The 57671-nt window shown below is 59.3% G+C and carries 50 protein-coding genes, 1 tRNA gene and 3 pseudogenes (2 of these 54 running past the window's edge); 22 read left to right on the top strand and 32 right to left on the bottom strand.

Translation table 11 applies throughout. The features are described from left to right. The 4 genes from NKH01_RS03650 to NKH01_RS03635 all read right to left on the bottom strand — a co-directional run. A protein-coding gene (locus NKH01_RS03650; protein ID WP_353019184.1) for an enoyl-CoA hydratase/isomerase family protein crosses the window boundary here: on the bottom strand, window positions 1-400 show its 5' portion. The gene continues 560 nt to the left of window position 1, outside the view; the window shows 400 of its 960 coding nt (coding positions 1-400); it begins with the start codon at window positions 398-400; its stop codon lies off the left edge, out of view. A gap of 289 nt (window positions 401-689) precedes the next feature. Continuing rightward, on the bottom strand, window positions 690-1307 hold the full coding sequence (locus NKH01_RS03645; protein ID WP_353018981.1) for a response regulator transcription factor: 618 nt from the start codon (window positions 1305-1307) through the stop codon (window positions 690-692). Between the two features lie 93 nt (window positions 1308-1400). Further along, window positions 1401-1775, bottom strand: coding sequence for a response regulator (locus tag NKH01_RS03640; RefSeq protein WP_352546984.1), 375 nt, complete (start codon window positions 1773-1775; stop codon window positions 1401-1403). Further along, a complete protein-coding gene (locus NKH01_RS03635; protein WP_353018979.1) occupies window positions 1776-4208 on the bottom strand; it encodes a PAS domain-containing protein in 2433 nt (810 codons plus the stop codon). A 571-nt stretch (window positions 4209-4779) separates the two neighbouring features. Here NKH01_RS03635 and NKH01_RS03630 point away from each other — a divergent pair. The 3 genes and pseudogenes from NKH01_RS03630 to NKH01_RS03620 all read left to right on the top strand — a co-directional run bounded on the left by NKH01_RS03630 (window position 4780) and on the right by NKH01_RS03620 (window position 6465). Next, window positions 4780-5376 carry a redoxin domain-containing protein gene (locus NKH01_RS03630; RefSeq protein WP_353018976.1) on the top strand — a complete coding sequence of 199 codons (597 nt, stop codon included), beginning with the start codon at window positions 4780-4782 and terminating at the stop codon, window positions 5374-5376. Window positions 5377-5472: 96 nt separating this feature from the next. After that, window positions 5473-5832: pseudogene (locus tag NKH01_RS03625) on the top strand (nuclear transport factor 2-like protein); the annotation flags it as partial. Between the two features lie 21 nt (window positions 5833-5853). Continuing rightward, window positions 5854-6465, top strand: a complete 612-nt coding sequence (locus NKH01_RS03620) for a DNA-3-methyladenine glycosylase (protein ID WP_353019183.1) — start codon at window positions 5854-5856, stop codon at window positions 6463-6465. Here the strand turns inward: NKH01_RS03620 and NKH01_RS03615 are convergent. The 5 genes from NKH01_RS03615 to NKH01_RS03595 all read right to left on the bottom strand — a co-directional run bounded on the left by NKH01_RS03615 (window position 6446) and on the right by NKH01_RS03595 (window position 11221). Beyond that, the gene (locus NKH01_RS03615; protein WP_353018974.1) at window positions 6446-6811 is read right to left on the bottom strand and encodes a response regulator transcription factor; all 366 of its coding nucleotides are present in this window, start codon (window positions 6809-6811) and stop codon (window positions 6446-6448) included. The two genes, NKH01_RS03620 and NKH01_RS03615, sit on opposite strands and share 20 nt — an antisense overlap. Window positions 6812-6853: 42 nt before the next feature. Next, complete coding sequence (locus NKH01_RS03610) at window positions 6854-7285, bottom strand: ATP-binding protein (RefSeq protein ID WP_353018971.1); 432 nt, start codon at window positions 7283-7285, stop codon at window positions 6854-6856. 406 nt (window positions 7286-7691) lie between these two features. Beyond that, window positions 7692-8990, bottom strand: a complete 1299-nt coding sequence (locus NKH01_RS03605) for an epoxide hydrolase family protein (protein WP_353018969.1) — start codon at window positions 8988-8990, stop codon at window positions 7692-7694. Between the two features lie 134 nt (window positions 8991-9124). Continuing rightward, the gene (locus tag NKH01_RS03600) at window positions 9125-9373 is read right to left on the bottom strand and encodes a phage integrase N-terminal SAM-like domain-containing protein (RefSeq protein WP_353018967.1); all 249 of its coding nucleotides are present in this window, start codon (window positions 9371-9373) and stop codon (window positions 9125-9127) included. A gap of 384 nt (window positions 9374-9757) precedes the next feature. Then, complete coding sequence (locus tag NKH01_RS03595) at window positions 9758-11221, bottom strand: alpha/beta fold hydrolase (RefSeq protein WP_353018964.1); 1464 nt, start codon at window positions 11219-11221, stop codon at window positions 9758-9760. A 332-nt stretch (window positions 11222-11553) separates the two neighbouring features. On the opposite strand from NKH01_RS03595, the pseudogene NKH01_RS03590 reads away from it, so the two are divergent. The 8 genes and pseudogenes from NKH01_RS03590 to NKH01_RS03555 all read left to right on the top strand — a co-directional run. After that, window positions 11554-11841, top strand: a pseudogene (locus NKH01_RS03590) (AhpC/TSA family protein); the annotation flags it as partial. A gap of 543 nt (window positions 11842-12384) precedes the next feature. Beyond that, window positions 12385-14271, top strand: coding sequence for an adenylate/guanylate cyclase domain-containing protein (locus NKH01_RS03585; RefSeq protein WP_353018961.1), 1887 nt, complete (start codon window positions 12385-12387; stop codon window positions 14269-14271). Window positions 14272-15141: 870 nt separating this feature from the next. Next, complete coding sequence (locus NKH01_RS03580) at window positions 15142-15477, top strand: hypothetical protein (protein ID WP_352640863.1); 336 nt, start codon at window positions 15142-15144, stop codon at window positions 15475-15477. Between the two features lie 119 nt (window positions 15478-15596). After that, window positions 15597-15666 (top strand) — tRNA-Ser (locus NKH01_RS03575). A gap of 240 nt (window positions 15667-15906) precedes the next feature. Next, window positions 15907-17796 (top strand): adenylate/guanylate cyclase domain-containing protein, encoded by a 1890-nt coding sequence (locus NKH01_RS03570; protein ID WP_352816178.1) that lies wholly within the window; start codon window positions 15907-15909, stop codon window positions 17794-17796. A 160-nt stretch (window positions 17797-17956) separates the two neighbouring features. Continuing rightward, window positions 17957-18142: a hypothetical protein gene (locus tag NKH01_RS03565; protein WP_352816180.1), complete on the top strand. Its 186-nt coding sequence runs from the start codon at window positions 17957-17959 to the stop codon at window positions 18140-18142. Window positions 18143-18152: 10 nt separating this feature from the next. Beyond that, window positions 18153-18482, top strand: a complete 330-nt coding sequence (locus NKH01_RS03560; RefSeq protein ID WP_352816182.1) for a hypothetical protein — start codon at window positions 18153-18155, stop codon at window positions 18480-18482. 26 nt (window positions 18483-18508) lie between these two features. Continuing rightward, on the top strand, window positions 18509-20086 hold the full coding sequence (locus NKH01_RS03555; protein ID WP_352640871.1) for a B12-binding domain-containing radical SAM protein: 1578 nt from the start codon (window positions 18509-18511) through the stop codon (window positions 20084-20086). A gap of 298 nt (window positions 20087-20384) precedes the next feature. Here the strand turns inward: NKH01_RS03555 and NKH01_RS03550 are convergent, their stop codons facing one another. The 4 genes from NKH01_RS03550 to NKH01_RS03535 all read right to left on the bottom strand — a co-directional run bounded on the left by NKH01_RS03550 (window position 20385) and on the right by NKH01_RS03535 (window position 22466). After that, window positions 20385-20519, bottom strand: a complete 135-nt coding sequence (locus NKH01_RS03550; RefSeq protein ID WP_353018957.1) for a hypothetical protein — start codon at window positions 20517-20519, stop codon at window positions 20385-20387. Between the two features lie 291 nt (window positions 20520-20810). Beyond that, window positions 20811-21833, bottom strand: a complete 1023-nt coding sequence (locus tag NKH01_RS03545) for a LuxR family transcriptional regulator (RefSeq protein WP_353018954.1) — start codon at window positions 21831-21833, stop codon at window positions 20811-20813. An 8-nt stretch (window positions 21834-21841) separates the two neighbouring features. Next, on the bottom strand, window positions 21842-22027 hold the full coding sequence (locus NKH01_RS03540; RefSeq protein WP_352640876.1) for a hypothetical protein: 186 nt from the start codon (window positions 22025-22027) through the stop codon (window positions 21842-21844). Window positions 22028-22190: 163 nt separating this feature from the next. Then, on the bottom strand, window positions 22191-22466 hold the full coding sequence (locus tag NKH01_RS03535) for a hypothetical protein (RefSeq protein ID WP_352640878.1): 276 nt from the start codon (window positions 22464-22466) through the stop codon (window positions 22191-22193). 336 nt (window positions 22467-22802) lie between these two features. Here NKH01_RS03535 and NKH01_RS03530 point away from each other — a divergent pair, with 336 nt between their 5' ends. After that, the gene (locus NKH01_RS03530) at window positions 22803-23795 is read left to right on the top strand and encodes an ABC transporter substrate-binding protein (protein ID WP_352716637.1); all 993 of its coding nucleotides are present in this window, start codon (window positions 22803-22805) and stop codon (window positions 23793-23795) included. Between the two features lie 595 nt (window positions 23796-24390). Here the strand turns inward: NKH01_RS03530 and NKH01_RS03525 are convergent. The 5 genes from NKH01_RS03525 to NKH01_RS03505 form a co-directional block, all read right to left on the bottom strand. Next, complete coding sequence (locus tag NKH01_RS03525; RefSeq protein WP_353018951.1) at window positions 24391-25428, bottom strand: phosphatidylglycerol lysyltransferase domain-containing protein; 1038 nt, start codon at window positions 25426-25428, stop codon at window positions 24391-24393. A gap of 265 nt (window positions 25429-25693) precedes the next feature. Then, the gene (locus tag NKH01_RS03520) at window positions 25694-26416 is read right to left on the bottom strand and encodes a glycosyltransferase (RefSeq protein WP_352494621.1); all 723 of its coding nucleotides are present in this window, start codon (window positions 26414-26416) and stop codon (window positions 25694-25696) included. Between the two features lie 89 nt (window positions 26417-26505). Next, window positions 26506-27297, bottom strand: a complete 792-nt coding sequence (locus tag NKH01_RS03515; protein WP_353018948.1) for a glycosyltransferase family 2 protein — start codon at window positions 27295-27297, stop codon at window positions 26506-26508. Between the two features lie 113 nt (window positions 27298-27410). Next, complete coding sequence (locus NKH01_RS03510) at window positions 27411-28580, bottom strand: glycosyltransferase family 4 protein (protein ID WP_353018945.1); 1170 nt, start codon at window positions 28578-28580, stop codon at window positions 27411-27413. Window positions 28581-28678: 98 nt separating this feature from the next. After that, the gene (locus NKH01_RS03505; protein ID WP_023717682.1) at window positions 28679-29320 is read right to left on the bottom strand and encodes a sulfotransferase family protein; all 642 of its coding nucleotides are present in this window, start codon (window positions 29318-29320) and stop codon (window positions 28679-28681) included. A gap of 509 nt (window positions 29321-29829) precedes the next feature. Here NKH01_RS03505 and NKH01_RS03500 point away from each other — a divergent pair. Further along, on the top strand, window positions 29830-30744 hold the full coding sequence (locus NKH01_RS03500) for a sulfotransferase family protein (RefSeq protein ID WP_353018943.1): 915 nt from the start codon (window positions 29830-29832) through the stop codon (window positions 30742-30744). An 18-nt stretch (window positions 30745-30762) separates the two neighbouring features. Here NKH01_RS03500 and NKH01_RS03495 read toward each other — a convergent pair whose 3' ends face one another. From NKH01_RS03495 to NKH01_RS03460, 8 genes are all read right to left on the bottom strand, one after another. Next, a complete protein-coding gene (locus NKH01_RS03495; RefSeq protein WP_353018941.1) occupies window positions 30763-31458 on the bottom strand; it encodes a sulfotransferase family protein in 696 nt (231 codons plus the stop codon). Between the two features lie 72 nt (window positions 31459-31530). Then, window positions 31531-33273, bottom strand: coding sequence for an asparagine synthase (glutamine-hydrolyzing) (gene asnB, locus NKH01_RS03490; RefSeq protein ID WP_353018940.1), 1743 nt, complete (start codon window positions 33271-33273; stop codon window positions 31531-31533). A gap of 349 nt (window positions 33274-33622) precedes the next feature. After that, the gene (locus tag NKH01_RS03485; RefSeq protein ID WP_352858406.1) at window positions 33623-34432 is read right to left on the bottom strand and encodes a sulfotransferase domain-containing protein; all 810 of its coding nucleotides are present in this window, start codon (window positions 34430-34432) and stop codon (window positions 33623-33625) included. A 46-nt stretch (window positions 34433-34478) separates the two neighbouring features. Next, entirely contained in the window at window positions 34479-35495 is a 1017-nt protein-coding gene (locus NKH01_RS03480; protein ID WP_156948027.1) for a glycosyltransferase family 28 protein, read from the bottom strand. 201 nt (window positions 35496-35696) lie between these two features. Then, window positions 35697-36869, bottom strand: a complete 1173-nt coding sequence (locus NKH01_RS03475; protein ID WP_352482637.1) for a glycosyltransferase family 9 protein — start codon at window positions 36867-36869, stop codon at window positions 35697-35699. Then, window positions 36859-37893 (bottom strand): glycosyltransferase family 9 protein, encoded by a 1035-nt coding sequence (locus NKH01_RS03470; RefSeq protein ID WP_352482639.1) that lies wholly within the window; start codon window positions 37891-37893, stop codon window positions 36859-36861. Before NKH01_RS03470 ends, NKH01_RS03475 begins: the two co-directional genes overlap by 11 nt. Window positions 37894-38054: 161 nt before the next feature. Next, entirely contained in the window at window positions 38055-39167 is a 1113-nt protein-coding gene (locus NKH01_RS03465; protein WP_353018938.1) for a glycosyltransferase family 9 protein, read from the bottom strand. Between the two features lie 65 nt (window positions 39168-39232). Next, window positions 39233-41038 carry an ABC transporter ATP-binding protein gene (locus NKH01_RS03460; protein WP_051409617.1) on the bottom strand — a complete coding sequence of 602 codons (1806 nt, stop codon included), beginning with the start codon at window positions 41036-41038 and terminating at the stop codon, window positions 39233-39235. A 525-nt stretch (window positions 41039-41563) separates the two neighbouring features. Between NKH01_RS03460 and NKH01_RS03455 the strand changes: the two genes are divergently transcribed. The 3 genes from NKH01_RS03455 to NKH01_RS03445 all read left to right on the top strand — a co-directional run bounded on the left by NKH01_RS03455 (window position 41564) and on the right by NKH01_RS03445 (window position 46022). After that, window positions 41564-43402: a carbamoyltransferase family protein gene (locus NKH01_RS03455; RefSeq protein ID WP_353018936.1), complete on the top strand. Its 1839-nt coding sequence runs from the start codon at window positions 41564-41566 to the stop codon at window positions 43400-43402. A gap of 36 nt (window positions 43403-43438) precedes the next feature. Next, window positions 43439-44497 (top strand): SGNH/GDSL hydrolase family protein, encoded by a 1059-nt coding sequence (locus tag NKH01_RS03450; RefSeq protein ID WP_353018934.1) that lies wholly within the window; start codon window positions 43439-43441, stop codon window positions 44495-44497. A gap of 448 nt (window positions 44498-44945) precedes the next feature. Continuing rightward, complete coding sequence (locus NKH01_RS03445) at window positions 44946-46022, top strand: GSCFA domain-containing protein (RefSeq protein WP_084642470.1); 1077 nt, start codon at window positions 44946-44948, stop codon at window positions 46020-46022. 83 nt (window positions 46023-46105) lie between these two features. Here the strand turns inward: NKH01_RS03445 and NKH01_RS03440 are convergent, their stop codons facing one another. The 5 genes and pseudogenes from NKH01_RS03440 to NKH01_RS03420 form a co-directional block, all read right to left on the bottom strand. Further along, window positions 46106-46843 (bottom strand): TylF/MycF/NovP-related O-methyltransferase, encoded by a 738-nt coding sequence (locus tag NKH01_RS03440; RefSeq protein WP_352790180.1) that lies wholly within the window; start codon window positions 46841-46843, stop codon window positions 46106-46108. Between the two features lie 677 nt (window positions 46844-47520). Beyond that, window positions 47521-47775: pseudogene (locus NKH01_RS35250) on the bottom strand (DUF6894 family protein). Between the two features lie 37 nt (window positions 47776-47812). Further along, a complete protein-coding gene (locus tag NKH01_RS03430; RefSeq protein ID WP_023717697.1) occupies window positions 47813-48037 on the bottom strand; it encodes a hypothetical protein in 225 nt (74 codons plus the stop codon). A 267-nt stretch (window positions 48038-48304) separates the two neighbouring features. Next, window positions 48305-48466 (bottom strand): hypothetical protein, encoded by a 162-nt coding sequence (locus NKH01_RS03425; RefSeq protein ID WP_023717698.1) that lies wholly within the window; start codon window positions 48464-48466, stop codon window positions 48305-48307. Between the two features lie 390 nt (window positions 48467-48856). Beyond that, window positions 48857-49267, bottom strand: a complete 411-nt coding sequence (locus NKH01_RS03420) for a hypothetical protein (RefSeq protein ID WP_353018931.1) — start codon at window positions 49265-49267, stop codon at window positions 48857-48859. Between the two features lie 166 nt (window positions 49268-49433). On the opposite strand from NKH01_RS03420, the gene NKH01_RS03415 reads away from it, so the two are divergent. Continuing rightward, complete coding sequence (locus tag NKH01_RS03415) at window positions 49434-50552, top strand: hypothetical protein (RefSeq protein WP_353018930.1); 1119 nt, start codon at window positions 49434-49436, stop codon at window positions 50550-50552. Window positions 50553-50647: 95 nt separating this feature from the next. Here NKH01_RS03415 and NKH01_RS35245 read toward each other — a convergent pair whose 3' ends face one another. After that, window positions 50648-51172 (bottom strand): DUF982 domain-containing protein, encoded by a 525-nt coding sequence (locus NKH01_RS35245; protein WP_502912589.1) that lies wholly within the window; start codon window positions 51170-51172, stop codon window positions 50648-50650. Between NKH01_RS35245 and NKH01_RS03405 the strand changes: the two genes are divergently transcribed. The 5 genes from NKH01_RS03405 to NKH01_RS03385 all read left to right on the top strand — a co-directional run. After that, window positions 51171-52232 carry a glycosyltransferase family 4 protein gene (locus tag NKH01_RS03405; RefSeq protein WP_353018929.1) on the top strand — a complete coding sequence of 354 codons (1062 nt, stop codon included), beginning with the start codon at window positions 51171-51173 and terminating at the stop codon, window positions 52230-52232. The two genes, NKH01_RS35245 and NKH01_RS03405, sit on opposite strands and share 2 nt — an antisense overlap. Before the next feature lie 48 nt (window positions 52233-52280). Continuing rightward, a complete protein-coding gene (locus tag NKH01_RS03400) occupies window positions 52281-54443 on the top strand; it encodes an amylo-alpha-1,6-glucosidase (RefSeq protein WP_352816205.1) in 2163 nt (720 codons plus the stop codon). 177 nt (window positions 54444-54620) lie between these two features. Further along, entirely contained in the window at window positions 54621-56402 is a 1782-nt protein-coding gene (locus NKH01_RS03395; protein ID WP_353018925.1) for an alpha,alpha-trehalose-phosphate synthase (UDP-forming), read from the top strand. Beyond that, window positions 56399-57241 carry a trehalose-phosphatase gene (otsB, locus tag NKH01_RS03390; protein WP_353018923.1) on the top strand — a complete coding sequence of 281 codons (843 nt, stop codon included), beginning with the start codon at window positions 56399-56401 and terminating at the stop codon, window positions 57239-57241. The genes NKH01_RS03395 and otsB overlap by 4 nt, the downstream gene beginning before the upstream one ends. A 128-nt stretch (window positions 57242-57369) precedes the next feature. Continuing rightward, window positions 57370-57671 carry the 5' end (the start) of an NCS1 family nucleobase:cation symporter-1 gene (locus NKH01_RS03385; RefSeq protein WP_352494608.1) on the top strand. 1156 nt of this gene lie beyond the right edge of the window, so 302 of the gene's 1458 nt are visible here — the first part of the coding sequence; the start codon lies at window positions 57370-57372; its stop codon lies beyond the right edge, outside the window.

Raw genomic sequence — 57671 nt, 5'->3', positions numbered from 1 at the left:
CGGGCACGGGATGCATGCCCGTTGGCCCCGGCTTCATACCGCTGGAGTCCTTAAGGGGACTCAAAAGGTCGTAATGAGCGATGAAATAGTCTGGCACCGCGCTGTCAAACACTACAACCTTGACCCTCGGATCGGCTTCGATCTGGCCAACAATTTTTGCAAGCTCGCGCACTTCGGACGGGCCAACTATATTGAGCGGCGGATTGTTGAAAGTGACTTCCCAGTAGGCCTCACTCTTACGTGTCAGGCGGATCTTCGCCGTCTTCGTACTCGGTGTCGCTGCAAGCGGCGTGCTAGCATCACTGGATTGCTTTGAATTCTGCCCGAACACACTAGAGCAGTAGAGCGCCGCAACAATGGAAAACAGCATCACTGATTTTTTAAGTTTAGAATTGTCCATAACTATTTTTACCTCATTGATCGCCAAGGTCTACAGCGTTGCAAGAGATTAAGCTTCAACACCGATACATAATTAACAGTGCCAAACGCTCGAAAATGTTCACAAGCACAGCACCTTCTCGCCAGCACTCCTGCCAAGAATTCCACGTTCACTTCGAAACTATGGTTATAGGTGCAGGAACATCGTCGCTAAGGCGATAGGACGATGGTGTCGCCAATACCTTCGGATTGATGAGGCTTCTCACCGCGCGACGGCGATTGAACGATAGTTCGGGCGCGCAGAGAAGCCTCTACTCAGCGATGCCGAGTCGGGACGCCATGTTCACAAGCTCGGGCAGCGAGCGGGCCTGCATCTTCCGCATAGCCTGGCCACGATGTGCCTTGACTGTGATTTCGCTGATGCCAAGCTCAAAGCCGACCTGCTTGTTCAAGAGACCACGCACGACCAGTGTCATAACCTCTTGCTCGCGTCGGCTGAGCGATACATAACGATCCCTAAGGGCGTGCAACTCAGAGTCCAGAGCAAGTGCGGTCTTACTTCTTTCGAGTGCCAGCTTAATCGCACCCAAAAGTTCCTCGTCGTTGAATGGTTTGGTGAGAAACTCGACAGCCCCAGCCTTCATCGCTTTAACCGTCATCGGTACGTCGCCATAGCCGGTTATGAAGATGATGGGCATGTCGGTACGGTCGACAGATATGAGCTTCTGCAGGTCGAGCCCACTCAGATCAGGAAGATTCACGTCGAGGATCAGACAGTTCGCAACCAGCGAACGTGACCGCTCGAGGAATGCCTTTGCTGAGGCGAACGTCTCTGGTCGCCAGCCCACAGAGCAGATGAGTAGTTCCAACGATTCGCGTACTGAAACGTCGTCGTCGACAATGAATACGACAGGTGTTTCGTCCGACATGGATGACGATTTCGCCGCACCGTCTCGTTGAACCGATAGATAAGAGTACATCGCAAATTATCCTCCTGAGATGGCATTAACAATCCACCAGGTTCAAGGATCACGGAGCGCCGAACTAAGCGCGTCCTGAAGAACCTGATCGCTGAACGGCTTGAACAGACACTCCACTGCACCCTGTTCGATGAGACGCTGGCGGATCGTGCTATCCCTTTGCGCGGTGATATAGATGATCGGAATCATCTTTCTGCGACGTGCCAGCTCCACTTGCAGCTCGGGTCCCGTCATGCCAGGCATGGCAACATCGAGAATGAGGCACTTGGTCTTATCGACGGCATCAGACGCGAGGAACTCCTTCCCTGAAGAGAATGCCTTCACGCTAAAGCCGAACTCCTGCAGCAAATCTGGTAGGGACTCACGTACGGATTGATCGTCATCGACCACCGACACGAGTGCATGCGTAAGCTTCATCTAACCCCCACTGATCTTTGAGCGTCGCCGACCTCGGACACCCGCGCTTAGAGCCACGTCCCCTGCCGACGACTGGCACTTGGAATACTCGGGTACGGAAAACGTAAACGTAGCCCCCGGGCCGTCATTCGCTGCCGCCCACAGGCGCCCGCAATGGTTATCGATAATGGAGCGGCTGACGGACAAACCTATCCCCATGCCTTCATTCTTGGTTGTGTAGAAAGCCTCGAAGACCCGCTCCGGACCATCGGCGCCGAACCCCGTACCTGCATCTTCTACCGAGAGACGCACAGAATCCGCTCCGTCGGGTTCAGTTCTAATCACCAACCGCTTGGGCCGATCTTCGATGCCGCTCATCGCATCCGCAGCATTTCGCAACAGGTTCATAATCACTTGCTGAAGTTGAACACGGTCGCCTGCGACGAGCGGAAGCCCCTCAGGGAATTGGGGGGTTAGAACCACGCGACTTCTCTGAAGGTCGCCCGCCGACAATGCTATTACCTCGCGTGCAGCCTCGTTCAAATCTACCGGCTCGATCGTAGGGGCTTGCTTGCTGAAGAGCGCACGCAATCGCGCGATCACATCGGCGGCAAGGTTGCCGTCGCGTATCGTGCGACGTGCCGTCTCACGTGCGCCGTCAACATTTGGCGGATCGGCGGCCAACATCCGAAGGCAGGTGCTGGCGTTGGTGATGATGCCCGACAGCGGCTGATTGACTTCATGTGCTATCGAGGCGGTCAACGCTCCGAGACTCGTAACCCTGGTGACATGTGCGAGTTCAGACCGAGCCTTGCCAAGGGCTTCTTCCGCCTGCCGGCGCTCTGTGACGTCCTGAACCGCAGTAAGGCATTCCATCCGGCCATCCTGATGGCGGATGACCCGGCCGAAAGTGCGTAGATACTTGACCCTGTTGTCCGACATCCGTAGCCGGATCTCGTAGCCCAGATAGCTCTGACCGCTGCGAACCCGAGTCATTTGCGTAGTTAGTGACGGAATGTCGTCCGCGTGGATTCGCCCACTGATCTGGTCGAGCGTCACAGGGGCATTCGGGTCAAATTCAAAGATACGATAAAGTTCCTCGGAAAATGCGATCTCGTCTGTGTCCACGCGCCACGAGAACGCGCCAGTTGAACTCAGACGTTGAGCTTCCGAGAGCAAAGTTTCGGTCCGCTTAAGCGCTGCTTCGATCAGGGAACGCTCGATAGCGATGCTGGCGATCTGCGTTGCGTGCGCAATGAGATCCTGGTGGTGCGGCGATGGGGTCGCTGGCTTTCGTTGGACGATGCAAAAGGTGGCTAACACCCGCCCTTCCCTGGAACAGACCGGCGTGCTCCAGACCGATCTGTATCCGTGCTGCAGAACATGGGACCGAACAGGCGAGGTATACCAGCGCGGATCGGATTCGATGTCCACCGCTACCACCTGTATCTTTTGAAAAGCCGCTATGCCACATGGCAAAAGCTCACCGCTGACGGGCATCCCCGCAATCGGGTCGCTGTAGCCGGAAGGCAGAGAAGGAGCCACGGCATATTCAAATGTCGAGTTGCTCCAATTGATCAGGTGAACATCACATAAGCAATCAGGCGCGGCCCCTTCAATAAATTCGCACAATGCGCTTAGAACATCGCGAAGCAAACTGCCCGATGCGATCATCTCCAGCAGTTGCTTTTCGCCCGCGAGGAACGCTTCCGCCTGCTTTCGACCCTCAATATCATGGCTCATGCCGTACCAGCGGATCACTTTGCCGGCTTCGTCGTGGAGCGGCACGCGACGGGCCATGTGCCAGCGATACGTACCATCGACCGCTCGCACTCGGTACTCATGTTCGAACGGTTCTCCTGTCGTGACACATGCGCGCCATTTGCTCTCTTCAAGTCCGATGTCATCTGGGTGGATTGCGCCTCTCCACCTACCATTCGTCACATCCTCAGCAGAGAGCCCCGTGAACTCGCGCCCCCGCCTGTTGATAGAAATTCGCGAGCCATCCGCGCTATAGGTCGCAACCAGCGCCGGTATGCCGTCGATAGTCCGTTGTAGCTCGCTCTCAGCTTCGACGGCCTTGTCCTCAGCCCGCTTCCGCCCATCGATGTCAGTGTTCGCCCCATACCATTTGACGATGTTGCCAGACTCATCCCGCAACGGGTTAACGCGGATAAGAAACCACCGATACCTTCCATCAAATCGGCGCAATCGCGCTTCGGTCTCCCCGGCTTTACCCGAGGCTATGATTGTCTGCCATATGGTGATCAGCCCATCCAGGTCGTCAGTATGGACCGCGGCCGTCCAGCCCCAACCCCTCGCCTGCTCAATGGAGAGGCCCGTGTACTCAAGATAGGGCTGGCTTAGAAACTCAATGGGTCCGTCCGGCCGAGCTGACCACGCCATCGCAGGAATGGTATCGATGATGAGTTTGAAATTGTGCTGGCTTGTCACGAGCGCTTCTTCGCTTTTGCACAGTGCTTCTTCTGCTCTGCGGCACTCACGCGAAAGGCCTTGTCATCGCCGTTGAAGAAAGCACAGGCATGACGCGCTCCGCCGAGCTCATATCCAGCGAAGGAACAGATGCGGCGGTTTCTTCGTGTTCGTTGTCGCATAACAGAACGGGTTTACGTCCCGTGCCACCATGCCCCCGGACAACACGAACGTCTATTATGCCTTGGTGTCGATTTTGGTGACGGAGACCGAAATACGCGATGGGAAAAAACGAACTCAAACACTTCGAGGCAATATCTGCGACCCGCGATGGCATTCACCATCACGGGGAGCAACCCTGAACAAGCCGGTGGCCGACGCCGAATGCCTTTGCCTTGGCAAGCGGCGGATTCTGCCAGGGCTCAGCAACCTCAGCCTTAGCCTAGCGACCGATATTCGATGCTGGAGTAACCATTATTCCATGGTATCGGCGACACCATCGCATGATGGATTTTGATACCTCGACCGGCTTTTTATGGTCCGTCCGGCCAATATGGTTCTCAACCTCCGGGACACTCAGCGAGGCTTTCAGATGCGCTCCGACATCATTCCAGGATCGATTTTTCCGGATTATGAGCTACCGGATCATGGTGCCGTGCGGCGAAGGCTTTCCGAATTGCAGGGAGAAGACCCCATGGTCCTGGTTCTCGGCAGAGGTGGGTACTGTCCTAGGGACCGACGGCAGGCTGAAGGGCTTGTTCAGCTCTATCACGAAATGGCAGTGGGTTATTGCCGGCTCGTCACCATCACCACGGATAATCTCCTAGAGACAAACGAGTATCGATTGAGCGCTGGCGCTCATTGGCCTTTTCTTTCCGACCCGCGGCGCGTGATCCAGAAGGACCTCGACATCGCCGAGTACACGGATCCCGCGCACAACCCCATGATCCCTCACGTGATCGTCCTGGAGCCGGGCCTCATCGTCTACAAGGTCTACAATGGGTATTGGTTTTTCGGGCGACCGACCGTGGAGGAACTGCGACAGGACATGCGATCGATGACCATGAAATGCCGGCCGGACTGGGACATCACCAGGCCGGAATTCAGGGCTGCGTGGCAGACGGGTCGTAAGGAGCTTTTCTATCCTTATGGAAAGACGCGCGCTCAAACACTTCGCGAACAGGAATGAATTCGAAGATTGTCGGTGCGCGAGAGCGGGCTGGCAAGGTGACGAGCTTTAGTCGCTGTGCGAGGTTTGGGCCTTAGGGGGTTAAGAAGATTTGATATGGAAGACCGGGAGATACGAGCGGCCTTGGATCGCCACTGGGCCGCCTCCGATGCGAATGATTTCGAGGCCGGGCACCACGCGGTGCTCGACTATCCGCAATCGGGCGAGCGCATCCGCGGCAGGCGGAACATTCATTCGTCTCGCGCCGCTCAGCCGAACCGGAAGCGCTTCACGGTGCGCCGGATCATCGGGGCCGGCGACCTCTGGGTCACCGAATATGTCCTAGCCTATGACGGGCGGCCTTCCTGTACGGTCAGCATCATGGAGTTTCTCGACGGCAAGGTGGCGCGCGAGACTCAGTATTGCGCCGATCCGTTCGAGCCGGGGCCTTCGCGCGCGCAATGGGTCGAGCGGATCCTGAAACCAGGCCGCCATAGGATGGTCATCCGTCCAATCGCCCGCCCGGAGCTGCCGAAAGATACGGCCGCTCTCGCCCGCTATCTCATTGGCAAGGTGGTGGTGCGCGAATTGCCTGAAGGCATCGCCAGCGGTCGCATTGTCGAGACCGAAGCCTATGTCGTCGCCGACGCCGGGCACGGCTACCGAGGGATGACCCCGCGCAATCGCTCGCTGTTTCTCGAGCGCGGGCACGCCTATGTCTATCTCGCCTACGGCATTTCATACATGCTGAATGTCTCCAGCGAGATGCGAGGGATCGGAACCGGTGTCCTGATCCGCGCCCTCGAACCGCTCGAAGGCATCACCATCATGCGGCTCAATCGCGGCGTCGAGCGCTTGCGCGACCTGGCGCGAGGGCCGGGAAGGATCGCCCAAGCACTGCGGATTGATCGTTCGCTCGACGGGTTCGATCTTTGCCGGAAAGGCCCTCTGTGGCTCGGACATGGTGAGGACGACGAGCCCGGCGAAATCGGGCAGAGCACCAGGATCGGTATTTCGCGGGATGCGGACCGACTCCTACGGTTCTATGTCAGGCACAGTCCGTTGGTCAGCGGTCCAGGATCGCAACCCGTTAGCGGAGAACAGCGTTGAGCGCATCAAGCAACGCAGTATCGGTGAACGGTTTTAGGAGACATTCGATTGTCCCGCTCCGACGCAGATGCCCACAGACCTGTTCATCTCCATGGGCTGTAATGAAAACGATCGGAATCTGCCGACCCTCTTGCGCCAGCTCGCGATGAAGCTCGATGCCGGACATACCAGGCATTGCGATATCAAGGACCAAGCATTTGGCTTGATCGATCAGTTTCGAAGCCAGGAATTCTTCTGCCGAGGAGAATGCTTCGGCTTCATGGCCGAACATGCTGATTAGGTCCGGAAGCGACTCGCGAATGGACTCATCATCGTCGATTACAGCGATGTATGCTCGTCGTATCATTATGCATTCCCAGTACTATCCGCGAAACTTTGGCGGGCATGATCAAAATTGTTGGCCGATTCCCCCACAATCAGGGAGGGAACGGAGAAAGCAGGCCTCAGAGCCTGGGCCGTCGTTACGCTCGGCCCAAACGCGGCCCTGGTGATTCTCGATTATGGTCTTGCTGACAGAAAGACCGATGCCCCAGGCAGCCCTGAAGCCATTTGTCTCAGAAACCTCGGGCTTCATGATCAGCTTCGCTGCGAGAGCGCTTTGTTGGTGCGGCGTTGAAACAATCTTTGAAGAGCCTACTTGAGGCGGCGCGAAGAAAGGATTTTGCTCAACGATGCCTAGCTGACCGACGCATGGGTCGGCGCCGGCAGCTGTGCGAAGCGTCAACTCGTCAATGCGCTGCGCCGATATGATGTCGATCCCGTCAGTATCCCAATGGTTACCAGGGTGACCATGACGACATAGACCGACCATCTGAACCACTCGATGGTCGCGGTCGAAGCGATTCTTTATTAATGGCATAAGAATACACACACGCTAGGCACTCGATCCAGTTGAGCGCTCTCAAGCAGCATAGGCTGCGCTGGCGTAGCCACCTAACTCCCTCCAAACCCGTGGGGTTTAATGCCGTAGCAATGGACGGTGCCCGCTCCCATTCCGAAAATCCATAGCACCTTGGTATCGGTCTAAGGGTTTTTTCTGTTAACGTCGGTCGTTGGGCGGAGGCAAGGCCCCGATTTTCGGCGGAGATTTCAAAAATAAAGCGTCCGCGCGTGACGATGATCGACGATGACATCATGAAGGAGAAGCGGCAGCCCGCCTACGGGGGGCGGGTCGGCGCGCAGACCCGCCCTGAGCTGAGGGCGCGGGCAGGTCTGCACTGGCAGGGTCAGGCGCTACGCAACGACCCGAACGCGGCCCGAAGCTCGTTGGTGAAAACCTGCGGCTGTTCCCAGGCCGCGAAGTGACCTCCCTTCGGGAGACGGTTGTAGTAGATCAGCTTGGGATAGGCCTTCTCGGTCCAGCTCCGCGGCGCCATGTAGATCTCGTCCGGGAACGCACTCACGGCGGCGGGGAGCGGCACGCCTTTCGGCGAGAAGAAGGCCAGCTTGCTTTCCCAGTAGAGGCGCGCCGACGAGACCGCGGTGTTGGTCAGCCAGTAGAGCGCGATGTTGTCGACGACGTCTTCCTTGGACAGACCTTCGGACTTTCCGTCGAAGACGCGGGCAATCAGGTCGTAACTGCGCGCATCGTGATCGAGCATCCAGGCTGCCAGCCCGATAGGTGAATCGGCCAGCGCGTACAGCGTCTGCGGCCGGTTCGCCATCTCCTGGGCGTAGGCAAGCCCATGCTTCCAAAAGAAGTCGAGCTGATCCCAGGCATAGCGTTCGTCGGCCGACAAGCCGGACGGCGCTGGGCCGCCCGCCGCGAGCGCACTCGAGACTTCATCCGGCAAGGTGGCCGGCATGTTCGTGTGGATGCCGACAAGACCCGGCGGCGTCTGCAGGGCCATCTGCTCGGTGACGGCATTCCCCCAATCGCCGCCCTGCGCCACATACCGCGTGTACCCAAGGCGGGTCATCAGCTCGCCCCAGGCCCGCGCGATCCGGATCGGATCCCACCCCGGCACCGTCGGCTTGCCTGAGAAGCCGTGCCCCGGCAGTGAGGGGATAACCACGTCGAAGGCGTCGGTGGCGCTGCCCCCGTGGGCCGTCGGATCGGTCAGGGGACCGATGATCTTCAACTGCTCGATGATCGAGCCGGGCCACCCATGGGTGACAATGACCGGCAGCGCGTTCGCGTGCTTCGAGCGGACGTGGATGAAGTGGATGTCCAGCCCGTCAATTTCGGTAACGAACTGCGGCAGCCCGTTCAGGTAGGCCTCGCATTTGCGCCAGTCGTATTCGCTCTCCCAATAGTGCGCTAGTGCCTGCATCGTCGCGAGCCGAACGCCTTGGGTGGTGTCGTTCACCGTCTCGCGCTCGGGCCAGCGCGTGACTTTGAGACGCTGCTTGAGGTCAACGAGATCCGCGTCCGCAACGTGGATACGGAACGGGCGGATGGCGGCAGATCCGCCACTCGTCGAAATCGCCCCGGCGACACCCGCCGAGGTAATCATTGCAATAGCCCCTGCGGCGGATGCCGCGAGAACTTCCCGGCGGGTGGAGATTGAAGATAATGGTGACATCTGTACCTCCTCATAATTTGGTCAAAGCTGCTCGCCTCGAGACAGCATCAACCCATGAGGCCAGTAAGTGCCGGTCGGCTCTATTGGACGTTGGTATCGCCGATACCTTGGTATGCTCCCGCGTCAAGCGCATCTCACCGCAACGCCGAGACCGCACCGTTGATCGTCGCCGGGCCCAGGCCGTTCTCATGCTGGCGCAGCTGGAAGCGTCGGATGTCCTCGGTCGTCGCGGTGTCGGGGGCGCGACCAAGGAACGCGGCGAAGCGCCGGACATGACGAACGTAGTCCTGCTGCGTATGCGGTCCCAGACCCCGCATCAGCATATCTTGCTGCATGCGCTGGCGAAGCGGCGTGGTCGGAGCATCGGTCGACAAGGTAGCCATGGCAAGTTCCTCTCGTTGAAGGGAACTCCATGGTCGGATCGCGGGCTCTACCCGCTCAAGGCCTATGAATACCGCGCCATCTCAGAACCAGGCGACACTCCCGCGAAGCGGGTTCGTGCTTGCGCCCAATCTCGGTCATTAAAGTTAGCTGTGCAACTGTGCAACTGCCTTAAAGCGGACATTACCGGCGACCGCGCTGGAGGTCGCGGGTGCGCCATTTCTTGACGTTCCCAGCGTTCCTCCCAAGCCGACCTTCGCGCTCCGCCTGGAGTCGACCCTTCTCTGCCCTTGGGTCGAGAAAGCTCTCGGACAAGTCGTGTCCATTTCGGAAGTTTGTTGGTGCCACAACGCCAGCCCCAACGATCTGGAAAACCGATCGTAACGCTATGCGACCGGGTTGTGCAGAGCCAAGAAGGCAGCCGTTTCCTCGAAGAACTGGTCGAAGGCGGGAGTGCCTTCAATGAGCACGTGGTTATTTCCCTGCATTTCGACAAACATCGCCCCCGGAATGAGCTTGGCCATCAGGCGGCCCTCCTCGATCGGCGCGACGCGATCGCCCACGCAATGCAGCACGAGCGTTGGGACTTGGACTCTCTTTGCCAACTCGGTCGCGTCAACTTTGCTGTTCATTTCCCAGAGTCGCAGCGCGGCTTCGGGGCTCGTGGCAATGCGCTGCAGTTCGTCAAAGCTCGCCACAATCTCCTGTGGGGCGTCGGGGATGAACGTCGAAGTAAAGAAGTGCCTGAAAACGGGATTCGGCGAGCCCCAGCCGTCGCGGATCATCATCGCCCCGGCTTCATATAGCTTCCTTTGATCGAGATCCGGTCGCATTAGCCGGCCTCGGAGAAATCCGCCCAGCAGGATGAGGCATGTCACCTGCTCCGGATGGTCCACAGCATAACGCACGCAAAAGGCGCAGCCTTGCGAGATGCCGAGGAGCGCGAACCGATCCAGCCGTGCAGCGGTCGCGACTGCGGACATGTCGCCGGCCATTGCATTTTCCGATACCGTCTCAACCTCCCAGTCCGAGAGGCCGTTTCCGCGTTGGTCGAACCGCACGAGATGGCAAAGCTTCGCGAACTTCGCGAGAATCGGACGCCAAATGGGACTGTGCCATTCATACTCAAGATGGTTCAGCCAGTTCGGACCCTTCAGCACCGGCGCTCCCTGACCGATGCTGGCCCAAGCGATCTGCACGCCGTCCGACGCCGTCGCGAACTGCACCCGCTGATGCAGCGCCGCTTCGACAGGTCTCGTCGTCTGCGGCGACGCGTCGGGCGTCCACTGCCAGACACGAATAGGTCGGGAGATGTTCTTCACTCGCTGGTTGCCCATGTCACGGAAGGGCACCTGGATCCTGTCCGCGACTGCCTGATGCACAATGTCCGAGACGCACACGCCGCCCGGCTTGGCGAGCCCCTCAAGCCGGGAGGCGACGTTTACGCCGTCGCCGAAGACGTCTCCGTCCTCGAAAATGACGTCACCGAGATTGATCCCAACACGGTAAAGGATTCGGCTGTTCTCAGGTTCACCAGTGTTTCGCTCTGCCATCGACCGCTGGATTTCGACAGCGCTCTCAACCGCCTCAACGACGCTCGCGAACTCTGCGAGCAGGCCGTCGCCCGTGGTCTTGACGATATTGCCCCGATGCGCCGCGATCCTGGGCCTAACGACCTCACCAATATGTACCTTCAGGCGCGCAAGCGTGCCGGCTTCGTCCACCTCCATCATCCGGCTGTAGCCGGAGACATCCGCGGCAAGGATCGCCGCAAGCTTCCGCTCGCTAAGGTCGGCCAAGTCAACCATACCGCAGCGTACGGGTCTGGCAGCCCTTTTGTCGAGCTGCATTCCTAGCCACCCGCTTCGATCTGCTGCAGCGTTGAGCTTCCGAGGAACGCACGAGATCAATCGACCTTCAAACCCATGGCCAGATTTCCGTTCATCGCGCGCCAATTGAGAACACAGCCGGAACTACCGCTTTCCACACCAAATGAGCCCTACCGTACCGAATGAGGATAGAAATCACGGTGAGGTCGACTTGCGGCTCGATCGCGCCACTACCGGTCATTCGCAGCGCGCCTCGTTAGCTGACCTTCAGCCACCTGCCGGAGTCGACCCGTTGACGGCCTTGGGCGTTGCAGACTTGAACGTCCAAAACGAGGTCGGGAACCTGACCTTCAGTGGATGCGGTCATGACAATGCGGATCGATCTGCCGGGGGAGTTGCCCGAGCCGATGAACCCGGCTGCGGCGGGCGACTTTCTTGAGAAAAAGGACGGGTACGAAATTACGGAGGCCGACCAGCAGATTATGATCGCCGGTCACATGCCACTTATCGGCGAGTTCTTGCTCGATCGGGAAGGCGTGGTGCGCTGGAGCTTCACGGAAGCTGAAGAGGAAGGCCAAAATGTATGCCGGGCTCCAAATCCCAAAGAATTGATGTCGGCAGCTTCCCAAGTTGCACATTAATGAGGCTGCTGAAAAACGCGCTCGACGATCACCGTCCTGTGGTGATTCTGTGGATTTAACCAAGATCGAGATGCTCAGGCGCGGAGGGCTAAGGTCTGCCCTTAGGCTTCGTAGTGATTTCGATTCAACGGCCCGCGAGCGACCCGAACGCTAGAGTTTGAGCAAGCCTCAACGCCAGGCGGGGCGACGTCCGCTCCTTGCCGCAATTACGCCATCCGACAGGCGTGCCATACGGCAAGTTTCCACCCAAGCGCGACGTAGTCCGTGGCTGTACGACAGAGCCGAGTCCTGCGGCCGGCTCGGTCGCGCCATTTCCGGGCATTCGCCGACACAGCGTAGAGGTCTCGCTTGGGGCGGTGAGCGGACCTTACTGGGATATTATAACGTCTGCCTTCATCGTCATGATGGCAATGGGCGTGGGGTCTCCCCTCGATTGGCATCATACGCCATTGAAATCCCAGTGGCGACGCGCGGCCAGGCCGGTCGTTCATTTACGCTACGACCGATAAAGACTATGGTTTGGTGGGAGGCAGGGCCAACTAGATGGACCGCAAGCTCGCCGCCATTCTCGCTGCCGATGTCGTAGGCTACTCCGCGCTGATGGAGCGCGACGAGGCGGGCACGTTTGAACGGCTGAAGGCGGGGCGCAAGGAGCTGTTCGAGCCGGAGATCGCCCGCCACCATGGGCGCATATTCAAGTTGATGGGCGACGGGATGCTCGCCGAATTCTCCAGCGTTGTGGATGCGGTGGAATGTGCGGTGGCGCTGCAACGCGGCCTGGGCGAGCGTAACGCTTCGCTTCCGGAGGCAGAACGAATTCAGGTGAGGATCGGCATCAATCTCGGCGAAGTGATTGTCGATGGCGACGATCGTTATGGTGATGGGGTCAACATTGCCGCCAGGCTCCAACAGCTAGCGGAGCCCGGCGACATTTGTGTCTCTGGCAAGGTGGCCAAGGAGGTCGAAAAGAAGCTCGCCTTCGGCTTCGAGCCGATGGGCGAGCAGAAGGTGAAGAACATCGCCGAACCGGTGCAAGCCTTCCGCATCACACTCGAAGGGCAGACCAGACGCCGTCCGGCCGTGCGATTTCCGCCGCGCTGGGCCCTGGCAGGGACGGCGCCATTCATTAGTCTCTTGCTCATTGCCGGAGCCGCCTGGCAGTTCTGGCCAGCGGCGCCGGTGAGTGGCAAACCGTCGGTGGCGGTGCTGCCTTTCGACAATTATGGCGGCGACGAGGCGACCGGACGCCTCGCGAACGGTCTCACCGAAGATATCATCACGGATCTGGCGCGTTTTCCTGAATTCACGGTCGTAGCGCGCAACTCGACGGCGGCCTACAAGGGAAAGGCTGCGGACCCGCGCGAGGTCGGCGCAGCACTGCATGTCGGCTACATTATCGAAGGATCGATCCAGCGTGAGGCGGATCGTGTGCGGATCACGGCGCAGTTGATCGACACGGCGACCGGCCAGCATCTCTGGTCAAATCGTTGGGATCGTCCCGACGAGGATATCTTTGCTGTTCAGACGGAAATCGCCGAACAGGTCACCAATCGTCTCGGTGGGGGCGCCGGGTTGATTCAGGAAGCCGGGCGGATCGCCGCCCACCGCAAAAGGCCCGGAAACCTCAGCGCCTATGAGTATTATCTGCTCGGCACCGAGAAACTTGAGCAGATCACCAAAGCCGATATCCAGGAGGCGATCAAGCTGCTCACCCGCGCCGTTGAACTCGATCCGGGGCTCGCCCGAGCCTGGGTCGAGCTTTACCATTCCCACGGTCTTTTGGCGAGCTTCGGCGTTAATCCCGAGAGTGAGCGGAAGGCAGCCGCCGATGCGGCTGAACGCGCCGTCCGGCTTGATCCAAGTGATGCCGAGGCGCATGCAGCGCTCGGCATGAGCTTCGGCGAAAGGGGCGACATCGCGCGTGCCAAGGCTGAGATGGACACGGCCCTGCGGCTGGCCCCTGGTTCGGCCGAAATCCTGACCTTTTATGCCGGTTGGGCCTCAGCCTTTGGCGAGGCTGAACGTGGTGCGGATATGGTCGATCAGGTGATCAGACTCGACCCGAACTACCCGATGTGGACCTCCGGCCCCTTCTCCTACGCCTACTATATGGTGGGCCGCTATGAGGACGCGCTGAAGATGCTGGAGCGCCTGACACCGGATAATTATGAGAAATGGAGGTGGGTCGTGCACAGCAGTTCGCTTGCAGGCTTGGGTCGGATCGAAGAGGCGAAAGTCTTCGTGAAGGAAGCGCTCAAGCGCCACCCGGACTTGACGGTCGAAGGCATGGTCAACGAACCGGGCATGAGCGCTGCCGAGCGCCGGCGCTTCATCGAGACGATGCAGCTCGCCGGCTTCCCGGTTTGCGCGTCGGACGAGCAACTGGCCAAATTGAGCAGTCCGCAGCGCCTGCCCGAATGCCTGAAGTAGCTGCTGTGCGGACGCGAAGGACCGCGATATCCCCAAGCATTATTGGGAAGACCCCGAGGAGGTGGCGCGCATAATACGGGCATTTCTTGAGTGACCCCCCAGATTTAGACGCCGCTAAATGACTGAAATAGGGTCAGGACTTGTCCTTGAATTTTGCCTCGCGAAGGTCCGAGGAGGGTCACGAATGCTGGTTGCGGGCAATGTCGGCTTCCAAGAAGAGAATTCGACCCCGGAAGGTCTCGAAAGGGTCAGATCAGGACGCTGCTCGCGCAGAACTGAATGTCAGCTATTATAGATCTCGCTGCTAGGAACTGGCGGTCCGCTTCCGTGAACTGAGAGGACATCGCATTTCCTTGCCAACCCTATCTTCCCAATCGGTACCGCCACTGGTGTTGGTCATTCTGGTGGACAGCCATGACGTTGGCCAGGCAAACGGCGGAAACGAGCGCAACGCAAGCAAGGACGGGTATGGCACTGTGGGCGTAAGGCGGAAACGGGACATTATACTTGGACGCTACGGCCCCGGCGTTCCGGCTCCAAAACTCACAACCTGAACGTCGCAGGTTCAAATACCGCTCCAGGTCATGCAACCTGAAACGCGCCCGATGTTACCCAAGCGCTCCGACGAGTACGACAGCAGTACAACTTCGAGGAACTGATACCCATTAAGTTATTGAATATACTTTGCTTTTCGCGACGTCCGTCCAATCCATCATCGGCGCCACGGCCACTCTATGGTCTTGATATTTCAGCATTTTTTCTTTTAACATCAAATCGTTAGACCCTGTCGAGCGCACACGAATTTACGCCAGAATACGACCCTTTTCGCCACGTTTCGATCTCTCAGTGCACACGGAGCGCACACGAAAAATGGCCACCTATACAAAGCTCTCGTCCGGTTCCTGGCGTGTCCAAGTCCGTCGCAAAGGTCGCTACGTCAGCGAGACCTTCCTGCGCCGAGACGACGCACGACGCTGGGCAACCGAAACCGAGCGCCAAGTCGATCGTAGTGAGACGCCGACCAAGTCCCGTATAGCGCGCCTGAAAACTTTCGGCGAACTCATCGACCTTCATATCGACGACATGTGCGATGTAGGCAAGTCCCCTCGCCGCTCCAAGGCCGCGGCCCTCGATATGCTGCAGAGGCATCTTGGGAAGTGCAGCATCGCGAGGCTGAATTCACGATTGAACAGGTTGCGCTGGTGACTGGGCACAAGGACTGGAAAATGCTGAAGCGGTATACGCACCTTAAGCCCGAGGCGCTCCACTCAGTGCTGGCGAGCCGTGCTGCCTAGCGCGATGGCCGCTTGCATATTCGGATTGCAGCGATAGCCGAAAGTTCAAACCAGACTACGAATCTGGGGGTCAGGAGTTCGAATCTCTTCGGGCGCGCCAAATTTCCAACCTATTGAGTTGAACCAGTTTTCCGAAGCGTGCGCCCGAACAAAAGAGAGAACTGTCTGGGGGCCCATTCGGCACTATAAGCGACGTCTGTTTCCCAGGTGTGGTCCGCCTTTGGGACTCGGTGCCGATCTCGCCGCAGACGAACTTGAGGCAGTACACCTTCCGCTCGGATAGACTCCTGACCCGACCGTCCATACAATCCAGTCTGGCCTCCAGGAACAGAGGCATCACATGGTAGGAGAAAGCGTCCAACGCCGGCTTGCAGCGATTCTGAGCGCCGATGTGGTCGGCTACAGCCGACTGATGGAGCTTGATGAAGCAGGAACCCTTGAGCGTTTGCGAAACAATCGCAGCACGCTTGTCCTGCCCGAGATCCAGAAACACGGGGGGCGGGTCGTCAAGCTCATGGGCGACGGTTTGCTCGTAGAGTTCGCGAGCGTCGTTGCGGCTGTGAGTTGCGCCCTGGGTATCCAGCGGGCAACCGCCGAGTGCCAGTCCGATCTGGAGGAATCCCAGCGGATACGCTTCCGGATCGGGGTCAATCTGGGCGATCTGATCGTCGACGGGGACGACCTTTACGGCGAGGGTGTCAACGTGGCTGCCCGGCTCCAGACGTTGGCCAGCCCTGGAAGCGTTGTCGTTTCCCAGACTGTTCGCGACCACATAGCGGGAAGGCTCGCCGTGACGTTCGGCGATTTCGGAGAGCACGTCGTCAAGGACGGCGAACGCCCCATCCGGGTTTTCGGGGTAAGCCTTGTCGAGGCGAGTGGAGCACAAAATCCCAGAGCGGAGCGTTCGAGCGCCAGACCGGTGCGGCCTGCGATTTGCGTCCTGCCTTTCATCAACATGAGCGGCGATGCCGAGCAGGAGTATTTCAGCGATGGCATTACGGAGGACATCATCATCGACCTGTCCAAGGTTTCCACGCTCTCCGTCACCGCCCGCAATACCGCTTTCACTTTCAAGGGCAAAGCCGTCGATGTGGGGCAACTTGCCAGGCAGTTGGAGGTTACTCACGTTGTCGAGGGCAGCGTCCGCAAGGCCGGTGGGCGGGTGCGCATTGCCGCGCAGCTGATTGATGGAGCCAGAGGCGATCATATCTGGGCAGAGCGATACGACCGCGATCTGAACGACATCTTCGCGTTGCAGGATCAGATTGCGCAGGCCATTGTTGCCGCATTGAAGGTCAAGCTGTTGCCGGCCGAGAGGCGGGCGATCGAACACCGCGCGACCAATGATCCCCGCGCCTACCAGCTCTATCTGCTGGGCCGGCATTACCTGCAGCATGGGCCGCGGCAGGTGGAAATAGCTCTCCGATTCTGTCGGCGTGCCGTGGAAATCGACCCCAACTACGCCCAGGCATGGGCCATGCTCGCGCTTTACCAAGCGGATCGGTATCTCGCTGGAATGTCGCAGGACTCGGGCATGTCAGCCGCTGAGAGGGCCCTTTCGCTGGATCCGACATTAGCAGAGGCCCACGCCGCCAAGGGGCGGATCCTGGGCGAGCTCGGCCGCTACGAGGAGGCTATCACGGAGCACGAGGAGTCGCTGCGGCTCGATCCGGACTCCTATGACGTCCGCTACTGTTTCGGCCGCACTCACATACGATTCGGTGACCATGAAGCGGCGATTAGGCATTTCGAGCGAGCTGCTGAGCTTCTCGATACGGACTATGTTTCCCCCGGCTTTGTAGCCCAGAGCTGCCGGGCGCTCGGCTGGCACAACGAAAGCCTCACTGCGGCGCGGCAGTCGGTGGAACGCGCCGAAATGGAGATCGCGGTACGCCCCGACAACGCTCATGCGGTGGGGAGCGGCGCTCTCGCATTGGCTTACCTGGGGGAGGTCGAGCGTGCCAAGGAATGGATTTCGCGCGCGCTCATCGTCGTCGATCCCGACGACACGCTGGAACAGTACAATGTAGCCTGCGCCATGGCTCAAGTCGGGGAGTTGGACGAGGCTTTCGATCTATTGGAATCCTGCATCGGTAGGATACCCGCCCAATTCGTGAATTGGGTCAAGAATGACAACGACCTCGACCCCCTGCACCGTCATCCACGGTATCAGTCCCTGATCGCAACTGCTGAGGAGAGGTTGAGGGCCGCCGAGGCCGCGCGCAGTTGAGCGCCGACTGGACCGAGAACCGCAGGGCGCTGAGTATTCTTACTTCGTAACAAGCAAATCCGTCGCACCAGTTTAGCCGTCGTCTTGACAGCCACCGGGGGTCGTGCAATGTTTATTAGCTTCTTCTGATATATACTGGCCCTAATTGCAGGAGGATTGGATGGTCAAGAAGAGCCGCCGGATCAGCAGGGTAAATATATCAGTAAAAGTGACGATCATCCCGGAGGACGAGGCAACCGACGAAGAAAAGAATGATCCTTCCGTTGCTAAGATAGAAATTGGTGGGGAGGATTTTATTATAGTTGCCGGTCGTGCGGACGTTAAGCCGGCTCCCAAGAAGAAATGAGCCAACGGCCGTGCCGAAACGCTCCGCGAAAGAGCTGAGATCGCTGCGTTGGCATCTGGCCTCCGATGCCTACTGGCGCCGAGAAGAGGAAGACATCGTCATCGCAACGAAAGGCACGATATTGAGATTGAATTCGGGGAGCGCCCGTATGCTCGAGGCGCTTGTCGGCATACCGAAGGCCGGCCGCCTTTTGAAGAGCGGTACGTTCCAAGAGAATGAGGTCGAATCGCTGCTGAGGCTTTTGGTGAGCGAGAACATTGTCGTGCCGGGTGAAGACAGAAAAGCGTCGCGCTTGCAGGAAATTACGTGCATCGATGCGCAAATAACTCCCGGATGGTAGCGCGGCATTGATGTGAGGAATTCGGGTTGGCACGCCGGGAGAAAGCCACGGAAATCGCGCTGGTGAATGTGCCGTATGGTTCGGCTGACGGCGAGCGCAGCATGCGGCCACTCGGGTTGAGCTACCTCGGAGCGTTTCTCGCCGACCGGGGCGTACGCGCCAAAGGTTTCGACTTCTCCGATTCTTCAATGAATCCGACCGAGATCGTCGAGCGGTATCGGCTTGCGGACTATCCCGTGGTCGGTCTCTCTTTCTACAACATAAACGCCAAGGCCGCTTATCGGCTGGCCGAAGCCGTTAAGGCTCGAAACCCGCACTGCGTGGTCGTGGGCGGCGGTCCGCACGCGAGCGCAGCCCATGCCACGCTTTTCGAAAGGCATCCAGAAATCGACCTCGTCGTGAGAAACGAAGGCGAGGAGACCCTTCTGGAAGTCATCGAGGCACTCCGCTGCAAGCTTCCGCTGAGCGGAATCAGCGGCATTTCCTACATGAGCGGTGGCCGCAGCGTCATAGCGCCCGACAGAAGCCGCCTGGAAAACCTGGATGACCTGCCGGCCCCTGCCTTCGATTTCCAGTCCGAAACCGAAGAGAACCCGTTGTTCTACTTCGACAGGGTAAGCGGAACGCGAAAGCGTGCGGTGGGCCTGGTCTCGAGCAGGAGTTGCCCATATAGCTGCTCGTTCTGCGCGATCATCCTGATCGGCCGGCAATGGCGAAAAGCGAGCGCGGCCAAGGTCGTGTCCGATCTGAAGGAGCTGGAAGCCAGGAATGGGCTCGAATACGGACACATCTACTTTCTGGACGCCAACTTCTTCGTAAACGCCAAGCGGGCGCTGGAAGTGGCGGAATCGCTTCACTGCTATCGAGCGGACATCACCTTCAGCTTTTCCACGAGGGTGAACCAGCTGATCAAGGGCAAGAGCCTGCTTTCCGAGCTGCAGAGGCTTGGATTGAGAGCTGTCGAACTGGGTATCGAAAGTGGCAGCAGGGACGCGTTGAAGCGGTTTGCGAAAGACACCACGCCCGAGCAGAACGACGAGGCGCTGCATCTTCTGAAGAGTCATGGAATACAGCTGATTTTTGATTTCATCATGTTCGATGCGGAAGCAAATCTGAATGACCTCAGGCGCAACGTCGACATGATCGAGAGGAACAATCTCGACTACCATGTGCCATGGGAGCATATCTTTTCACATATGACGCCGTATCTCGGAACCGACATTCGGCTGCACTATGAAAAGATGATGGGTCATGCTTTCGACGAGGACGAGCTGCCCCATCCGAGCGATCTGTTTCAGGATCCGCAGGTAAAGGCTGTCTTTGACGAGTTGAGCAAGCTTCATGCTCACGTCCCGAATATCGCGCAGGCGCTGTTCCGCACCGAAGCGCGGGTCAGGGGCTCCGCAAGCTGGGGACGCGATGAGGCGCGGGAAAAGCTGAACGCGGTCACGCTCCGGCGCCTTCCGTTCCTGGTGCTTAGAAATCTTCTCAGCCAAGCCAGACAAGGCGAAACTGTTTCGCTTGCCCGGGCGATACCGCCGTTCACCGACGAAGCTGGCAGTTCATACGATCTCGAGGAGTTCCTGCACTGGGCTGCGACTTGAATTCATATCAACGGGCATGGAGATAGGAGACAGCCGCAAGCGTCTCGAGCCCCAATTCCTCCCCCAATGCGGCGATCACGGTTGCCACGCGACCACGCACCCGTGGAGGAAGCTGCATCAGCCCCTCGATCAGGCGCCGGCCTTCCGCCCTGGCGATAAAGTCGATGCGCTCATCGACCGGCAGGGGGCGGCTTCCCGGCTGGTCTCACGCGTCCCCAACACCTCGCCCGTGACGGTGGCCGTCCGGTCCCAAGACACCGGCACTCTCCAGTAGCGCGACAGGCGATTGCCGATACGTTTAAGCGCAACTGGCGTTGGTGACCGAAGTGTCGAGATAGCCGATCTGCTGCAGCGCGATCGAAAGGGCCATGATCATCCGCCCTTCCCGAAATATCAGCGGCAGCACCAGCAGTCCGCCAATCAGACAACGCATGCCGACCGCGCTCAGCGGATCGAGATTCTGCTGGATATTTGCCGAAGCCCCACAGGGCCGCGACGAACAGAAGCAGAAGATTGGCATGCAGCTTCGACATCTCTTTTCGCTCTGCGTTAAGCCTGTCTGGGCCGACTACGGACACAGGGCCTGGCTCCAGCCGGTGCAAGCAGCCTGCCGCCATTCCATCCGTATGTCCTGAAGGTGCGCTGAAACTGTTCTGAAACTGTGGCGGGCCGACACATTGCCTTAGGAGGTGGTGCCGCTCAGCCGCGGGATGCCACCGTCGTGCTACTTGTTCGGCGCCTCGGCGCTGAGCAGCGAACGCATCAGTGCCGCCTGGCTACGCACCCCGGTTTTGTCGAAAATGCGCTGCAGCTGGGTGCGCAGAGTATTGATGCTGACTGCAAGGAGATCTGCGGCGCTCTCCAGGTCGTGACCATCGACGATCAGGCGGGCAAGTTTGACCTGCGCGGGTGAGAGACCAAAGATCTCCCGCGCCACATCGACCCGGCGTGCGACAGTCTCAGCATCGTCGAACGAGACCAGCGCCTTGCCGTCCTCAAGCAAGACCCAGCAATGGAGCGGCACCCCCGCCGCGTCCTCGCCAAGTGCCACCGCCCAGGCCTGCTTCGGCGCGACGCTCAGCGGTCTCTGGCCCTGTAGCTCGTCAAAAGCCCGGCTCACAGTGTCACGAAGCGCTAAGTCGCGCTCGCGCCGTTTGGCGCGTAGGCGCCCAGCGCTGACGATAAGCCCTGGATGGCTACGCATCCGCTCCCGCGCCAGCCGGTTCATCCATAAGATCCGCGCATCGGCGTCGACCTCGACCAGCGGACAGGTCGCCTGTTCAACGGTGCTCTCCATCATCACCATGCAGCCGATTTTCCAGACACCTTCGGTCCGATGCATGATTTTGAGCACGCGCTTCAGATCATCGCCGGTATCGGTCCCGATCTGGTCGTAGGTGATCCATGCCATATTCCCGCTGACGATGACGTTGACCTTCTCCCACCGGACGCGCTCCGCGAAGGCCTTTTTCTCCGGGAACCGCTCCACGATCTTCCTAAGTCGCGCGGAGATCGCGTCCCAGCCTTCGTCTACCCGGATACCCAGCGAGGCAAAGGCCTCCATGCGCCGGGTCTGCGGCGACTGCACCCAGTGGCTCGCCAACGCCTCGAAGTCCCGCTGCAGCCAAGCCTCGGTCTCGCCACGGATCACAGCCAGGATCGCGGCCTTGTCGGCCTCGCTTTCGTCCATCCCATGATCTCCGATGAGGTCGGGTCGCAGCATAACATGGCTGACATCTCGTAACATGACATGCCTCAGATAAGGGTTATGCCAAGGATCAGGATCACGCCGGCCGTCATCGCGATCGACCCAAGCAGTCCCTGGTTCAGGTGCGGCCACGCAATTTGGTCCGAGTAGTAGCGGTCCTCCGCCCGGGCACTCATCGGCCCCGGTCGGGCGGCGGTGTGAATGTGTGTGGCGGCGAGACTGTAGATGTCCATAACGTCCTCCGGTCCTTGCGCTCTCATCTCGGGCATCCTGGCACGGACAGGCGCCCTGACCTGTCATGCGCGCGGACGACAGCCGAAGAGCCGACGGGTCTAAGGGCTTCAGGCCTCAGGCGATCGGCCGTGATCGACGGGCCAAGGTTTCCCAGATCCCGGCTTACAGATGGCTGATGGGAGGCTCGAACTCACTAAAGCAGTTGGCGCACCAGCGAGCGACCACGCGTCTGAGGAAATGCCTCCAGGCATCTGCGATCAGCACAATCGTGGTCCGGAGATCGAACGAGCGCACCATTGAGTCTCGATCGGCCCGCTGCTTCTCAAGATAACGGGCGAGCGCAACATCGTGGCGCAGCGGCGCCAGCGCGTAGCGCAGCCGCGGATCTTCCCTGGGATCATCGTGCCAGATAGGCCACTCGTTCGGGCGTTGTTGCATCGCATCCTCCTGAGACAAGTGCTGCCTCGTCCGGATAATCTCCTCCACGCCCGTGAGAAAAGCGTTGGAACCAGCGTGAGGTATTCGTGAAAAGCGTCACGCCGGCAAAATCGCGGTTGAAATAGGGGCAGCTGGGGGAAATGATTGCCGGTAAGGCTATGGCTGTAGCGGATTCGATGGCGCACCCTCATCTCTGTCTGCTCGGTGGTTTCGATTTTGCCGGTGACACAGCCACGGTTCCGCTACTCAGCCGCAAGGCGCGTGCCATGATGGCTTACCTCGCCCTGCAGTCCGGACAATCGCAGTCGCGCGAAAAGCTCGCTTCCCTTTTGTGGGGTGGCAACAGTGAGGCCCAGGCCCGCACGAACCTGCGGCAGGCCTTGTCTGCTATCAGGAAGGCAACGCACGAATCCGCAGGCGACGCCGAATTTTCCCGAAACGGTTTTGAAGTCAATCAAGGTCGACGGCGAGATCCGCAAAATCCCGACCGGCGTCCATATCGACGGGATGATCTACTACAACAAGAAGGTCGCCGCCGAGGCCGGCGTCGACCCGACCAAATGGGCCTCGCTCGACGATATGTTCGCCGACATGAAAAAGGTCCAGCAGGCCGGCTTCACCTTCATCGGAGTGGGCGGCAACACGTTTCAGGCCGGCTATCTCTTTCATGCCCTGGTCGCTGCCGTCGCCGGCCCGGACATATACAACCGCTTCTATGGTGAAACGCCTGACAAGACTGTGTTCGACGAGAAAGGCCTGCGCGACGCGATCGACATGTTCCGCAAGATCACCAGCCAGGCCGACGCGGGCTGGGTGAACCGGCAATGGAACGAGACGACCAGCACGGTCATTTCGGGCAAGACGCTCATGCAGATCCATGGCGACTGGATGAAGGGTCAGTGGAAGGCCAACAAGAAGGTGCTCGGCGAGGATTTCGGCTGCATCAACATTCCCGGCACCAAGGCGCTATCGGTGACGGTGGATGCGTTCGGCATTCTCGGCGGCCAGCCCGATGACGTGCTCAAGGCAGAGCTCGACTTCGCCGGTACCGTCGTCGACCCCAAGATCAACGCCGAGTTCGCTTCCATCAAGGGATCGAGCCCGGTGCGCCTGGACGTTCCGACCGACAAGCTCGACGCCTGCAACCAGCTCGTCCTCGACTCGCTGAAAAAGCCCGGCTTCAGCGTCCAGAATCCTTTCAACATATCCGACACCGACTGGCTGAACTCGGTGTGGAATACGATGTACACATTCCAGGGCGACCCCGACATGAGGGTCGACGACGTCATCGGGGATTTCCGCAGCGAATACGCGGCGGTCTTCCCGTAATATTGGTTGAGTCCGCGCCGCCCACCTCCTCGGGAGTTCGTCGAAGGACGATACCCTCTCCCGTGAACGGGGAGAGGTTGATCGATCATTTGGCCAACTCAACGCGCTGCCACTAACCCACGGGAAACATTTTGCGCAACAGATGACGGGCGCAACTCCTGCATCCATTGACAGTCGTCATGCTCGGCTGGAGAATGAAGAAGGTCAACGGCGATAGCCATGCGGGAAGGCAATGGTCCAACCGCCAGATACCGGACACCGTCCTGGCAGCGTCGTCGCGGTCATCGTCATTTGTTTGATCATCGTTGCTTTGTTCTTCATAGGCTTCAGATACTCAAGGCCAGGCCAAGGTACCCTCGTTATTCCTGGCGGTACGCTGCAGCAACCGTGAATCCGAACCCTTGGCGCTGATGTGGAGCCGTTCTCAGGCTACCAAAAGTGCCCCGGCGGGACTGGGGACGATCGCAAGAACGGTCCGGCGCTTCGCAGCCGGTCTTTTGCATCCCGCCGCGCCTTCCTTTCCCACCTAAACAACCAAGCCTGGTCGGTTAGAGGTCGACCATACTGGGAGAAGACGAGCCCCATCCATCAAGCACTAGACGGCCCTGATCAGCCGGAGCAGAGAAAGCGCCTCGAAAAAGCTCCCCTTGCGAAAGGCGAGATAGGTTGGCTCTTCGATACCGTGGAACCGGCGCTTGAAGGCCGCCTGCCCCTGCAGGTTGAAGCGGGTGCGATTGACCCACGACGATTCATAGGCGCGCTGGAAAGCGCGCCGCCAGAAATCGCTTTCGACAAACCCGCTGGGTCCGATTTCGACCAGCGGCGACAGGCCGAGGGTGACGACGGAAACACCTTCATTGCGAAAGCGGTCGACCGCGAATTTGGTCAGGCCGATCTCGGCATGCGCTGAGGCATCGATGTGCTTGCGCTTGAACGAGGTGGTGTAGCCGATGACCTTGCCGTCACTGAACAGCGGATCGAAATCCAGCAAGGCAACGAGCTCTCCATCCGGACCGTGCAGGACGAAGCGGCGCATGTCGATGCCAAAGTGATCGGCAAAGGGCCTGTTGAGAAACCTCATCTCCCAGCGCTTGACGATGCGGTCTGCCCGCCAGTTCTGGGAGAGCCTGGCAATCTCGTCGAGGAAAACGGTCCCGTTGTCCTCCGCAAAGGAAAACCCCCTCCTCAAGAGCCAACGTTCGGAATAGCGCACTGTCTCATTGCGCCTTCCGGAAAAGTCGTGGCCGGGCAGGACAAGCCTGGTGTCGACGCCGAGGCGGTTGACGTGATAGCCAAGCCCGGCAAGCACGCGCGCCGTCTGTTCGCCGATCTGCACGAACCACGGGCTGCCGGCAACCTCGACGAAACGTTTGATATAGTCGCGCCGATCGGCCGGGGCAGCCATTGGATCACCGAGCGCGAAATGATGTCGCGTTTTGCTGCCGTAAGCGATGTAGCCCTGGGCATCGCCGAAGTAATGAAGCCCCTTCTGCACGGCGGTCGAATAGGCAAGGGAAAAATCGCCATGGCGACGAACCAGCGCCAGGCGCTCGACATGGTTCAGCTGCAGCCGCGGTATTTTAGGCCCGCGGTTTTCCAAGAAACGATCGAGGCGTCTTCGCAGTGACGGCATGGTCGACTTTCGCGTGCCGGCTAGGCCGATGAAAGAGCTGACGGACCCCAGACCGATCATATTGCCGCGAGCTGATCCTTACCTGGGTGCGGCATCTTATCCGGCCTGAGCTGCCAGATTTAGGCACAATCCGTCCCCGGTCCCGCCCCAAGGCGGCACCACGCATTGTTGTCGACGCCTAGCGTCTGACGGCTGGTTGCTGCGCTCTTCGCGACACGAAATCGATGCCATTTCGGAAGCGCTCACCTGCCAAACACGATGCCGCTTATCGAACTGCGCTCTGAGAAGATTGTGCTTGATCTGAAGCCAGGAATTCGTCGCGTTCTGCTATCCACAAATCGGCATAGTCGACATTCTGCCACTCGGCAAACCACGGGCCGCCGCTCGTATAGTGGACCGCCTTAGGTGTGCCGACAGCAGGCTTTTCGTTCCAGCCTTCGAGCCAATTCCACTCTACCGGCAATGAGCCCAGATCTTCGTCGGCAACCCACTGCATTCGGTGAAGATAGGCGCCACTTTCCTGGTTCACGACCTCTGGCGTGAGCGATTTGACCGAGGGATGCGCGCAATTGAACAGCATCAACGACGACCAGTTTTTCCGAGGATAGGATGTCTGGACCACGCCATCCATCTTGGTCGTGGCCTTCGGCGTATAGTCATGCTGGACGCAATAGACCGCCTTGTCCGAGTCCGTATATTTCAGCAGGCCTGCGACGTCACCGAGCCACAGGAAATCGCAATCGCAAAACAGGGCCCAACCCGTGTAGCCGGCGAGGAAGGGCGTCAGAAAGCGCGTGTAGGTGAACTCCGTTGAGGCGAGCGGGTCTTTTTCCCGCCAGTACAGCCCGCGGCTACGCATCTCGTCCTGCTTGATCGGAATGACGGAGACAGGCGCCGACGCATGTTTGAGCAGCGAGTGGCGCGCGACGTCGTACGCGATCGGCTCACGGCTGTCCCATCCGATAAATACCCTAAACGCATCAGTCATATTCACTACCCTGGCTTTCGATTTAAACGGTCGTACACTAACTAGTTGGCGATGGCTCGGCAACAATGGCAGTCGCCCAAGCCGGTTTCTCACAGATTTGTCCTGGCCTCGGTCTTGCTGGTTCGGGTGGAATTGGCCTCGCTCCCCAATGCCACACGCGCCCATTTCTGATAGGTGTAGCTGGCGGAATAAGCGGCAACCATCGCCCCAGTGGAACCGTCCAGAAATCCCAGCCGGAAAACATAGCTTCGCATATAGGCCCAGACGGAGCGCAAAACCGCCTTGCCTATCGAGCTTTTTTTACCCTCGGCAAGCAGCCGCGCGGCGGACGCTTCGGCATACCGGCCGATCTTGTCGTGGGCATCTGCCAGGTCGGCGATGGAGTCGTGCTCGATCGGCTGGGACAATCGCCCGACCTTCCCGTTCACCACTACTTTCTCGTGCACGGTGTCGTCGCTGAAGCGCCCGGAGCGGCGACGAAATAGCCTGAGCACCAGATCGGGTGACCAGCCGCCATGGCGGACAATGTGCCCGCAAAAACGCGATCTTCTCGGTATTTCGAAGCCGTCATAGCCTTTTGGGTCGGCGATTGCGGCTCTGATTTCCGCACCGAGCGGCGCCTCCACCCACTCATCGGCATCCAGCGAAAGAATCCAATCCCCCGTTGCCGCGGCAAGCGCACGGTTTTTTTGCGCGCCGAAACCGAGCCAATCAAGGGTCATCAAAACCTTGGCTCCCAGATCACCGGCAATGTCCCTGGTTCTGTCGCTGCTATCATTGTCTAGAACGACGATTTCGTCGGCAAAATCCACCGAACGAAGGCAGCGCGCGATGGACGCCTCCTCATTGCGGGTGATGATAACGACCGAGAGCACCGGCACGGTCAGAAGGTTCCGGCATCAAAGCTGCCGCTGTCATTCGAATGTATCTGCAGCATCGGCTCCCGGCCTGTTAGCGCACTGAGGGTACTAACCTAATCCAACAAAGTCGAAAATCATTTCAGATCAAGGCTTTCATACAGCGCCATCATTCGCTTTATCATGACGTTGAAATCATAATGCTCGGCCGCCGCTCTCACCCGGGTCGCGGTCTCACATCGTGACGACAACTGCAGCGCGTGCGCGAGCCCTGCAGCGAGGTCGCTTTCGCTGGCCGCGTCGCAAACAAGCGTCGGCTCGAACCGCTCGACAAGCTCGCGCGCTCCGCAGCCGGTGCTTACCACAGCGGGCAAGCCGCTGGCCATGGCCTCGATCACCACTGTGCCGAAAGGATCATAGATGGAAGGCAGCACGGCAATATCGGCCGCGCCGTACCACGGCAACATGTCCTTTTGCGGCCCCAGCATCTTGAGCCTTGCGCCGAGACCCAGCCTGTCACCAGCCTGCCTGAAGGCGTTGGCGCGCGAATCGTGGCCGACGACCCACAATTCCGGCTCGCCATCGAGCCTGGCGACAGCCTTCATCAGTGCAAGAAGCCCCTTTCGCGCAAAGCCCGAGCCGACAAACAGGACGGCCGACCTGTTATCGTCGACGTCGAGCCGCGCGCGGACCGCGGTCCGATGCTGTTGGCGCAGTTGCGGATTGAAGCGGTCGAGGTCCACGCCGTTGGGGATATGGTGCACATTTTCCGCCGGATAATCGTAGTGACGGACAATGTCGTCTGCGACCATTTTCGAAATCGCAATGACAGCTTTGAGCCGTGGGCTGGCATAGGTTGCGCGCTCGAGGCGCAGCGTCTGGCGGTGAAAAGGGCTCAGCGCCATTGCCGCCCTGCCAAGCCGCGTCTCGAAACGCCGCCGCTCGGCAAGATAGGCGGCATGAACGCCCTCCCCGGCCCGGAAGACATCGCAGCACGGGAGGCGATCGTTGCTCTGCACCAGCGCCCGTGGCATCTTGGCGATCTTGCGGCAGGCGGCTTGAGCAAAGGACGTCGCCCGCAGCGAACGCGGAAAGCGGCGGCCGGCGCAATGGATGAACTCTATCCCTTCATTACGCGGCCAGTCGCCGGAGAGCACGGCCACCGGCCGCTGACGCGCCGCGAACGCGGCCATGATGTTTTCCAGCATGATCTCGCCTCCACCGAAAGGCGCATAACGCTGGCGCACGAACAGGATCGGCACTGTCGGTTCGGCTTGGACCTGCCGATCATGCTGAGACAGAGCCATTTGACCTCGCTACGCCGTGAAGATTTGCACATGATCGACTGGAGTGTCGTTTTCCTGAGGTAGACTGTGCGCCGCCGAGCAGAAGCCGCGCATTGCCGTCAGTAGCCGAAAGCCTCAAAATCCTCGGCATAGAGGCTAGAGACGATCCCGCGCGATCTCTTATCATAGTAATCGTCGGCCTTGCTCGTCGCATCCGTTCGGCTTTGGCTGCGGTGGATGGTGTTGCTGATTTGCCTGCCGCCACTGATCCGATCCCACACCTTTTGGAAGTCCTCGGCGAAATTTTCGACACGACCGATAAAATCAAACTCGGACGTGGGCATGACAAGCGACGATGTCTGCGGAGCCCAATGGAGGTCCGCATACAGCCAGCCATCTTCCAGGAGATCACAAAATTCACAGAAAGTCGGGATATTGCCGCGCTTACCGATGTTTTTCTTTCCCGTCGCGACCTTATCCAAATAGGCCGACAGCACGCGGCTGTAGGGATTCCGCACAAACGTGAACGCGAACACGTTCGAAATCGAATCAACCTGATCGACGGTCAATTGCGACGGACGCAACAGGGTGTCGCTCTGCAGCAATTGTTTCTTCGCGCCGGCGAGCTGGAACTTTTCGCGAAATTTGAGCTGGGCCAAGTTTATTGTGACCGTAGAGTTGGCCGACTTCGCAATGCGATTGTAGAAAAATCCGTGATCGGGATCAAACAATCCTTGCCGATCGGCGGTCAGTATCGTCAATTTGCCGCCATACGGGTATCGCTTGTAAAACGGAGAAGCCGGTATGGTCCTTTTGGCGACCGTTCGGCCAACCTTTGTTTTGATTTTCCGAAATCGTTTCAGCACATTCGAGCTCGATCCGTGAGTGGTTTCGTCCCCCGTTTACCGTGCCCACCGCGGCGTATAGCGTAAGTCTGTCGACGCTGCCAAGTTAGAGATTGAATGTAAAAAATTTGGCGGAACATTTGCGTTGTCTAACGCCTTCCCACCCCCGGAAAAACATCGCAGCACAAAAGGCGATCATTGTCCTGCACCAGGGCCGGAAGCGTTGGTCGTGCTGTGACAAGCCCGTGCGACGCGCGATGCCTCTATCCACCTCAATTGAGCTTTCGAACTTGGCGGGAGTTTCTTCGCAGTCTATTAAGCGCCGTAAGCCAGCCTTGGATAGGGCAATGCGGTAAAGACAGTCTGCCTGCTTACAGGCCTATGCCACGACAGGTAGACTGATTTCAAGGCGAGGGTTTTTGCCGATGACGACCAGCCATGTTTCGCCCGATAATGTCGTGCCGGGCAAACCCCAGCTCGGCGCATTCCGTCGCCTCGAGCGCTCGTTGCGGCCACGGCTGCAAAGCCTTCGCGACGTAGTCAGGGAGCCGTTTCTTGCCTGGGCGCATCCGGAAGCCCTCGCCTTCTACCGCAGGGCCGTGGCAACCGCATACCTGCCGGACGACCTGATCGACGTGGTCCCGCAACTCAAGATCCTGTACCTGGCAACGCCGAAGGCGGCCAGCAGCCGCATTCGAAGCAACCTTGCAGCCATGATCGGCAACGACACCGTGTCGGGGTGGCGCAGCGACCAGAACTGGAAGGTCCACAACCGAAAGGCGTCACGGTTGCAGGCGCCTCGCCATGGCATCGTGCAGTTCCACCACATGGCGACAAGTGCTGAAGCCTTGCGATTTACCTTCGTTCGCAATCCCTACACCAGGCTGTTGTCGTGCTGGGCCGACCAATATCGCGACCGTCCCCTTGTGCCTGGCTATGGCAGGGTCGAGGTCTATCTGGCCCACCGCGAACGGGCCGATCCGGCGCTGCCTGTCGGCACTGACAAGAGCCTGTCCTTTGCAGATTTCGTCGCCTTTGCCTGCAAGACGTCCACATGGCGCATCGACAAACATTGGCAGAGGCAAAGCGACATTGTCGAAGTTCCAGGAGTTGCGTTCGACCTCATCGGCAAGACCGAGACTTTCGCAAAGGATTTCGAACGGGTTCTCGATCATGTCGGTGCAGGCGACGATATGCGGCGCGCGGCGATGCCGCCCCTGCACACCTCCTCGCGTCGCAGGCTTGCCGACTACTTCACGCCAGAACTGGCGGATTCCATCTATCGCGCATATGAGCGCGACTTCGATCAGTTTGGCTATCCGCGCGCGCTTCCAGAGTGAAAATATCGGGCGTATCGCTCAAAGGTACCCGAAAGCCTGCATCAGGGGCTTCCCACGGCCCTCGGTAAGCTCCGCCAATTCCTGCTGACCAAGGTCGGTCTTCCATCGTCCGCGCCCGTCATAGATCGGCTGATTGACCTGCTGGTTGCGGAGTGCAGTATGTTGCTTCTCAAGTTCGACTTCGGCCGGCTTGAACCATTGCTGCGGCTTCCTGTGATAGTCGAGCAGGTCCGGGCTGAAGGGCAGGTTGAGAAAGCCGCAGATGCGCTTGACGATCTTGGCCGGATCCTCGACCAGATCCTCGTAGCGATAGATCAGTACATCCGGCTGTCCTTGTTCGGCGAGAACGAGCGCATTGTCGCCGATCCAGCGGTCGAGCGCCTCCCTTGGATCGCCAAGACGCTTGGCCAATGACGCCACGACGTCGCGCCCGTCCCGCACCGGCATCACGAAACGCGCCCCGGGCACGAGGCGGCGAATACGGCCGACGCGACGGATATGCCGCGGCGTTTTTTCAAGCAGCAAGGTCTTTCCGGCACCGCGCGCCGCGCGCTTCAGCTTCCAATAGCGAAACATCGCCAGCGGCGTCCATTTGAAGAAGACATTGGTTTCCTGGAACGGCAGGTAGACGTCGGGATGGGCTGCGAGGATCGTCGCGATCAACGTCGTGCCGCTATGACCGCAGCCGCATATGAATCCGGTCCGCATCACCATGTCGGCAGTGCTCCCATGGCCCGACCCCGCTCCGTCACGGCGAAAAAGAAATGCTGGCAGCCTTGAGGGTGGCTATGCGGAGGCATTCGAAAACTTGGCGCCTTTCAGGAAACCGGACAATACCGCCTCCTGATAGCTTTCCTCGGATTGCGAAGCCACGGCCGTTCGCTTCCAGCTTTGTGGAAGACCAAATCCCTGCTTCTTACGTTTGAGCGTGCTTGCCGGCAAAACATTGCGATATGCGTATTTAAGCCCGCCCTTAAGCTGGCCATCCTTGTAAAGAAACGACTCCGGCAGGCTGAACGCATATTCGATCATCGTTCGCGACAGGAACGGGATACGCGCTTCGAGCGAAACCGACATGCTCAACCGATCGACCTTGGTCAGGATATTGTTGGGCAGACTGGTATGAAAATCGAGATATTGCAGGCTGCGCAACGGTCCGAGTTCCGGCTTCCACCACGCCCTGAGATGGGCGAGTTCATCATAGTCAGCAGCGATGGCAAGGCGTTCGCGATAGACGTCGCGCTGCCATCTCGTTCTGCCGGAGCCAATGGCGATGGAGAGCTCGACCGGGTCACGCGTGGTGATCAGGCGCAAATTGCGGTCCTTCAGGCGCCACCCGCTCTGTGAACCGAACGGGACGAAACGTTGCTTCCTGCGAATGCCGCTAAACCGCTTGTATGAGCGATAGCCGCCGAAAAGCTCGTCCCCGCCATCGCCCGTCAGCACGACGGTCCTGTCGCGGCTGGCAAATTCGCAGACACGAAACGCCGGGATGGCGGCCTTGTCGGAAAGCGGCTCGTCATACCATTCCCGCGTGCGGTCGAAGACGTCATCGAGCTCTGTCGGCTGCAGGATCCGGATCGCGTGTTCGGCGCCGAACAGCGCCGCGACCTTGGCCGCCTGCGCGCTCTCGTCAAATCTCGGATCTTCGAAGCCGATCGAAAACGCCTTTGCCGTGGGGTTCACCGCAACGGCATGCGACAGGACAACCGCCGAGTCTATGCCGCCACTAAGAAAATAGCCGACCGGCACATCGCTCACCATGTGAGCGGCAACGCTCGCCTGCATGCGGTCCCGCAGCCCGTCGGCCAGGCGGTCGTCATTGTCCGAGCGGAGTTCGGTAGGCATGGTCCAGTAACGCCCGACATCGAGGCGGCCGGTTTCCAGATCGAATGTCAGCCGACTTGCGGCCGGAAGTTTGAAGATATTGCGGTAGAGGCTTTTGGGCGCTGGAATATAGCGGCATGCGAGATAGTCCAGGACAGCCGTCTCGTCGATCGGCGGCAGATCGTCGCCGAGCCAGGCCTGCAGCGCTTTGAGTTCCGACGCCCAGGCAAATCGGCGTCCCGAATGGAAGTAGAAGAACGGCTTCATGCCCGGCCGGTCGCGGATCGCATGCAGCTTGCGGCGTTCCCCGTCATGGATCACCGCCGCATACATGCCGTCCAGCTTCTCGCAGAGCCCTTCGAGCCCCCACACCCGATAGCCATGCAGCACAACTTCGGAATCGGACTGCGAGGTGAATACGCAGCCTTTGGCAATCAGATCGGCGCGGAGCTCGCGATAGTTGTAGATCTCACCATTGACCGTGATCGCGAACTTCCCGTCGGCGCTGACCATGGGCTGATTGCCTGCCGCCGAGAGGTCGATAATGCTGAGGCGCCGAAACCCGTGATAGAGATCGCTGGTGACACGTGCGCCGCCATAATTCGGGCCGCGGTGCACAAGCGTGTCGCGGGCCTGGTCGGCACGATGGATATCGTCGGGCGAAAAGCCCTCGGCACGATAGACGCCGAACAATCCGCACATCATTGGCTCCGCAGGAAGATCTTCGGTTCGAAAGCTTTTTGCCGGCTCCGCCAGCCGGGCCAGACCAGTATAGGAAACTGCCTGGATGCTCAACCGCCCTGCTGATTTGTACGGTCAGGCTCGAGCGGCCTCGAGCAGGCGCCTCATGTTCTTCTCCGCCTCGTCCATCACCTCGGCCCAGGGCCGTAGGCGGCCGTGATCTGGGGATCGGCCCGGGCCGAGCGCGCGGGCCGATAGAACTCGCATGATGGATCGCTGTGGCCAGCCAGACCTGCTTCTCGGCCTTCTCGAACCGGAGAGCAGAACCTAGATGGCAAAAAAGGCATCGGCATATGAGGCAAAATCGTAGCTATCGGCGTCGTGCCGCTATGTCCGCATCCGCAGACAAACCGATGCATCGGATCAATTCACACCTGCCCCTGTCGCCGATATAAGATATGCCATGCCGCAGGAAGGCCTCATCGAGCCGCTTCCAGTAATCGAGCCGCGCAAGTACATTGTCGCAGAAGGCTACATCATCTACGCTGAGGTAGTCCAAATAACCACCGACCTTACCTTTTCGAACCTTGAAACTTTCCGGGTCGTCAGGATTGCGTGGTCGCAATTTTCCGCCATAGCGCGCACCCAGTTCTCCTGAGATTTCAGATTGCTGCATTCGTTTGAACGACCTACTGACGACCACATCAGCAAGGTTGGACTCGTCGAAGGACTTTCCCACAAAGTTTCCGACACTGCGCAAAGCGTCGTTTGTATCCCGCTGCATATCTTCATAGCGCAAAAGCGCAATTTTTCGCATGTAACTTGCGGCTGCGAACCACTGCAGATTGAAAAGGGCAATCTTCTCGACGCCGTGTTTGGGGCTCCTTACACATTCGCCTATCGGACCTGCTCCCAGCTGATGGCGTTTGCAAACCTGAAAATATCCAGACACCACAGTGTCGCGGGGGTCTCGCGTCAGAAATAGGATCCGCTGCCGTTTGTAGCGTGATTTGTCGGTGCTGATCTGTGCAATGTCACGCAGCTCCTTGTGGTCGGAACCATCATGCGTGTAAGCCGCATTGACGCCCAGATCGTCAAGCATTACGCGCAGCCACGTCCGCCCGGACTTGGGAAACGAGACGACAAGGAGTGGCGGCCTTTTTGCAAAGAAGTTGGACAACAATCTCAACTTAGGCCTCCGATTGCGAGCACTTTGATTGCGCAAATCAGCGGTTGTAAATATCGATCAAAGCATTGGCGATCCGTTGCGAAGCTGGCATCTTTGGATCAATCGACAGATTGGCATTGAGGAAGTCCCGGCTTTGCTCAAAATAGGTTGGTCTTGACCTGACCGCAGCAAGGATATCGTCGACGAGTTGATGCTCCGACCATGTTGGTTTGAAAGCGCCCATAGGACTGTCGAACTCGACCATCGGCGAAACCAGCGGAAAGAGCACCACCGGAATGCCGCAGGCGATCGCTTCGTAAACCGTGGTGCTTGGGCGAGTTACTAGCGCCAGGGCGTCCGGGAGCAGTTGTGCGAAGTCTACGGGCGATTTGTTCGGCATGTCGACTTTTGCGAACATCGTGGGATGGACACTAACGACATGGGCAAGGCCGAGTTTCGCACATGCGGCTGCCACCGCTTCAATCGATTGGCGGTCTGCGAGGTCTTCGATATCCCCCTTGAAGTTCACCAGCACGAAAAGCCCTTCATCGTGCCTGGCGCCCGCGTTTTCGACGGCACGCTCAATTACCGGGGAGCCGACAATGTAGGTCGGTTGTCGTCGTTGCTGCAGCGCTGCCGGTCCCATCGACAGGATGTAGTCAGCTCTCACAAATCGATGCGGCTGCAGCAGTCTCGCACCTCCGATGAGGCCGACCACACGGACCATTCCGAAGTTGATAGAATCTATGAACCGCCTAAAAAATTGCGGTGCATAGTCATTTCCAGTCACCAGCATGTCGCAGGGTCTGATCGTCCGCTTGAGCTCAGCAAAGCTGATATGCGACATTCCCCGGGCGTTTAGTTCAGGGCGTGCGACGCCGCCGCGTTTCAATCCGTCAATATGCGCGAATACGCATTGAATGCCGCCGTCGACCAGAAGTTGAGCCGCATCAGCCAGCAGACGAACATTGTTGCGATTGTGTGGGACGAAGTAGACCGTCCTCGTCTCTGCCCTGCCGCGAGCGTAGATACGCCCCCGCCTGAACAGGTTTCCTGGATGCACAAGCCTGTACACCGCGAGGAGCCGCTGCACAAAGTCTTCGCTGATAAGAGAAGCCGACTTGTTCCCCGACCTACCCAAAGATATGCATCGCCCTCCAAGTCTTGAACCAGCCGCCAGCCGGCAGTTTACAGCGTTCTCGCCGTAAAAAAAGGCCCTTGACCACTTGGCTGCTGTGGCCTTCCTAGTGCGTTCGCGATGCCAGGCGTGGCGGAGTCAACTAGAGGCGATGAGTGAGCACATGTGGTGTCGCGCCTCGTCCATCACCTCGGCCCAGGGCCGTTCGCGCTTTGAGACCAGCACGGCCGAAGGATAGTAGGGCGTGCGGTCGCCCTCCACTGGCCACGAACGTTTGAAGCCGTCACCAAGGATGAAGACCGACGGGACGCCGAGGGCGCCCGCCAGGTGGGCCCCGGTGTTGCTGATGGTTACGACGGCGTCCATCGCTGCAACCTGCGCGGCGAACATGTCCATGTCGACAAGCTGATCCACGGTAGGGTCGTGCAACACACGTGTCGGGTCGCCATCGGTCAAGATTTTCAGGTCTGACTCGGTCCGGCCATATTGCAGCGAAACGAACCGAAGGTCCTGTCGGCCAAGCAGGGGACGCCACGCCGCCAGCGGCGGCAGGTCCTTGCCGGGATTGGAGCTGCCCCATGCGACGCCGACCAGCGGCCGGCCGTCCTCGCTGTAGCGGGCGCGAAGTTCAGCGACCCGCGCCGGATCCGGTTTAAGCGGGACGAAATGCTCCCGGATCGTCGCCTCATTGGTTTCGAACACAGCAGTCAGATGCTGGACGCCGGCAAAGGCCTGCGCCTCGGCGTAGGCGGCCTTGTTCCCGGGACCGACAGCCCGCACATCGGCAATGGGAAATGTCCGCTGAAACAACGGCACCAACCGATGCTCGACGAGCACGATCAATCGTGCGGCGCGGGCGAGCGCGCGGCCGACGGAACTCGCATGATGGATCGCGGTGGCCAGCCCCTGCTTCTCGGTCTCCATCAGGTCGACGAGCAGTACCTGGCCCGAGACATCCTGGCCGAGCCACTCACGCTCGACACGGCCTTCAACGATATGGCGCCGGGCGATCTTGAGTTCGGCCGCCGGGCCGTAAGCGCCCATCCGCATCAGCGCCTTGCCGAGCTCGTCGAGCAGATGTACCTCGCCCCTCGACTTCGCGATCGATGCTAGCGCCAGGGCTTTCGGCAGCGCGGCCGACCAATCGCGCGCCTCGATGCTTCGCCGATAATCCGCCATCTGATCGGCAATATCGCCGTCACGCCAGCGAAGGAAAAGCTGCCGCCGATGACTGCGGAACCAAACCTTGTATTTGTAGCCGGCAAGCGCGATAGCGCGGCGGAACCGGAGAAGAAATCGGCTATCGGCCATCAGCAACTCCACTGATGATTTGCCTGATCCGTCCACCTGCTTCCTGCATTGCGGACGCCCATGCCTGGCCGCCTTTTCTGACCAGTCGAACGCTTGGATATGTGGCCACGGTCTCGCCGAAGGCGGGCCACGACAGCCGAAACCCGTCGTCGAGCATGACGACCGTTGGGACGCCAAGCGCCCCCGCCAGATTGGCGCCGGTATTGCTGATCGTCACCACGGCATCGAGCGCAGCGATTTGCGCGGCAAAGCGGTCCATATCCGACAACTGGTCGACGGAAGCGTCATGGATGATGCGTCCCGGCGCCCAGTGCTCGAACTCGGAAAGCGCCGGCCCGACATCGCCATATTGCAGGCTGACGAAACGTCCCGGCAGGCTGCCGAGCAACGCCCGCCAATCGTCCAGGGCCGGCAGGTCCTTGGCCTTGTTCAGGCTTCCCCAGGCAAAGCCGATCAGAGGACCGGGGCCGCGATCGAGGTAGGTGCTGCGCAACTCGGCGACCAATCGGCGGTCCGGCTCCAACGGGACGAAGGGCGCGCGTGCTGCCGGTTCATCCGGCCAGAAGTGCTTCGCCAGTGTCTCGAAGCAGGCGAAGACATCGGCGTCCACCGCCGCCACCTCCCCCTGTTCCTCCAGCCTGAGATCGAGCGCAGGATATGTTCGGCGATAGAGTGGCACCAGTCGCGGCTCGACCGAGACGATGCATCGCTCGGCAGCCGCGATCACCGGGCCAAGCAACGACGCGAACTGAAGGAAAATCGCAAGATCGCCTTCGCGGCGCTCGACGGCAAGCCTGCGACCCGCAAGATCACTGCCATCCCATTCGGGCCTGCCTGGCATTTGCTTGCTCGACGCAATCAACTGCCAGGCACGGTTCCCGCCGCCGAGACGTCTGAGGCCACGCCCGGCTTTCTTGACAAGCCCGCGATCGCCAAGCTGCTCACCCAGCAGGCCGAGTGCCAGCGCATGGTCCCGGGCCGCCTTCCAGTCGCTTCGCTCGACGCTCTCCGCCATCAGCCTCATATGCCGTTCGACGCTTTCGTCGGCATGACGCGAGGGCCGTTTAAGAAGTTCCTTTGCTCGATCAAAAAGTGTCTGTAGCCGCTTGCCCGCGCCTGCTTGCGGGCGCAGGTCCGCAGCTTTTGCTTTTTGAAGGACGGATCGTCTGTTCGGCACGGCGATCCTCAACAGGCAGCGTCGGAATGCGTCGTCAAGATCGACGAGAGTCTTTGACCAACCTCGTCGAGCACCACCGACCACGCGCGCCCTTCCTTACGAATGACGACGCCCTTCGGATACCAAGGCGTTCGATCGCCGATGACTGGCCACGCCGTCTGAAAATTGTCGTCGATCAGGAAAATAGTCGGAATACCAAGTGCTCCGGATAGATGAGCCGCCGTGTTGCTGATCGTCACGACGGCATCGAGCGCTGCGACCTGTGCAGCGAACCGGTCCATATCGACCATCTGGTCAACGCTGTCGTCATAGATAAGACGCGCGTCATTGCCATTGCGCAGGCGCCGCAGCGCCGGCTTGATCTGTCCGTACTGAAGCGAAACGAATGTCGCTTGTGTCTGGGCGATGAACCGTGCCCATTCGGGGAAGTCAGGCACGTCCTTGGTGTGGGATTTGCTACCCCAGGAGAGGCCGACCAGCGGCAGATCCGTGATCGAGCGATAATGCTTGCGGAATGTCTCGACGAGCCCAGGATCTGCTCGCAGCGGCACGAAGTCGGCGGCAAGTTTCTCGGCATCGCGTCCGAACACCCAGGCGAGATCTTCGAAGGTCGCACGTTTGTCGCCGATCACATCCTGCTGCGCCGGGACCACGGTCGCCTTCGGGAACGTTCGCTGCAGAATTGATGTGAGCCGCGGCTCTGCCCGAATTGTTGCACTTTGCGCATAGGCAGCGGCGGCGCCGGCCAGTCGCGCGTGGCGGATAACCCGGCCAAGGCTGCGCGGGTCATCCTCCACAAGATCGATCAGCAGTGTATCCGAACCGAGGTTCTCCCCGGTCCACTCGTTGGCATTTTTCCCCTTCCGCAGCCGGCGAGCGGTAAGCCGAAGCTCGGCCGCCCGGGCGAAGTTGCCCAGCCGTTCGAAGCCCTGTCCTGCCTTCTGCATCAGCTCGGGGTTGCGGGAACGGTCAGCCATGATGGCCATTTCATTGATACTTGCTTCAAGGCCTGTCCAGTCCCTGCGCGCGATCAGCGCGTCGGCCTTGGCCTGCAGCTCAAGAACGGAATGAGGCTTGGAGCCGGCAAACAATGTCCGCGCGGCCTTTGTGTATCGGCGCAATCGCAGGCCTATCCCAGCAATCACATACCTGACATAGGAACCGTGATAAAAACTGGTCATCGCCGTCAGCGCAAAACGCTTTGCCGCAGCTGCTTGCTGCCCTCGACGATCGGGCCGGACGCCTCCAGGTGAAAGATCGAGCGATAAATTTCGCTGCGCCTGGCAAGCTCGTCATGAGTCCCGGCGTCCGCCAGAATGCCAGCGTCAAACACCAGGATGCGATCGGCTGCCTTGATGGTTGAAAGCCTGTGCGCAATGCAGATCACCGTGCGCTCGAATGCATCGTCGAAAGCAGCCTCCATGACCGCCCGTTCGTTTTCGCCGTCAAGCGCGGACGTTGCTTCATCATAGACGATTACCGGAGCATTCTTGAGCAGCGCGCGCGCGATGGCGACGCGTTGTTTCTGCCCGCCCGACAGGTTGGTGCCACTCGGCCCGACAAGAGTGTCGAGCCCGTTTTCAAGGCTGGAGGAAAAGCTGGTGACCCGGGCGAGGTCCGCCGCGGACTCGATTTCCTGATCGGTGGCGCCCGGGCGTCCGTCGCGGATGTTGTCGCGGATCGAGCCTTCGAACAGGAAGACATCCTGTGACACCAGTGCGATATTGTCGCGAACGTCGGCGAGGCCGATCTTGGAAATGTCCTTTCCGTCGATGAGGATCCGGCCCTTGTCCGGCTCAATGAGGCGCAGGATCAGATTGACGATGGTGGTCTTGCCGGCGCCGGAGCGGCCGACGATCGCCAGCTTCTCACGGGGCCGTACCTCGAAGGAAACGCCGTGCAGCGCCGGGCTGTTGCCTTCGTAGGAGAAGGCCACATCTTCAAAACGGATACCGCCCTCGACATCGGTGAGGCGCTCGCCGGCGGTTGCGAGTTGTCGCTGCTCGGGCGTATCGATCAAATCATACATCTGCTCAACCGCCACCATCTGCTTCTGGATATCGACATTGACGCGGGCCAGCCGCTTGGCGGGCTCATAGGCAAGCAGAAAGGCGGTTATGAAGGCCATGAACTCGCCCGGGGTCTTGCCGTTGCCGAGGGTCTGCCAACTGGCATAAATGACGAACAGCCCGATGATCACGCCGCCGCCGGTCTCCATCAACGGACTCATCAACGCTGACGTCCGGTTTATCTGGATGCCGCGCCTTTCCATCTTGCCGACGGCCTTTGCGAAGCTGGCGACCGCCTTGTCTTCGAGCTGAAAGGACTTGATGGTCCGGATACCTTCGACGGCTTCCGTGCCGATCGACTGGACCAGTGCAGCCAACTCCGTCTCGCCCCTTGCCAGCGCCTTGAGCTTCCTGGTTATGGCGCCCACCGACAGGAACAGCAGCGGCAGAACCGCCACGGATATCAGCGACATCATCGGATCCTGCTTGACCATGACGCTTGCCAGGCCAATCAGCGTCAGCACATCGGAGACGGTGCTGCTCGTGAGCGTCAGAATAACGGATGACCCGGCGCGCGCGTTGAACATGATCTTGGAGACGAATTTCGCCGGATGCTGATTGGCGAAACGACCGATGTCGAAACGCACCATTCGAGAAAACTGGCGGTTTTGCAGGTCCGAGACGATAGCCCGGCGAATCTTTCCCGTCGTGATGGTCTGGCAATAGGCGGCTATGCCCTTAACCAGGAAAATGCCGATGATTACGGCGCTGATACCCCATGCGGCGGCAGCGTTGCGTTCCACATAGATGCTATTGACCATGGTGCTCATGATCCAAGCCGACGCGGCGGTCGTCGCCGCAACGGCGATCGAACACAGCAAACCGGCGAGATACAGCGTTTTGTGCGGCGGCAGGTTCTCGATGATCAGACGCTTAACCAGCGGGTATGCCAGCACCGCCGAAATTCGTCTCTTTGCGCTCATTCCATTTCCCGATGCGATGTGCGTTGGTACCGGAGGGCCTCTGCTCTCTGCCGACCCGCACGATTTCGGGACGCCGCTTGAGCATCCGCGATAGTTCATATCCTATTCCATGTCTGTGGCTTCGTTCGGAGCCGCAGTCAATGCCGAACCCGACTCATTGAATGGCGACCGTCAAGGCTGCCGCACGGGCTCAATCGGCTCGGTGATACGCCGCGTCCTTGACAAGCTTTGTTCCTTCGGCTCAATCGTTTGCCAATAGCTTGGGTGCATTCTCGTGGTGGGCGAAAATAGTGTCTGACATTCACAACGTGCCCTCCAAGAGGGCTGCGACCAATGGTTGGTTTTCCGACTTGGTGTGTGCATCGACGTTCTTTGGGGTGGTATTTCCCGTCGGATTTGCACGCCGGTTGGTCAGAGTGATCTGCCGACGGCTCCAAAGAACGCATTCCAATGATACATTTTGGATTGAACGAAGAACCAAGAACGATTTGAACTCGATGACCAATCAGTTTTGAAGACAATATTATGACCAATATATTGGGCATATCGGCTTTCTACCACGACAGCGCGGCCTCCCTCGTCGTCGACGGCGCCATCATTTCGGCGGCCCAGGAGGAGCGGTTCACCCGTCGAAAAGCCGACGAACGCTTCCCCTCAAACGCCATTCGGTCCGTTTTGCAGACCGGCGGTGTCTTGCTGAAGGATGTGGACTACGTCGTATTCTATGAAAAGCCGCTGCTAAAATTTTCGCGTCTGCTTGAAACCTATCTCGACGCCGCTCCTAGCGGATTCGATTCATTCCGAAAGGCGATGCCCGCTTGGCTGACGGGAAAATTATTTCAGAAGAGGATCATTTTCGACGAACTCCGCAGAATTGACCGCGGCTTCAAGGATCCATCCCGGATCCTCTTTTCCGAACACCACGTAAGCCACGCGGCCAGCGCGTTTTTCCCGTCGCCCTTTAATGAAGCTGTGGTTTTGACTCTCGACGGCGTTGGCGAGAAAGCAACCACGACAGTTGCGATCGGCAGAGGCGCAACTCTTGATGTCGTGCGGGAATTGCGGTTTCCGCATTCGCTCGGGCTTCTATACGCGGCGTTCTGTTATTATCTCGGCTTCAAGATAAACAGTGGCGAATACAAGGTGATGGGGCTGGCCCCCTATGGTGTGCCTCGGTTCAAATCGCTGATCCTGGAAAAGCTGGTCGACCTGAAGGAGGACGGAACCTTCCGTCTCGACCAAAGCTATTTCGCGTATGCCACTGGACTGAAAATGACGAACGCACGGTTCGCCAGCCTCTTCGGACAGCCGGTAAGGCGCCCTGATACCGATCTGTTAACTGATTTTCATATGGACGTTGCCGCGTCCATCCAGGCCGTCGCCGATGAGATCGTTCTTCGGCTGACTCGCAGCTTGGCACGAGATTTTGCAATTCCCAATCTGTGCATGGCCGGCGGTGTGGCGCTTAACTGCGTGGCGAACGGCAAAGTGCTCAGAGATGGTGCCTTCAAGAGAATCTGGGTTCAGCCCGCAGCCGGCGATGCCGGAGGCTCGCTTGGGGCCGCACTCGCCGCCTGGCATCTTAAACTCGGCGGTGAGCGGGTTATAGCCAAGCAAGATTCCATGAAAGGGAGTTATCTCGGTCCGGAATTCGGTCAGAGCGAGATCGAAGCGCAACTCAGCCGAGCCAAAGCCGTTTTCGAAGTCATGCCAACCGACCAACTGATCGATGCCACGGCTGCGGCGCTGGCCTGCGGCAAGGCGGTGGGGTGGTTCCAGGGCAGGATGGAATTCGGACCACGGGCGCTTGGCAACAGATCCATCCTTGCAGATCCGCGGTCGGACCATATGCAGAAGACGCTCAATCTCAAGGTCAAGTTTCGCGAGAGTTTTCGTCCGTTCGCCCCCTCAGTCCTGTCGGCACATGTGTCGGACTGGTTCGATCTGGAGGGTGAATCGCCTTATATGCTCCTCGTTGCTCCGGTTAAGCAGAGCCGTCACCGCGCGATGACTGCATCCGAGGCCGCTATGTTCGGAATAGACAAGCTGAACGTCCGTCGGTCCGAGATTCCTGCCGTCACGCATGTCGACTATTCGGCCAGGATTCAGACGGTGCACGTCGAGACCAACCCGCTATACCACGCGTTGATCACCCGGTTTGAAGCGCTTACCGGCTGTCCTGTCTTGGTGAACACCAGTTTCAATGTGCGCAGCGAGCCGATCGTATGTTCCCCGACGGATGCTTTTCGCTGCTTCATGGGAACGGATCTGGACGTGCTGGTGGCTGGTAACTGCGTTCTCCATAAGCCGAAGCAGGATTCCGCCCTCGCAATGGACTACCGCGGTGAGTTTGAGCCCGATTGAGCACGCGCACGAAAGGCGTTGCTACATGGTGTCGAGATGAACGTGGTTAAAAAGCAACTTTGGAGAGCGCGGCGCACTTTGCGCAAAGGCCTCATTATGCTTCTAGGCGATAGGGCGCTGCTCCAGATCGGTTTCCCAGGCTTGATTGCCAAATGGGCTGGTTGCCCGACACCTTTGGTTCGGCCAAACCCCTATACCCTATATGAGCTGAATCCTGTGTGGCACTCGGGCAACGGCAGATCGAGACACAATAGCCTGGGCTTCCGGGGCCCGGAAACCGCCATGCCGAAGCCGGAGCAATGTCTAAGAGTTGTCTGTATGGGAGAATCGTCTACTTATTGTACCGGAATAGAAGACGATAGCCGTACTTATCCGCACCGGCTGGGCGAATACCTGAGGGATCTGAAACCGGGAGTCGAAATTGACATCGTCAACGCAGGAGTTGGCGGATATACCTCGGTCGAGAACGTTTTGAGACTTCTTTTCCACGTAGCACCATTGTCACCTAATCTTATCGTATACTACTATACCCACAATGATGTTCATCCTCGCCGACTGGAAGGACTGTCTCGAGACTACAACCAGTATTCCTGCTCCTGGTTCGAGCCACCGTCAGGTGGCGGGCTTTCGGGTTGGTTCAAAAGACGGCAAAATCTGGCGACCGCGTATGTCGGGAACATTGTTCGACGTCGAGGCGATGGACGTCGAAATTCGAAGCACATTGCGCACAATCCACCAGACGCGTTTCGCGCGAACTTTAGTGCACTGGTCGTCCTCGCAAAGGCAGCCGGAGCCTCGGTTCTCTTCGTAAACCCCAATTATCGGCAGGAAGACCCAAACGATCCCGCTGCAAACGCGGTTTGGGAACACAGACGCATTGTGGAAGACATAGCCAAGCGAACCGGCGCCTCGGTCGTTGATCTCCATGGATCGTTGCCTTACCTTTGCCAACGCAGCGAGACTTTGGATAGAAATTATTACGACGAGGTGCATTTCACCGAGAAGGGAGCGGATTCCGCTGCCAGGATTGTTGCCAACGCGATTATGGAACAGGGTCTTCTGAACTTTTCCAAAGAGAAACCTCTAATATACTGACGTATACGAGAGAAAAACTATGAATGTTTTCCATGAATAGTATATTTTTTTGGACATCCGCTGCTTTGCTGGTTGTAGCCGCAATAGCATTGGTGCGGATGGTCATAAAAAAACGAGGAAAAGCTGACGAGGAAGCTGAGCCGGAGGACAATTACCCTCTCTGGTAGGCCCTAATCCCTCGGTCTGCCTTGGGTTACGCCAGACGTGCGCGAGAGAGATCCCCCGGTCCCAAGGGCGCGGCTCATGTTGCGTTGCCGATCCACCAAAGGCGATTTCTGCACAACTGTCGGGGTCAGCGGACAGCCCGACAGACGCCTTAATGAAGCGTGAAGCGGGACCAGACTGCGCCGCGACAACATGCGCCAAAAGAACCGCATCTGAGGTCTGACGTCGTTCGAATAGTCAATCTTGAATCCTTCTGATTGCAGCTAGCCGCGAAGCGGACTACATGTCCGGCATTGCGGTTGGGGCCAGCTGTGACCACTATGGAGCGACTGTGCCATTTCTGGAGCGAGTTAAACGAAGGTACCTTCGGATACGCAATCGACTCGGATACGCCAAACCTGTCCGTCTGATGGCGTCGGATAAATTGAACGCGAAGTATGGCGACTTTGTAAGCTCTGGCGCCATTACTATACGCAAAACCCCCGTATTAACTTCTGACGATATATTCTTCACGATGGGGAGTTGCTTTGCGCAGGAAATTCGACGCGCGTTGACAAACAGACGCATCGCATGCGTCCCGTCCTACGGAAATATCAGCTTCGACCCCGCGGAGGCCATTGTAGATGAGCTGCCTCGGCAGGAACATATGAACTTCTACAACACTTTCACTGTTCGCCTCCAGCTCGAGCAAATGCTTGGCGTGTGGGATCAGGCAGACGACGACTGGTGGCAGGTCAAGAAACGCGTCCCTTGGGGCTCGGCCAGCTTTCAGGACCCGTATCGGCGCGGTATTTTCGCCAAATCTCCGGAAGTTCTCAAAGAGGTGATCGGGAGCGTAAACCGGGAGATGCGGGCTGGCTTCGATGCCGCCACGGCATTCATATTCACCTTTGGAATGACCGAGGTCTTCATCAACAAGGCCAGTGGCAAAGCAGCAGCGCAGAAGCCGCTCTATCTCGGCGGCGGCGGAATGCAGGAAACAACGCTTCACGTCAGCAGCTTTCAGGAAAACTACGCCAACGTGATGGCTGCCGTGGACATGGTCCGTGAACGCAAACCCGATGCGCCGATAATTCTCACGGTCTCACCGGTTGCATTGGCGCGCACATTTCAGGACGCGGATGTCGTCACCGCGAGCACTGAAGGCAAATCCGTTCTTCGCGCCGTGCTTGGTCAAGTCTGCCGGGAACGGGACAATGTCCATTATCTTCCCTCGTTCGAGCTTGTCACCTATGGAGGCCTCGCTCGTAGCTACAGAGAGGACTTGCGGCACGTAAAGAACTCAGTCGTCGACGAGATCGTTGAGCAGTTCTTCAATGCCTATTTTGCTCCGTCGCAGGTGCCATCAAGCGAGAATTGATACCCATGCCCTGCCGATCTCTATCGCGGCATTCGGTGACGTCCTCGCTTCATCCGATGGAGAGCCGCCGCAACCATTCAGGACTAGCCTGCCTTTATGACAATCGCCTGCCCCGTTGGAAGTTCGATAATGCCTTCCGGGCGGTTTTCGAAGAATTGGTCAAAGGCCTTTCGGGCTCCAGGACAGAGCGCGGAGCCGTAGTCATCGCATATGATGATGCCATGTGCGCACACCCGATCGTAGAAGAAGGCAAGCGCGTCACGCGTCGGCTCGTATAGATCGACGTCAATATGGACCAGGGCGAAACGCCGGTCGGCTACGCTGGGAAAAGTTTCCGGTATCCATCCCACATGAAAAGTTGTGTTGCCGAAGTCCGAAATATTCTCTCTGGCTACCCTCTCGTCAGTGCTGAGATCGCCGGACTTCCACGGCGTTTGGCCGTTTCGCTTGCGATCCTCTGCGGTCGGTTCCGAGAGGCCGGCGAACGAGTCGAAAAGGTGATAGTGCCGTGGCCGAAGATCGCTCATCAGCATGAATATCGTCGACCGGCCTTGCCTTACGCCGCATTCGGCCACATCGCCGTCGATCCGCTCGATCGATCGTAGGCAGCTTTGCAGGACAAAAGCTCGCGGATCTGGAATCCCGCGGATGTTTTTGACCCGCTGCAGTGCCTTGCGGAAAAATGGCTGGTCCTTCCAGACCATATGGCTGGAATAGACATAGAAGCCGTATCTGTCCGCCTTCTTCTGTGCGATCTTATACCAAGCCACGCCTCGGCGTTTGTTTGAAAAAACAGCAAGTGCCGCGTCTCTCAATTTCACCTGTATCCTCCAGCATTCGGTATGTGTTCTGATGACGGCAGAGAGAAACTCTGCCGTCATCAGACGCGAAATGACGTCGAGTTCCGACTGAAGGACATGGCCTTATCCCGCAACGAAGCGCTTCCGGTGCACGTAATAAGCCAAGATCGGGAATGGAACTCCCATGCACTGCGACTCAAGATCACGGTCACGTACCAGGCCGGTCCGGAAATTGGTCGATTGCCAGCGGAAGTTAGCACACTGCCCGGCTTAATCTGCGCGCCGCAACGATGGCGCGGCACCTCCTCATCACATATTTGCGCACAGCAGGGCAATGCCCGCAGCAGATGTGCGTCGAAAGTGTCAGGCGCCCTCGTCGCGCCTGGAGCGTCAGAGAGCCCAACTCGGCGACCAGGGAGATCAGGCCGTCGCGATCGCGGATCAGTCTCGCCGCGCTCGCCTTGGTCAGTCCCCTGCCCTCGAGATCCTGGAACGCTACGGTAGCCCTGGGCCGACAAACGGGAGCATAAATAGTTCCCCTGTCGGCAAGGCAAGCCATGTTTGTTCTTGCTTTGTGCCGGCAGCTATGCTACTAATTTGCTTATGGTGCTGATTTGCGCCAACGACCGCCTTGCCGCGACATGCGGTTTTTCAGCCAGGCTCGACAAAGCTCGCCCGCATTGCGGGCCTTTGGCCAATCACGGTCGAGTGCCAGCCTTTTCGGCAGCTTCCGAGAAGGGAAATCGGAATAGCAGCTTCCGGTTCTCGTCGCAGATTTCGAAGGAAAGACCTGTCAGGACCGGGCTGCCGCTGAGCAGGCCCTCGGCCAGGATTTCCTTGGCCGAAGCCATGGCGTTATCCTAAGCCGCGGACAAACCGTCCAACTCCTGACCCTCGAAATCTTCCGTCAAGCGGCCGTCATTGTTTCGGAAGTGAAAAAAATATCTCGGCATGCCGGTTCCGGTTGGTCGGTTTATCTAATTTTAGCCTTCATGCGTCAGGTCGATCGAACAGCACCCCCAGCCCATGTTCGAACGCACATGCCGCAATCATGTCGTCCAAGGCTTTTCCGGAGACCGGGCAATTCGGCATGACAGCCCTGATGGCGATCTCAGCCGCTGCGGTAGAAACCTCATCGTGGCGCCTCTTCCTGGTCTCGATATATTGCTCGATCAGAATTTTCAGGCGCCGCGCTGCAATCTCGTCAACGACCATGGTTCTCCCTCGATTCGGCACAATGTCCGTCTTCCGGGGTCCGTCTTGCGGGTGAACGGTCCGCCGCCATTGGGTAGCAGCGGACCACTCGGCTGGGTGAGCCAACGGCCCGAGGCGGGGGTGTCTCGGACCGCCACCACAATAGCTTCGAGAGGCCACACGTTCCACAGGACGCTGCCGTTGGTAATTTTCGTACACTGAACATTGCCGCGGGCAGTCCGGGACTGTGGGATTTTTTGGGCTAAGCCGCCGTCGCCGGATGCCGGATCAGCTCCGGCTTTGATAGCTGTAGATGCCGGCGCCGATCGCGACCGCTCCTACGGTTATCAGGATCGATGGCAGCCCCATCGACGTGGCGATGATCCCCCAGACGATGGCGACGGCAATTGCGCCGGCCGTTCCCAACACCAGTCTAAGCCGTTTCGACATTATCTGTTTCCCCCGAAAAGCGCATCTTTGGTCTTTTTCTGATCGAAATACCGCAATGCGGCACCATTGTCTGCGCTTTGTCCAACGTTTTTACGCCGCCCCTGAGCCCGACCGCTGAGGCGTAAGCGATCCGTATGCGGCCTTGTTGCAAACACCCGCTCGACAATGAGGAAGCTTGGGCGAAAGCCCGAGAAGCGAGGCGTCAGAAAGCGGGGTATCTATGCAAAATTTTCGGAATTTACTCCGGTTCACAATCATGGGCATGGCGGCCACGACAACCGCAATAGTCATCACAGGCCTTACCCCCGAGACAACCGAAGCGACTTTGATTTGCCATAGGGTGGTCTGCCAGAAGGCGAGCAATGAACGCAGTGCTTTCGGCACCAAATATCAGCGCAAGTGCACCTGCGAAAATGTAAGCGAGGACGCTAACAACCATCCCTCCCCGCGCAACGTCAACAAGGGGCCCATCGGCGGTTCGAGCGGCACCAGCAGTTCAGGCGGCAGTAGTGGTTCGAGCGGCACCAGCAGCTCAAGCGGCAGCAGTGGTTCGAGCGGCACCAGCAGCTCAAGCGGCAGCAGTGGTTCGAGTGGCAGCAGTGGTTCGAGTGGCACCAGCGGCTCGAGCGGCACCAGTGGTTCAAGCGGCAGCGGTGGTTCAAGCGGCAGCAGCGGCTCGAGCGGCACCAGTGGTTCAAGCGGCAGCAGCGGTTCGAGTGGCAGCAGTGGTTCAAGCGGCGGCAATGACGGAACAAGCAGCGGCGGATCCAACGGCAGCGGTGGAGTGTAGCAGCTGCTCAAGTGGCTCCAGCGGCGGCGGGTGGGCACACCACGTGACCCGTGCCGGCCGCCCACGACGATCAAACCCTCACGACAACGGGAGTAGTAGCTTGACGCTCCAACCGAATCCGCGACCGCGCCCCTCACCGGCCTTGCAGGACTGCTTGGTCTTGCGCTGGCCGTCGGGGTGCTCGTCGACAGAAGCTGGCCTGTGCATTTGCAGGCCATGACTGTCATTGCAGCTACCGCGGCAGCGATGATCGCGGTCGACACGGCCTATTTCCAGACGTTTCGAAGGCGTTCAACGGGATTGCAGGCAAAGCCGATGCGAGCGCTTGAAGTCGAGCGCGTCATGCGCAAACTCATCGGCTTCATCGTCACGCTCACGACGAGCGCCGCAGTCTACTGGATATTGCCGGAATACCGGCGTGAGTTTTACGCCCCCTACTGGGCAGCTCTCTACGACACCTTGCCGGCGCTGCTCGTCGCCGCGCCGTTTTATGTTGCTTATGTCGATCGCCGGCAAACCGATCCGGAAGATTCATATGCCGAAATCGGTGCATTCGTCCTCGGCGGCGCCGTGCCGCAAAGGACTGAGCAGATACGCCAGCATGTGCGGGGCTGGATCGTCAAAGGCTTCTTCCTGCCGCTGATGTTCGTCTATCTGTGCTCCGCGCTAGGTTCGATCCTGGCCGGACTGGAACAACCGTATCAATTCGACATCATGCGCTGGCACGCTTTTGCAATCGATCTCCTGTTCATGGTGGATGTCCTTGTCGCCGTCGTCGGCTACATTTTCACGCTGCGCGTCCTCGACAACCATATCCGCACCGTCGAGCCCACTGTGTTCGGCTGGCTGGTTTGTCTTGCCTGTTATGAACCCATGAATGCCGCCACCCGTGCCTACCTGAATTACGAAACGGGCGCCAACTGGACGGCGGTGATGCCCACACCGGCGCTCCAGGTTTTCTGGGGATCGGCGATCGTCTTCTGCGTCTTGATTTTTGTCTGGTCCACCGTGAGCTTTGGCCTGAGATTTTCCAATCTCACCAACCGCGGAATCATCACCTGCGGACCGTATCGCTGGATCAAGCACCCCGCCTATGTTTCGAAAAACCTCTCCTGGTGGCTGGTCTCCGTCCCTTTCCTCACCGCTACGGACCCGCTGAAGCGCTGCGGCACTCCGCCATCCTGCTCGGGCTCAACGCCGTCTATGCACTTCGCGCCATCACCGAGGAACGCCATCTGTCACGCGACCCCGATTACGCCGCCTATTGCGATTACATCGCCGAGAACGGTGCTGTAGCCCAGTTCAAACGACTGTTCGCGAAAGCGAGTCGGTCGCCGATCGGGCGTTCCGGCTGAATGATATCTTGTTTTGAGGGTTAGCGGCAGCTGGCGCTATCGTCGCAGCGCATCCGCGCGATGCCGATCCTCGCCGCTCACCGGCAACGGCCGATCGCCCTCGAGCAGGCGGGTGATCCGGGCGAAGCCGGCAAAAGCCTTTCTCGCTTCCTCGGCCGACATCCGGCCGGCCATGGCCGCAGCACAGCAATTCACCGCACATTGGTAAACCGGCCCGCGCCGCCCGGCCGGCCATTTTCGCAGGAATGCCATCGCTTCGGCAACGCTGTCGATCTCCTCCACAGGCTGTCCCTGTCCGCGCAAAATCCGCACGGGCGAAAAGAATTGCAAGCGGTCCATCGTTTCCTCCCCGTCGACCGGATGCGTACGATCGAACCCCACTAAACTCGCGAACTGGCCCTTTGGTTCCCGGCAAAAGAGGCTTGCCATGAAAAATGTTGGCTGGACGGCAAGCTCCGGCAGTCCCAATTGCGCGACATCTTGCCGTTGTACGGGAACGTTAGCGCGACTGATGCATTTCGATCCCACGAGCAGTCTTTTTGAGGGAAATGCCCAAAACATGAGAATAGCCCATGTGGCGCCGCTCCATGAATCCGTGCCACCCCGGTTCTATGGAGGGACGGAGCGCATCGTCTCCTATCTGACCGAAGGATTGGTCGAGCTTGGCCATGACGTGACCCTGTTTGCCAGCGGCGATACCAAAACGTCGGCGAAATTGGTGGCGTGTCGCGAGCGTGCGCTGCGTCTCGATCCGCGCCCCCACAAATCCGAAACCGCGGCACATCTCTCTATGCTTGCCGAGGTGAGGAACCGTGCGCAGCAGTTCGACGTCATCCACTTCCATCTCAGCCACTTCCTGCATTTTCCTTTCTTCGAACACATGCCCGACCGGACGGTGACAACACCGCATGGCAGGCTCGACTATGTCGATCTGGCGCCGGCCTACGAACGTTTTCCGCGCTTTCCGATGATCTCGATTTCCCGCAGCCAGAGAGCCGGACTCGCCAAGGCCAATTGGCTGGCGACCATCCATCACGGGCTGCCGATCGATATCTACGAGCCGACTTTCGAGACGGATGCGGACGAGCCGTATCTGGCCTTCCTGGGCCGGCTGTCGCGCGACAAGCGCCCCGATCGTGCCATCGAGATCGCCTTGCGCTCCGGGCTGAAACTGAAGCTTGCGGCAAAGATTGGCGATGACGACCGCGCGTTTTTCCACGACACGGTCGAGCCGCTGATCGACGGCGACCGTGTCGATTATATCGGCGAGATCGAAGAGGACAGAAAGGCGGAATTCCTCGGCAAGGCGGCCGGCCTGCTGTTTCCGATCGATTGGCCGGAGCCGTTCGGCCTTGCCGCGATAGAGGCGATGGCCTGTGGCACGCCGGTAATCGCCTGGAATTGCGGTGCCCTGCCGGAGATCATCGACCACGGCGTGACCGGTTTCCTTGTCGACACAGTCGATGCTGCGGTCGCCTCGATACCGGAATTGCTACGCCTCGACAGGCGTCAGGTGAGATCCGTATTCGAGAACCGTTTTTCTGCCACGAGAATGGCCCACGACTATGTGGCAGCCTATGCGCGCCTGATCGGCGCTCCCGGTGAAGCGAGAGCGTCCTGATCGGCGTCATTGCGGAAGTTGAGAACGAAACGACAGAGTTTGTGACGAATGAATCAACTCGACGAGCGTAAGCTTGATCCCGCCGTAGCCCTTGCCTCTCTCGACGAGGTCGCGCCTCGGGAGCCGCACCGGCTGTTCGCCCTCAAGCAAGGCGACTGCTTCGCGGTGGCCGACGCCTATGGCGACATCCGCGGCGCCGGCGACGGCTTTTTCCGAGACGACACGCGTGTGCTTTCGGAATTTCGGTTGACGGTCGGTGGCCGGCAAATGTCACTGCTCGGCGCATCGCTCAGCCAGGACAATGTGCTTTTCACCTCGAACCTGACCAATCTGCCGATTCAGAGTGTCGGTGGCCGGGATATTCCGCAGGGCGCGATCCACATAGAACGCGTCAGGCTGCTTTGGCAGGACCGGCTGTTCGAGCGCATCACCCTTTCCAACTACAGCCAGGAATCGTCGGCCATTCGGGTTTCCTTGCATTTCGCAGCAGATTTCCGTGACATGTTCGAGGTGCGCGGCTCGACCCGGCCCAAGCGCGGGATAGCCCATGCCGCCGAGACCAGTCCGACGTCCGTGGTGCTTCGATATGACGGGCTGGACCAGCTTGTGCGCCTGTCGGCGATCTCGTTCTCGCAAGCCCCGGACAATTTGACCACCAACCGTGCGGATTTCCTGATTGCGGTGACTAAGCGCAGCAGCGAGGTCCTCTATATCGAAGTCGGCCCGGAAGTGGCGGAGACACCCGACCGCGACCGTTTTCGGGCTGCCGCCGCCCGCGCTCGCTTCGGCATGCGCGCCAAACGCCGCCACGGCGCGACGGTGCACAGCTCTGGCCGCGTCTTCAACGACTGGATCGAGCGCGCGCGCGCGGACGTGGCGTTGCTGACCACCGAGCTTGCAACCGGACCTTACCCCTATGCCGGCATACCCTGGTTCTCGACGGCGTTTGGCCGCGACGGGGTGATCTCCGCACTGCAGATGCTGTGGTTGAATCCCGGGCTGGCGCGCGGCGTGCTCGCCTTCCTCGCCCAGCATCAGGCAACCGAAACGTCGCCGTTCAGCGATTCGCAGCCGGGCAAGATCATGCACGAGACCCGCAAGGGCGAGATGGCGGCACTGCGGGAGCTCCCGTTTGGCCGCTATTACGGCGGTGTCGACACCACGCCGCTCTACATTCATCTCGCTTGTGCCTATGCGGATCGTACCGGCGACATGGCGTTCCTCGACAGCCTGTGGCCATCGCTCTGTGCTGCGGCCGAATGGACCGAAGAGATAAGCCGCGCGACCGGCTTCGTTACCTATCAGCGCGGCGCCGAGTCCGGCCTCGCCAACCAGGGCTGGAAAGACAGCTTCGATTCGGTCTTCCATGCCGACGGTCGCATGCCCAAGGGGCCGATCGCCCTGGTGGAGGTGCAAGGCTATGTCTTTGCTGCGTTCCGTGGTCTGGCAGCGCTCGCCCGCCGCCGTGGCGAGGACGACAAGGCCGATCATTGGGACGAACGCGCCGAAACCATGCGCACCGCGGTCGAACGCCATTTCTGGATGGACGATCTCAATTTCTACGCCATGGCGATCGACGGTGCCGGCGAGGTCTGCAAGGTACGGACGTCGAATGCCGGCCATCTCCTCTATGTCGGGCTGCCCGAGCCGGAACGGGCGCAGTTGGTCGCCGATCAGCTGCTCTCGGCGTCGTTCCACTCGGGTTGGGGCGTCAGGACGCTGGCCGACGATGCGATATTCTTCAATCCCATGTCTTACCACAACGGTTCGATCTGGCCGCACGACACTGCCATGTGCGGTGCCGGCCTGGCACGTTATGGCGTACGCGACAGCGTGGTGCGGCTGATGAGCGGCACGTTCGAGTCGGCTGTCCATTTCAACATGCGGCTGCCGGAACTGTTCTGCGGCTTTACCAGGTCGCCGGGCGAAGCGCCGATCGCCTATCCCGTCGCGTGCCTGCCGCAGGCCTGGTCGGCGGGATCGGCCTTCATGTTGATGCAGGCCTGCCTTGGCCTGGAAATCGATGGCTGGGACGGTGAAATCCGGGTCACCCGCCCGAGGCTGCCGATCGGCATCGACACGCTGACACTGCGGCATCTGGGTGTCGGCTCGGTGGTGGTCGACCTCACATTCCAGCGTGTCGGCGATCGGGTCGTCGCCTTTCTCGCCGATCGGTATGAGGGGATGGTACCGCTCATCGTGCGCACCTGACGCCGCCTCGCTGCGGCGCATCGAAAACGACGCGCGGCACCGCAATCGTCCGGAACCGATAGCCTCTTTGTGCGTTGCAAAAATGGGCGGCGTGGGAACGCTGTTGTTTTCGCACGGCAGCGAACCAGAAAAACCAATAAAAACGGCTATCGGCGGCCGGAGGCGAGATCACATTCCATGTCAGATTATACTGTAGACCTGCTCTGGGTTTTGCTGATTGCAAGTTTTGGCTTTTCCGCTTTTGCCATTCTCCTATCGATATCCCGCCAGCGCCGCGGCCGCGCAACGGCGGCCGCATACACGCCGAGCGAGGATGTCGCATCGGAAGCGGCACGCAAGGTGCTGCGCGAGTTCGAAAAGAACGGCCAGTCGGCCGACGCGGCGCTGGTCACATGGTCGCCCGACACATTGCGTAAGATCCTGGCCGACGACCTGCCGGACGCACAGGTCATCGTCGTGTCCAACCGCGAACCTTACATCCACAACATCAAGGATGACGGGGTCCAACTTCTGGTGCCGGCCAGCGGGCTGGTTTCGGCACTCGAGCCCATCACTCGCGCCTGTGCCGGAACCTGGATCGCCTATGGCGGCGGAACGGCAGACCGTCTCACGGTCGACAAGGACGACCGGGTGCAGGTGCCGCCAGGCAATCCGTCCTACACGCTGCGCAGGGTCTGGCTGACGGAGGAGGAATATCAGGGCTATTATCTGGGCTTCGCCAATGAGGGCCTATGGCCGCTTTGCCATATCGCCTTCACCCGCCCGATCTTTCGCGCCTCGGACTGGGACGCCTACGAGGCCGTCAACCGCAAGTTCGCCGATACGGTGGTTGCCGAAGCACGCAACGAGCGGCCGATCGTGCTGGTGCAGGACTACCACTTCGCGCTGTTGCCGCGCATGATCCGTCAGCGCCTGCCGGACGCCATCATCATCACCTTCTGGCACATCCCGTGGCCCAATTCGGAAGTGTTCAGTATCTGTCCTTGGCGTGAGCGGATCCTGGAGGGATTGCTCGGCAGTTCGATCATCGGCTTTCATACCCAGTTCCATGCCAACAACTTCACCGAAAGTGTCGACCGCTTTCTGGAGAGCCGCATAGAACGGGCCGACGCGGCGATCTCCTATGGCGGACAGACCACGTTGGTCCACGCCTATCCCATTTCCATAGAATGGCCGGCCCAATTGCTGGCAAGTTTGCCGTCTGTCGAGGAGTGCCGCGCCCGCGTCCGTGACAGATTCGGTCTGTCTGCGGAGACCAAACTATGCGTTGGCGTCGAGCGCCTCGACTACACGAAAGGCATTCTCGATCGCTTCCATGCCTTGGACGAACTGTTCACCAGATATCCCGAATGGATAGGCAAGGTGGTTTTCCTGCAGATCGCGGCGCCGAGCCGGGGGACATTGCCGGCCTACCAGCAACTCCATGACGAATGCCGCCGCTGTGCCGAGGAGCTCAATCGGCGCTATGGCAGCGAGACATACAGCCCTATCCTGATGGTCGCCGAACATCATCGGCAGGAGCAGGTCTACGAGGTCTATCGCGCCGCCGACATCTGCATGGTCACCAGCCTGCATGACGGCATGAACCTTGTCGCCAAGGAATTCGTCGCGGCGCGCGACGACGAACAGGGCGTGCTTTTGCTCAGCACCTTCGCCGGCGCCTCGCGCGAATTGCTGGAAGCACTGATCGTCAACCCGTACGACGCGGCCATGATGAGCGAGGCGCTGTTGCAGGCGCTGACGATGACGTCGGAAGAGCAGCGCGAGCGTTTGCGGCCGATGCGCGAGATGGTCCGAGACAACAATGTCTACCGCTGGGCCGGCAGCATGCTGCTGGATGCCGCGCGCCTGCGCAAACGCGGCGATCTCGACCGGGTGACCGGAACTGGCGAGCGGCCGCCATCGAACACCAACAATGTCATCTCGATGTTCGAACGGGCACGGAGGGCAGCGTCGTGAAAAGCTTTGAACAACCGCCGGCGCCGGACCTGCCGGAAGGGCAATGGGCGCTCTTCCTCGACATCGACGGAACACTGCTGGAACACGCTGCCCATCCAGACGCGGTGTCGGTCGGCGAGGAATTGCGTAGTCTGCTTGGACGCATCGAACGGCGGCTGGATGGTGCGGTCGCCTTCATCACCGGCCGCTCGATCCCCGCCGTGGACAAGCTGTTCCATCCGCTGAAGCTGAGGATCGCCGGACTGTATGGGCTGGAGCACCGGCTGACGCCGACCGGTCCGATCGATGCCGCCGACGCGCCTGCCGACATCGCCGCCCTTGCCGACGAGATCGAGGCCGAACTGGGCAGCGGCAAGGTCTATGTCGAGCGCAAGGGTCCGGTCCTTGCCGTCCATACAAGAGCAGCGCCGCAACTGCTTGCGCCGGCAATCCAGTTGATCGAACAGGCATTGGCCCGGCTTCCGAAGGGTTATCGGGTACTTCCCGGAAACGCCGGCGTCGAGCTCATGCCTCTGGAAGCCGTCAAAGGTGCTGCCATCCGGCGTTTCATGGACATTCCGCCCTTTGTCGGCCGGCGGCCGATATTCCTCGGAGACGACACATCGGACGAACACGGTTTCGAGGCCATCAACGAAATTGGCGGCATCTCGATCCGCGTGAAGCCGAACGGACCGACGGCCGCAACCTATGTCCTCGATGGCGTGACCGGCGCAATAGCCTGGCTCGGGGCCAATTTCGAAGTCTCGCCGGTCTCCGGTGCTCGACCGGCCGACAACAAGGCAGAGACCGAATCAAGGGCGAAGCTCAATATCGCAGCCACGGCAGCGTCCGGTCGATAAGCGCGTTTCTCATTGAATATCTTTAAGTCCAAAGCCGGCAAATCGTCTGCTTGCCGGTTCCCCTGCGTCAGGCTTAACCTGCGTGCCACGCGTGGAGGCGCGTGCGGTAACAAGGGGAGGACATCTCTATGACCATACAAGGCGCATCACCGGACCTGTACAATGAGGATCTCGCTCCGGCGAAGGTTCGAAACTGGGGACCGTTCTCGATCTTCAACGTCTGGACGTCGGACGTCCACAGCCTGTGGGGCTACTATCTCGCTGCCAGCCTGTTCCTGTTCTGCGGCGGCTTCGTCAACTTCATCATCGCTATCGGTATCGGTTCGCTGATCATCTATGCGTTGATGAACATGGTCGGCTATGCCGGCGTGAAGACCGGGGTGCCCTACCCGGTCCTGGCGCGCGCCTCCTTCGGCATCTGGGGCGCCAA

The organism is Mesorhizobium sp. M1403, assembly GCF_040317695.1.
Taxonomy (GTDB): domain Bacteria; phylum Pseudomonadota; class Alphaproteobacteria; order Rhizobiales; family Rhizobiaceae; genus Mesorhizobium.
The sequence above is the reverse complement of the archived record's forward strand: the minus strand, read 5'-3'. Positions and strand labels throughout refer to the sequence as shown.

Bases quoted from the DNA above. Each gene is read 5' to 3' on its own strand.
- NKH01_RS03645 (WP_353018981.1), bottom strand. From the start codon at position 1,307: ATGTCGGACGAAACACCTGTCGTATTCATTGTCGACGACGACGTTTCA.
- NKH01_RS03640 (WP_352546984.1), bottom strand. From the start codon at position 1,775: ATGAAGCTTACGCATGCACTCGTGTCGGTGGTCGATGACGATCAATCC.
- NKH01_RS03630 (WP_353018976.1), top strand. From the start codon at position 4,780: ATGCGCTCCGACATCATTCCAGGATCGATTTTTCCGGATTATGAGCTA.
- NKH01_RS03620 (WP_353019183.1), top strand. From the start codon at position 5,854: ATGGTCATCCGTCCAATCGCCCGCCCGGAGCTGCCGAAAGATACGGCC.
- NKH01_RS03615 (WP_353018974.1), bottom strand. From the start codon at position 6,811: ATGATACGACGAGCATACATCGCTGTAATCGACGATGATGAGTCCATT.
- NKH01_RS03605 (WP_353018969.1), bottom strand. From the start codon at position 8,990: ATGTCACCATTATCTTCAATCTCCACCCGCCGGGAAGTTCTCGCGGCA.
- NKH01_RS03600 (WP_353018967.1), bottom strand. From the start codon at position 9,373: ATGGCTACCTTGTCGACCGATGCTCCGACCACGCCGCTTCGCCAGCGC.
- NKH01_RS03595 (WP_353018964.1), bottom strand. From the start codon at position 11,221: ATGCAGCTCGACAAAAGGGCTGCCAGACCCGTACGCTGCGGTATGGTT.
- NKH01_RS03585 (WP_353018961.1), top strand. From the start codon at position 12,385: ATGGACCGCAAGCTCGCCGCCATTCTCGCTGCCGATGTCGTAGGCTAC.
- NKH01_RS03580 (WP_352640863.1), top strand. From the start codon at position 15,142: ATGGCCACCTATACAAAGCTCTCGTCCGGTTCCTGGCGTGTCCAAGTC.
- NKH01_RS03570 (WP_352816178.1), top strand. From the start codon at position 15,907: ATGGTAGGAGAAAGCGTCCAACGCCGGCTTGCAGCGATTCTGAGCGCC.
- NKH01_RS03565 (WP_352816180.1), top strand. From the start codon at position 17,957: ATGGTCAAGAAGAGCCGCCGGATCAGCAGGGTAAATATATCAGTAAAA.
- NKH01_RS03550 (WP_353018957.1), bottom strand. From the start codon at position 20,519: ATGCGTTGTCTGATTGGCGGACTGCTGGTGCTGCCGCTGATATTTCGG.
- NKH01_RS03545 (WP_353018954.1), bottom strand. From the start codon at position 21,833: ATGTTACGAGATGTCAGCCATGTTATGCTGCGACCCGACCTCATCGGA.
- NKH01_RS03540 (WP_352640876.1), bottom strand. From the start codon at position 22,027: ATGGACATCTACAGTCTCGCCGCCACACACATTCACACCGCCGCCCGA.
- NKH01_RS03535 (WP_352640878.1), bottom strand. From the start codon at position 22,466: ATGCAACAACGCCCGAACGAGTGGCCTATCTGGCACGATGATCCCAGG.
- NKH01_RS03525 (WP_353018951.1), bottom strand. From the start codon at position 25,428: ATGCCGTCACTGCGAAGACGCCTCGATCGTTTCTTGGAAAACCGCGGG.
- NKH01_RS03520 (WP_352494621.1), bottom strand. From the start codon at position 26,416: ATGACTGATGCGTTTAGGGTATTTATCGGATGGGACAGCCGTGAGCCG.
- NKH01_RS03510 (WP_353018945.1), bottom strand. From the start codon at position 28,580: ATGGCTCTGTCTCAGCATGATCGGCAGGTCCAAGCCGAACCGACAGTG.
- NKH01_RS03500 (WP_353018943.1), top strand. From the start codon at position 29,830: ATGACGACCAGCCATGTTTCGCCCGATAATGTCGTGCCGGGCAAACCC.
- NKH01_RS03495 (WP_353018941.1), bottom strand. From the start codon at position 31,458: ATGGTGATGCGGACCGGATTCATATGCGGCTGCGGTCATAGCGGCACG.
- asnB (WP_353018940.1), bottom strand. From the start codon at position 33,273: ATGTGCGGATTGTTCGGCGTCTATCGTGCCGAGGGCTTTTCGCCCGAC.
- NKH01_RS03475 (WP_352482637.1), bottom strand. From the start codon at position 36,869: ATGGCCGATAGCCGATTTCTTCTCCGGTTCCGCCGCGCTATCGCGCTT.
- NKH01_RS03470 (WP_352482639.1), bottom strand. From the start codon at position 37,893: ATGAGGCTGATGGCGGAGAGCGTCGAGCGAAGCGACTGGAAGGCGGCC.
- NKH01_RS03460 (WP_051409617.1), bottom strand. From the start codon at position 41,038: ATGAGCGCAAAGAGACGAATTTCGGCGGTGCTGGCATACCCGCTGGTT.
- NKH01_RS03455 (WP_353018936.1), top strand. From the start codon at position 41,564: ATGACCAATATATTGGGCATATCGGCTTTCTACCACGACAGCGCGGCC.
- NKH01_RS03450 (WP_353018934.1), top strand. From the start codon at position 43,439: ATGAACGTGGTTAAAAAGCAACTTTGGAGAGCGCGGCGCACTTTGCGC.
- NKH01_RS03445 (WP_084642470.1), top strand. From the start codon at position 44,946: ATGTCCGGCATTGCGGTTGGGGCCAGCTGTGACCACTATGGAGCGACT.
- NKH01_RS03430 (WP_023717697.1), bottom strand. From the start codon at position 48,037: ATGGTCGTTGACGAGATTGCAGCGCGGCGCCTGAAAATTCTGATCGAG.
- NKH01_RS03425 (WP_023717698.1), bottom strand. From the start codon at position 48,466: ATGTCGAAACGGCTTAGACTGGTGTTGGGAACGGCCGGCGCAATTGCC.
- NKH01_RS03405 (WP_353018929.1), top strand. From the start codon at position 51,171: ATGAGAATAGCCCATGTGGCGCCGCTCCATGAATCCGTGCCACCCCGG.
- NKH01_RS35245 (WP_502912589.1), bottom strand. From the start codon at position 51,172: ATGTTTTGGGCATTTCCCTCAAAAAGACTGCTCGTGGGATCGAAATGC.
- NKH01_RS03400 (WP_352816205.1), top strand. From the start codon at position 52,281: ATGAATCAACTCGACGAGCGTAAGCTTGATCCCGCCGTAGCCCTTGCC.
- NKH01_RS03395 (WP_353018925.1), top strand. From the start codon at position 54,621: ATGTCAGATTATACTGTAGACCTGCTCTGGGTTTTGCTGATTGCAAGT.